The 41,842-nt window shown below is 69.9% G+C and carries 37 protein-coding genes (1 of these 37 running past the window's edge); 22 read left to right on the forward strand and 15 right to left on the reverse strand.

Annotated features, from left to right (window positions below):
• On the forward strand, nucleotides 1-1,056 hold the 3' portion of the coding sequence (locus tag F8M74_RS13790) for a hypothetical protein (RefSeq protein WP_171410289.1). 267 nt of this gene lie to the left of the window's left edge; only the last 1,056 of its 1,323 coding nucleotides appear in the window; its start codon lies off the left edge, out of view; the stop codon is at nucleotides 1,054-1,056.
• A 51-nt stretch (nucleotides 1,057-1,107) separates the two neighbouring features.
• Here the strand turns inward: F8M74_RS13790 and F8M74_RS13795 are convergent, their stop codons facing one another.
• Both F8M74_RS13795 and F8M74_RS13800 read right to left on the reverse strand, forming a co-directional pair.
• Complete coding sequence (locus F8M74_RS13795; protein WP_141256001.1) at nucleotides 1,108-2,382, reverse strand: DUF1990 family protein; 1,275 nt, start codon at nucleotides 2,380-2,382, stop codon at nucleotides 1,108-1,110.
• Entirely contained in the window at nucleotides 2,379-3,011 is a 633-nt protein-coding gene (locus tag F8M74_RS13800) for a DUF1990 family protein (RefSeq protein ID WP_141255999.1), read from the reverse strand. The genes F8M74_RS13795 and F8M74_RS13800 overlap by 4 nt, the downstream gene beginning before the upstream one ends.
• A gap of 119 nt (nucleotides 3,012-3,130) precedes the next feature.
• Here F8M74_RS13800 and F8M74_RS13805 point away from each other — a divergent pair, with 119 nt between their 5' ends.
• The 3 genes from F8M74_RS13805 to F8M74_RS13815 all read left to right on the forward strand — a co-directional run bounded on the left by F8M74_RS13805 (nucleotide 3,131) and on the right by F8M74_RS13815 (nucleotide 4,969).
• Entirely contained in the window at nucleotides 3,131-3,424 is a 294-nt protein-coding gene (locus F8M74_RS13805; protein ID WP_228559281.1) for a hypothetical protein, read from the forward strand.
• A gap of 144 nt (nucleotides 3,425-3,568) precedes the next feature.
• Nucleotides 3,569-4,240, forward strand: a complete 672-nt coding sequence (locus F8M74_RS13810) for a TIGR02269 family lipoprotein (RefSeq protein ID WP_141255995.1) — start codon at nucleotides 3,569-3,571, stop codon at nucleotides 4,238-4,240.
• A gap of 6 nt (nucleotides 4,241-4,246) precedes the next feature.
• On the forward strand, nucleotides 4,247-4,969 hold the full coding sequence (locus F8M74_RS13815) for a double-CXXCG motif protein (RefSeq protein WP_141255993.1): 723 nt from the start codon (nucleotides 4,247-4,249) through the stop codon (nucleotides 4,967-4,969).
• On the opposite strand, the gene F8M74_RS13820 is transcribed toward F8M74_RS13815, so the two are convergent.
• Nucleotides 4,959-6,068, reverse strand: a complete 1,110-nt coding sequence (locus F8M74_RS13820) for a DNA alkylation repair protein (RefSeq protein WP_141255991.1) — start codon at nucleotides 6,066-6,068, stop codon at nucleotides 4,959-4,961. The two genes, F8M74_RS13815 and F8M74_RS13820, sit on opposite strands and share 11 nt — an antisense overlap.
• A gap of 42 nt (nucleotides 6,069-6,110) precedes the next feature.
• On the opposite strand from F8M74_RS13820, the gene F8M74_RS13825 reads away from it, so the two are divergent.
• Both F8M74_RS13825 and F8M74_RS13830 read left to right on the forward strand, forming a co-directional pair.
• Nucleotides 6,111-8,180 carry an ATP-binding protein gene (locus F8M74_RS13825; RefSeq protein ID WP_141256033.1) on the forward strand — a complete coding sequence of 690 codons (2,070 nt, stop codon included), beginning with the start codon at nucleotides 6,111-6,113 and terminating at the stop codon, nucleotides 8,178-8,180.
• A gap of 40 nt (nucleotides 8,181-8,220) precedes the next feature.
• On the forward strand, nucleotides 8,221-9,363 hold the full coding sequence (locus F8M74_RS13830) for a DNA replication/repair protein RecF (RefSeq protein ID WP_141255990.1): 1,143 nt from the start codon (nucleotides 8,221-8,223) through the stop codon (nucleotides 9,361-9,363).
• A 2-nt stretch (nucleotides 9,364-9,365) separates the two neighbouring features.
• Here the strand turns inward: F8M74_RS13830 and F8M74_RS13835 are convergent, their stop codons facing one another.
• Entirely contained in the window at nucleotides 9,366-9,755 is a 390-nt protein-coding gene (locus F8M74_RS13835; RefSeq protein WP_141255988.1) for a hypothetical protein, read from the reverse strand.
• Between the two features lie 316 nt (nucleotides 9,756-10,071).
• Between F8M74_RS13835 and F8M74_RS13840 the strand changes: the two genes are divergently transcribed.
• The 5 genes from F8M74_RS13840 to F8M74_RS13860 all read left to right on the forward strand — a co-directional run bounded on the left by F8M74_RS13840 (nucleotide 10,072) and on the right by F8M74_RS13860 (nucleotide 14,902).
• Entirely contained in the window at nucleotides 10,072-10,575 is a 504-nt protein-coding gene (locus tag F8M74_RS13840; RefSeq protein WP_228559285.1) for a hypothetical protein, read from the forward strand.
• On the forward strand, nucleotides 10,572-11,381 hold the full coding sequence (locus F8M74_RS13845; protein WP_090490932.1) for an ABC transporter permease: 810 nt from the start codon (nucleotides 10,572-10,574) through the stop codon (nucleotides 11,379-11,381). The genes F8M74_RS13840 and F8M74_RS13845 overlap by 4 nt, the downstream gene beginning before the upstream one ends.
• Nucleotides 11,382-11,387: 6 nt before the next feature.
• Nucleotides 11,388-12,206: an ABC transporter ATP-binding protein gene (locus F8M74_RS13850; protein WP_141255984.1), complete on the forward strand. Its 819-nt coding sequence runs from the start codon at nucleotides 11,388-11,390 to the stop codon at nucleotides 12,204-12,206.
• A complete protein-coding gene (locus F8M74_RS13855) occupies nucleotides 12,203-13,411 on the forward strand; it encodes an MlaD family protein (RefSeq protein WP_141255982.1) in 1,209 nt (402 codons plus the stop codon). The genes F8M74_RS13850 and F8M74_RS13855 overlap by 4 nt, the downstream gene beginning before the upstream one ends.
• Before the next feature lie 114 nt (nucleotides 13,412-13,525).
• Entirely contained in the window at nucleotides 13,526-14,902 is a 1,377-nt protein-coding gene (locus F8M74_RS13860; RefSeq protein WP_141255980.1) for a hypothetical protein, read from the forward strand.
• A gap of 1 nt (nucleotide 14,903) precedes the next feature.
• On the opposite strand, the gene F8M74_RS13865 is transcribed toward F8M74_RS13860, so the two are convergent.
• Nucleotides 14,904-15,059 carry a hypothetical protein gene (locus tag F8M74_RS13865; protein ID WP_194857003.1) on the reverse strand — a complete coding sequence of 52 codons (156 nt, stop codon included), beginning with the start codon at nucleotides 15,057-15,059 and terminating at the stop codon, nucleotides 14,904-14,906.
• A gap of 223 nt (nucleotides 15,060-15,282) precedes the next feature.
• Between F8M74_RS13865 and F8M74_RS13870 the strand changes: the two genes are divergently transcribed.
• The 6 genes from F8M74_RS13870 to F8M74_RS13895 all read left to right on the forward strand — a co-directional run bounded on the left by F8M74_RS13870 (nucleotide 15,283) and on the right by F8M74_RS13895 (nucleotide 22,585).
• Entirely contained in the window at nucleotides 15,283-16,578 is a 1,296-nt protein-coding gene (locus F8M74_RS13870) for a M20/M25/M40 family metallo-hydrolase (protein WP_141255978.1), read from the forward strand.
• Between the two features lie 176 nt (nucleotides 16,579-16,754).
• Entirely contained in the window at nucleotides 16,755-17,915 is a 1,161-nt protein-coding gene (locus F8M74_RS13875) for an alanine--glyoxylate aminotransferase family protein (protein ID WP_141255976.1), read from the forward strand.
• A gap of 212 nt (nucleotides 17,916-18,127) precedes the next feature.
• The gene (locus F8M74_RS13880) at nucleotides 18,128-18,739 is read left to right on the forward strand and encodes a DUF2378 family protein (protein ID WP_171410290.1); all 612 of its coding nucleotides are present in this window, start codon (nucleotides 18,128-18,130) and stop codon (nucleotides 18,737-18,739) included.
• A 410-nt stretch (nucleotides 18,740-19,149) separates the two neighbouring features.
• Nucleotides 19,150-19,518, forward strand: coding sequence for a response regulator (locus F8M74_RS13885; RefSeq protein ID WP_140860000.1), 369 nt, complete (start codon nucleotides 19,150-19,152; stop codon nucleotides 19,516-19,518).
• Between the two features lie 101 nt (nucleotides 19,519-19,619).
• On the forward strand, nucleotides 19,620-21,767 hold the full coding sequence (locus tag F8M74_RS13890) for a cation:proton antiporter (protein WP_141255972.1): 2,148 nt from the start codon (nucleotides 19,620-19,622) through the stop codon (nucleotides 21,765-21,767).
• Complete coding sequence (locus F8M74_RS13895) at nucleotides 21,767-22,585, forward strand: helix-turn-helix domain-containing protein (RefSeq protein WP_141255970.1); 819 nt, start codon at nucleotides 21,767-21,769, stop codon at nucleotides 22,583-22,585. The genes F8M74_RS13890 and F8M74_RS13895 overlap by 1 nt, the downstream gene beginning before the upstream one ends.
• 1 nt (nucleotide 22,586) lies before the next feature.
• Here the strand turns inward: F8M74_RS13895 and F8M74_RS13900 are convergent, their stop codons facing one another.
• Nucleotides 22,587-23,342, reverse strand: a complete 756-nt coding sequence (locus F8M74_RS13900; protein WP_228559287.1) for a GNAT family N-acetyltransferase — start codon at nucleotides 23,340-23,342, stop codon at nucleotides 22,587-22,589.
• A 101-nt stretch (nucleotides 23,343-23,443) separates the two neighbouring features.
• Between F8M74_RS13900 and F8M74_RS13905 the strand changes: the two genes are divergently transcribed.
• Both F8M74_RS13905 and gyrB read left to right on the forward strand, forming a co-directional pair.
• Complete coding sequence (locus tag F8M74_RS13905) at nucleotides 23,444-23,902, forward strand: hypothetical protein (RefSeq protein ID WP_141255966.1); 459 nt, start codon at nucleotides 23,444-23,446, stop codon at nucleotides 23,900-23,902.
• A gap of 157 nt (nucleotides 23,903-24,059) precedes the next feature.
• Nucleotides 24,060-26,507 (forward strand): DNA topoisomerase (ATP-hydrolyzing) subunit B, encoded by a 2,448-nt coding sequence (gene gyrB / locus F8M74_RS13910; protein ID WP_141255964.1) that lies wholly within the window; start codon nucleotides 24,060-24,062, stop codon nucleotides 26,505-26,507.
• A gap of 275 nt (nucleotides 26,508-26,782) precedes the next feature.
• Here gyrB and F8M74_RS13915 read toward each other — a convergent pair whose 3' ends face one another.
• On the reverse strand, nucleotides 26,783-29,563 hold the full coding sequence (locus F8M74_RS13915; protein WP_141279597.1) for a serine/threonine-protein kinase: 2,781 nt from the start codon (nucleotides 29,561-29,563) through the stop codon (nucleotides 26,783-26,785).
• 160 nt (nucleotides 29,564-29,723) lie between these two features.
• Here F8M74_RS13915 and F8M74_RS13920 point away from each other — a divergent pair, with 160 nt between their 5' ends.
• From F8M74_RS13920 to F8M74_RS13930, 3 genes are all read left to right on the forward strand, one after another.
• The gene (locus F8M74_RS13920) at nucleotides 29,724-30,950 is read left to right on the forward strand and encodes a hypothetical protein (RefSeq protein WP_141254597.1); all 1,227 of its coding nucleotides are present in this window, start codon (nucleotides 29,724-29,726) and stop codon (nucleotides 30,948-30,950) included.
• On the forward strand, nucleotides 30,947-32,050 hold the full coding sequence (locus F8M74_RS13925; protein ID WP_141254596.1) for a metallophosphoesterase: 1,104 nt from the start codon (nucleotides 30,947-30,949) through the stop codon (nucleotides 32,048-32,050). The genes F8M74_RS13920 and F8M74_RS13925 overlap by 4 nt, the downstream gene beginning before the upstream one ends.
• Nucleotides 32,051-32,147: 97 nt before the next feature.
• Nucleotides 32,148-32,672, forward strand: a complete 525-nt coding sequence (locus tag F8M74_RS13930) for a hypothetical protein (protein ID WP_141254595.1) — start codon at nucleotides 32,148-32,150, stop codon at nucleotides 32,670-32,672.
• A gap of 69 nt (nucleotides 32,673-32,741) precedes the next feature.
• Here F8M74_RS13930 and F8M74_RS13935 read toward each other — a convergent pair whose 3' ends face one another.
• The 8 genes from F8M74_RS13935 to F8M74_RS13970 all read right to left on the reverse strand — a co-directional run.
• Nucleotides 32,742-33,914, reverse strand: a complete 1,173-nt coding sequence (locus tag F8M74_RS13935; protein ID WP_141254594.1) for a zinc-dependent alcohol dehydrogenase — start codon at nucleotides 33,912-33,914, stop codon at nucleotides 32,742-32,744.
• Nucleotides 33,915-33,925: 11 nt separating this feature from the next.
• Nucleotides 33,926-34,744 (reverse strand): SRPBCC family protein, encoded by an 819-nt coding sequence (locus F8M74_RS13940; RefSeq protein WP_141254593.1) that lies wholly within the window; start codon nucleotides 34,742-34,744, stop codon nucleotides 33,926-33,928.
• A gap of 266 nt (nucleotides 34,745-35,010) precedes the next feature.
• Entirely contained in the window at nucleotides 35,011-36,387 is a 1,377-nt protein-coding gene (locus tag F8M74_RS13945) for a hypothetical protein (RefSeq protein WP_141254592.1), read from the reverse strand.
• 21 nt (nucleotides 36,388-36,408) lie between these two features.
• Nucleotides 36,409-39,576: a TonB-dependent receptor gene (locus F8M74_RS13950; protein WP_141254591.1), complete on the reverse strand. Its 3,168-nt coding sequence runs from the start codon at nucleotides 39,574-39,576 to the stop codon at nucleotides 36,409-36,411.
• A 77-nt stretch (nucleotides 39,577-39,653) separates the two neighbouring features.
• The gene (locus tag F8M74_RS13955; protein WP_141254590.1) at nucleotides 39,654-40,079 is read right to left on the reverse strand and encodes a biopolymer transporter ExbD; all 426 of its coding nucleotides are present in this window, start codon (nucleotides 40,077-40,079) and stop codon (nucleotides 39,654-39,656) included.
• An 11-nt stretch (nucleotides 40,080-40,090) separates the two neighbouring features.
• A complete protein-coding gene (locus tag F8M74_RS13960; protein ID WP_011550419.1) occupies nucleotides 40,091-40,498 on the reverse strand; it encodes a biopolymer transporter ExbD in 408 nt (135 codons plus the stop codon).
• Nucleotides 40,482-41,234 carry a MotA/TolQ/ExbB proton channel family protein gene (locus F8M74_RS13965; RefSeq protein WP_011550420.1) on the reverse strand — a complete coding sequence of 251 codons (753 nt, stop codon included), beginning with the start codon at nucleotides 41,232-41,234 and terminating at the stop codon, nucleotides 40,482-40,484. Before F8M74_RS13965 ends, F8M74_RS13960 begins: the two co-directional genes overlap by 17 nt.
• 45 nt (nucleotides 41,235-41,279) lie before the next feature.
• The coding region (locus tag F8M74_RS13970; RefSeq protein ID WP_141607739.1) for an energy transducer TonB at nucleotides 41,280-41,842 on the reverse strand (563 nt) is incomplete at its 5' end.

The following is a 41,842-nucleotide window of genomic DNA, read 5'->3' on the forward strand; positions in this document are numbered from 1 at the left end:
CGCCTGCGGGAAGACGTGCGGCGCGTGGCCTTCAAGCGGCTGCCCGCGGAGGGCCGGCCCGCGACGCTGGGCGAGGCGCTGCTGAAGTTGGAAGAGACGGTGCTGGAGGCGGGGCCGCTCCTGGGGCGGCACATCTGGGCACGGGCGGTGGAGCTGTTGCCGCGCAACCTGCCGGAGCTGCGCGCCGCGTGCGCCGCCGCGGAGGTGTTCGAGCACGTCTTCAAGCGGCCCGCGCCGGAAGGGGTGCTGCCCTTCACGGTGGAGGAGGCGGAGGCGCTTCAGCGGGCCTTGTCGCTGGCGGAGACGGCGCTGGCGGCGCTGTGGCAGCGGCTGGAGCACTTCGATACGCGGGGGCAGGTGAAGGGCTTCCTGCAGGCCCGCGTCTCTCGCGCGCCGCAGCGGGTGCCTCGCAGCGGGCCGGAGCTGCTGTTGCACGCGGCCTTCTGGCGGGGCGTGGCCTGGGCGCGGCTGCGCGCCTTGTTGGAGGAACGGCTGGACCCGGTGGTGCCCGCGGACGCCGAGGTGCCGGCGCTGTTGGTGTGGCTGGCGGCGCGCGAGGGGCGTTTCGAGCGAGGCGCGGAGCCTCGGACGGGCGGGCCGGGGCTGTTCGCGCCCGAGGCGCCTGGCTCGCAGCCGCGGACGGGCGGGTCCGTAGGGCTGCGCGGCGTGGGCGTGGAGGTGGCTGGGGAGGTGCGGCTTCTGGCCTGCGAGGCTTTTGGCGAAGGGCGCGCCGGGCTCTTCGAGCTGGCCGCGCAGTTGGCGGCGCTGTCTCGCGAGGCTCCCGTGGGCACGTGGGATGAGGAGACCGCGTGGGCGCGGCTGTGGAACGCGGCGCAGCGGGCTCGAGGTGAGCAGGGCAAGGACGTGGAGCGGCTGCGGGACGCGCTGCGGCTGTTCATCCTCCTTCGCGGCCAGGGACAGACACCCGCGCGCCTGTTCTCTCCCGAGCGGGCGCGGGTTCCCACGGCGGAAATCGGGGCAGACGCGGGCTCGGCCGTGAAGGACCTTCCCGCGCTGGTGCATGCGGCCCGCGCGGCGGCGTGGCGCGGGCGCTAGGCCTCGGCGTGGTGGAGGAGACGCTCGCCACCGGGTGTGGGTCCGAGACGCTCACACGGGCGACAGCGTGGCCTGTCCGCCCTGATGCTCGCTGACGGGCAGCAGCCGCGAGGCCAGGCCCGCGAGGAGCGCGTCCTCTGTCAGGGCCACGGCCACGTCCGGAACGCCCAGCTTCTTCGTGGCGGTGCGCCGCAGCGAATAGAAGGCCCAGCTCGATGCCAGCGCCGCCAGGGCGCCCAGGGCCGCCGCCGCGAGCCGCCCGCCGCGTTGGCGCTCCGTCGTCACCGAGGCCGCGGCCATGGCGCCCGACAACATCCGGCCCGTCAACGGCACGGCGGTGACTCGCGGGGGCGTCATCGGCAGCTTGTCCGCGACAAGCTCACCCACGGCGAGCAGGCCCAGCACGCGCGGCGTCCACGGATGCGCCAGGATTCTGGCGAGCCGGTCCTCGCTGTCGGGCTGTGTCTTCGTCAGCCAGCGGCTCGCCAGCACCGGCGCGCTCATGCTCCGCATTCCCGCCAGCACGCCCAATCCCAGGGCCCTCAATCCGTGTCCTCGATTCATGGCCTCTATCTCCTCCTCCAACTGCGTTTCTCGCCGTCCTGGCGCCCGCTGCGCGAAGAACTGCACCGGGGCCGTTCCCAGCGCATGGCCGGAGTGCGCCAGCAGGCCGTGGCTCGCGTGCTGGCCGACGAGCTCCGGGTGCTTCAACGCCAGCTCGCGCACCCGCACGTGTGTCAGCCGGTGCCACGCGCGCTGATAGCGCGGAGCCACCATCGCGAAGCCCAGCCGGCTCCACCAATTGGGAAACTGGCCGGGACGCCAGGCCGCCTCGATGTGGAAGCGCACCTCGCCGCTCTCATGCTCCTTCTTGAGCAGGAACCACTCGCGCCCGGCCTCGATGTGCCCATGGAGCGTCTCGAAGCTGAAGCCGAAGACGCTGCACACCTCGTCGTGCTCCTCGCGCGTGTCTCCCACTCGCACGCCGCACAGGTAGCGCAACTGCTGCCCCAGCGCGCGCAGCTCCAGCAGCACCGTGCGGCCCTGCATCGGCTCCTCGGCGGAGAAGTGCCAGGCGACGATGCGCGGGTCGGAGAAGTCGAAGGTCTCCAGCACCTGCTGGGCGCGCTCGAAGAGTCCGCCCGGGACTGGGCGCCCTGGCGACTCGCGGCCGAGCACGCTCTCCGAGCGGACCTGGCTCCACCCGCCCTGCAGCGTCATCTCCCCGGAAACCTCCGGGAAGTTGCGCGCCAGCGTGCGAGCCCGCGCCAGCCGGGGCACCATTTCCTCTTCCGTCCAGCCGGAGAACCAGCGCCACTCAATCATTGTCTTCCGTCTCCCCGCGCCAGGAAGGTGGGCCCGTGGGCGGTGTCGCCGCCGGGCGGTTCGTTCTCCAACTCGGTGGTGTCCGCGTGGATGACGCCATGCACCCCGTCACCGGCCGTCAGCGCGGCGCGCAGGACGAACTCGGTCCAGGTGTTGGTCTGCATGGCGTCTCCGGCGGTGACGAAGCCGAGGTAGTGGAACGTCGAGCCGGAGCGCGCCCGGCTGCGGATGTGGAAGATGACATCGCCGCGCGCGTTCCGGTAAGCGCCGAAGGTGATGCGGCCCGCCTCGGGGTGCCCGTGGAGCGTGCCGAGCGTGAAGCTCTGGGCGTCCTGGTGGATGACGCGCACGGCGAAGGTGCCCGCGCCCTGAATCTTCACCGTCAGCTCGTCGTCCAGCGCCAGCGGCTGGCCTTCGCGTTCCTTCTGTCCGCGCTCGAAGACGCAGAGTTCGGCCGGCACGAACTCGGCGAAGCGCACGGCCACCCAGCGCATGAGCTCCTGGGGGGAGACCCGGCAGTTCTGGATGACCGCCCAGTAGTCACGCTGGAGCAGGGGGCCTGCTCCCTCTTCAGGGAGCTGAAGCTCGCCTGACTGGTTGGCGTCTGTATGCATGGACTCGCTCGCCATCTCGCCCTTTGCCTCCATCGGTCACACCATGATGGGGACCTCTCCGCTGGGCTGCATGGCGCGGCCCGGCGGAAGAGCGCTGCATGCGGCGGGCCTGCCTGCCCGCCCTGGGAGGGAGCATGGAGACGGATATCAACCCGGCGAGCCGGGCGTCGGAGCATGAGTACATGGACGTGCCCCCGGTGGTGCGGGCGGAGCACGCCGAGGCGTCACTGACGCGTTTGATTGAACAGCAGACGGCGAAGGTGCCCTCGCACGTGTTCCTGGTGGCGAGCCTCGCTGCGATGGGTGTTTCCTTCGTCTTGGAGGTGACGGGCCGCTCGCGCCCCAGCCGCTTCATTGGCCAGTGGGTGTCGCCCCTGCTGGTGATGGGCGTCTACAACAAGCTGGTGAAGATTTTCGGGCCGCGGTGAGACTGGGCGCCCATGCGGCCATCGCGTCGTGGTGAAGAACAACGCGTCCCGTGCCTCGTATGAGGTGGAAGGGGCACGGAAGGTGAGAAGTCGAGGGCCTCGTGGCGTAACGTGTCGTTCCAAACAGGATAGGGTCCGCTTGCTATGCGCACCCTTCCTGGCTTGGGTCTTTCACTGCTTGTTGCGTTTTGGTTGGGTTGCTCCACCACCGCAAAGACTCCCATTCAGCGAGGAGCGCACGCTGCAACGGAGGCGTGTTCCGCTTCGCATGAGGACCGTTGCGTCAGCCTCCTTTGCGAGGGGGACGCATGTGGCTTCTACCGCTGCGAGGACCTGCTCGGTGAAGTGGAGTTGGCGCGCTTTCCTCCCGCGCGTCCGCCTGTGGCCGCGGCAGCGCCGGGCAGCGGACCTCGGAGAAATTGGGGAGGTGGGCAGCAGCTTCCACGCGGGGCTGTCATGGTCTTCCCCAACTGGAATGGCGGTTCCTCGCGGGTCATTCCTCCGTCGCACCGTTTAACGCCCGGTCGCTGGGAAAAGCACCACATCTTCCCGCAGGCAGAAGACCTGGCTCGATGGTTCGAAGGGCAGGGCGTGAAAATCCACAGCTACACCATGCCCATTCCTCGTGACGTGCACCGGCGGATTCATGGGCCCCTTGGCAATGGTGGCGCGTGGAACAAAGCATGGCGTGAGTTCCGGGACCGGAACCGGAACGCGAGCGCAGAGGAGATTTTCAAGCACGCGGGGGAGTTGATCCATCGCTTCGAACTCATCGGTGGTCCGATTCAGCCCTATTATTCCCGCCCTGGCGCGTAGGGACCCATGACCCGATTCTTCTGGCTGCGTGACGACGAAGCGGCAACGGCCGCCTTCAGTGGAAGCTTCAACGCCGCGCACAAGTGGAGTCTGCCCGGCGTGAAGTGCTCCGCCTGTGGCACGACCTGGAGTTCCTGGGGGAACCACTATCCCCTCGTGGACCTGTCGCATCTGCCGGAGCGTGTCGCGTTCGAGAAGGTCCGGCCGGAGCAGTTCACGGAGTTCTCCCGTCTTCGGGAACTGGTGCGCCCCTTGGCTCCTCCGGATGCGGAACTGCCGCCTGGCGCGGCCTTCGGGCCTTTGGTTGGAACTGCGTCCGGCGAATTCGGTCCATTCACATGGCAGGGGACTTCGCTATTGCTCGTACGCCGCGATGCGATGGATCGCCTGCAAGCCGAAGGTGTACGCGGTCTGCTGGGCGGACAAACGGAACTGCGATTCCGCAAGAAGGAGTCACCGGAGTTGCTGGACCTCCAACTGGAGCCACGCGGTCTGCTGCATCCGGATTGCATCCCATCCGACGCATCGCCGCCGTGCCCAACCTGTGGGCGGCACGCCTTTGCTCGACCCAATGACCCCATCCTCGCCGCGGCTTCGCTCCCGGCGGATGTGGACGTGTTCCGGCTCGCGAACTTCGCGACGATGATCATCGGGACCGACCGGTTCGTGGATGCGGTGAGGCGCCTCGGGCTGGAGGGAATCGCCTGCCGGGAACTCCCTACCCGCTGACCTCGACGACACCCAGCGGCAATCCCTGTCCATTCACCAGGGCCTCGAAGCGGTGCGGCCCGGCGTAGTGCTTGCGTGTGGTGAGCTGCGCGAAGGAGACGCGCTTGCTCACCGTCTCCGCTTGTCCCGGGCCAAGCAGCAGCTCGCGCACCTTGAACACCTTGGGCCGCGCCTCGCCGTTCGCCTTCTGGAAATGCACCGCGAGGTCCACCACCAGCGTCTGCTGCTGCTTCGAGCGGTTGGTCACCTCGAAGTGGACCTCCACCGTGTCGCCCAGGGCCGCGCGGCGGGGCAGCTTCGTCACGCGGGCCTCGATGCCCGACGGCGGCCGCGCGCCCACCACCGCCAGCGCCGCGGGCTCTCCGCGCTTGATGGACGAGCGCAGCGCATGGCGCACCAGCCACTCCCGCTCCGGCGTGGCGTTCTTCATCCACGCCGTCGCCACCTGCACCAGCAGGGCGGGGTGGTCCTTGCCGATGTCGTTCAGGTTGTTGGCCACCGAGCGGCGCACGTACAGCGCCGGGTCGTCCTTCAGCCGCTCCAGCAGCGCGAGCACCGGTGTGGGGTCCTTCTGGAACTCGCGCAGCCGCGAGGCCCACGGCAGGCGCGTGCGCGTGCCCTCTGACACGAGCCGCCGGACATGCTCGCTCGGGTCCTCTGTCCACTCGCGCAGGCGGGCCAGCGTCTTCGCGGTGTGCCGCTCCAGGTAGGGCCGGATGGAGTACTCCGCGGTGAATCGCTGGGTGAGCGCGTGCTGGGCGCGCATGGACGGCTCGAAGTGCTCCAGGCCGTGCTCGGCCACGAAAATCGTGTGCGGCAGATAGAAGAAGGTCGCCATGGCCCCTCCCTCCGTGGCCTCCGTCCGGGGGCCGAGCGAGCGCAGCAGCACCTCCACCGCCTCCGGGTAGTCTTGGGGCAGCGCACGGTGCAGCGCGCCAGCGATATGACGCGCCCGGTCCATCAACTCATGGCCATCCAGGCCTTTCGCGGCCTCTCGGATGAACGCAGCGCGAGGGAAGGTAGACGCCGCGGCGTGGAGTGACGCGCCGAGGCGTTCGACGAGCCGCGCGTCGAAGAATGTCTTGAGATGGTCCGCCATGGTGCGCGCATCCTGGCATGGGCTCACCGGTGCACCAGCACCATGTGCGTGCCAGGGGGCCGCGGTGGGCAGGCGGCCGGACAACGGTGGACTGGGCAGCTCGGGGTGGCTCTGCTAGGCCCTGGGCCCGTGGCGACGCGAACGGGCCAGCACTGGAGTCAGGACACGCGCAGCAGGCCCGTGGTGACGGAGCCCCGCTCCTTGCGTGAACAGCTCTCCGAGGTGCCGGATTCGCTCGCGCTGCTCGAAGGGCTGTTCACCCATTCGCCCGTGCCCTATGCCGTCTTCACCTCGGACGGCCACTGCCTGCTCACCAACCCCGCCTTCCTGGCGATGTTCGGCGCGGCGCCGCCGCCCGACTACAGCCTCTTCAAGGACGAACTGCTCGCGCAGCTGGGCTACGCGAAGCTCCTCCTACGGGCCGTGTCGGGCGAGCGCGTCCAGACGCCGGTGTTCTGGTACGACGTGAAGGAGCTGGAGCACGTCCGGGCGCCCGCCGAGGCGCGGCGCATCGCCATCTCCTGTACCGGCTTCCCCCTGGTCTCCGCCAGCGGCGGCGTCACGCACATCGCCGTGGCCTACAAGGACATGACGGCGGAGCTGGCGGCGCGCGAGGCGGCGCAAGCGGAGCGGCGCAACCTGCTCCAGGTCTTCACCCAGGCGCCGGTGGCCATCAGCGTGTTGCGCGGCTACGAGCTGCGCTACGAGTTCGCCAACCCGCTGCTCCAGAAGCTCATGGGCGGACGCGAGCTGAACGGGCGCACCCAGGAAGAGGTCATTCCGGATTTGTCTCCGGAGCTGCTGAGCCTCCACCGGGGCGTGCTGGAGACGGGCGAGCGCGCCATCGCGCGGGAGTACCCCGTCACCATCGACTACGAGGGCGCCGGCCGCGTCGAGACCAGGTTCTGGAACATCATCTTCGAGCCCCTGCGCGACGAGCGCGGCCTCGTGGACGGCCTGGTGACGTTGGCCTTCGACGTCACCGAGCAGGTGCTCGCGCGCCAGGCCGTGGAGAGCCAGCAGAAGTGGCTGGAGGCCGTGCTCGACCTGATGCCCATGCCGGTGGTGATGGCGGACCCGGCCAGTGGCGACCTCAACTTCTCCAACGCCGCGGCGGACCGGCTCTACGGCCTGCACATCCCCAAGGACGTGCCCGCCACCGCGTATGGCGAGCACTTCCACGTCACGGACCTGGAGGGCCGCCGGCTGAGCGTGGATGACATCCCCTCCAACCGCGCGGCCCGGGGCGAGCGGCTGGACGGGCTGGAGGTCCACTGGCACACGCCCGCGGGCCAGTACGCCCTCAGCATCTCGTCGGAGACGCTGCCCGCGATGCACGGCCATCCGTCCGTGGTGGTGATTCCCTTCCTGGACATCACCCGCCTGAAGACGGTGGAGCAGCACCTCCAGGAGGTCGTGCGTGCCCGTGACGAGTTCCTGTCGGTGGCCAGCCACGAGCTGAAGACACCGCTGACGTCACTGGGGCTGCGGCTCCAGTCCTTCGTGCGCGCCATCCACGCGGACCCGGAGTCCGCGTTGGCCCAGCGTCACGGGCGCGAGGTGGAGGCCATGCGCCGGCAGGTGACGCGTCTGGCCGAGCTCGTGGACGGGCTGCTCGACGTGTCGCGCATCAGCACCGGCCGGTTGAAGCTCCAGTTCGAGCCAGTGGACCTGCCCTCGCTCGTGCGCGAGATGGCCGCGCGTTTCGAGTTGGAGGCCGCGCGCGCCGGCTGCGAGCTGCACGTCACGCGGGCGGAAGGGCTCGAGGGGGCGTGGGACCGGCTGCGGCTGGAGCAGGTGGTCTCCAACCTGCTGTCCAACGCGCTCAAGTACGGCGCGGGCGCACCCGTGCACATCGACGTGTCGCCGGGGGGCATGGGCGCCCGGCTGTGGGTGAAGGACCGGGGCATTGGCATCGACCCGGAAGCCCACGCGCGCATCTTCCAGAAGTTCGAGCGCGCCGTGTCCGAGCGGAACTACGGCGGCATGGGCCTGGGGTTGTACGTGACGCGCACGCTGGTGGAGGCCCTGGGGGGCACCATCCAGGTGGACAGCCAGCCCGGCGAGGGCGCCACCTTCGTGGTGGAGCTGCCGCTCCAGCCCGCGAGATAGGTCCCCCGCCGGAGGGCGGAGAGGTTATACGGAGGGGGCCGTGCGCCTCCTCGCGCTTCACGTCCACGACTTCCGGAACCTCCCCCAGGTCCAGCTCTCGCCCAGTGCCCACGCCACCATCGCCGTGGGGCAGAACGGGCAGGGCAAGACGAACCTGCTGGAGGCCCTCTACTTCCTGGCCACGCTCAAGCCGCTGCGCGCGGGGCGCCTGTCGGAGCTGGTGCGCTGGGGCTCGCAGGGCGCGCGGGTGACGGGGCGCTTCCTGCTCAAGGGCGCCGAGCGTGAAATCGCCGTGGAGGTGGGCGGCGGCACGCGGCAGGCCTTCGTGGATGGGAAGAAGGCCTCCAGCCTGGAGGACTACTTCGGCGGCGTGTCCGTGGTGGCCTTCACGCCGGATGACCTGGAGGTGGTGAAGGGCGGTCCGGACTCACGGCGCGGCTTCCTGGACCGGGCGGTGTTCAACCGCTTCCCCGCCTTCCTGCGCGAGAGCCGCGAGTACGCCCGGGCCTTGAAGAACCGCAACCGCCTGCTGCGCGAAGGGCACACGGTGGACGCGGTGTATCTGGAGGCCTACGACGAGACGCTGGCGAAGGCTGGCGCGCGCATCTATTCGCGGCGGCGCTCGCTGATGGCGGAGCTGGCGCCCAGGGCGCAGGCGACCTTCGCCTCCATTGGCCGCACGGTAGACCCGGCCGTGTACAACTACCGCCCCGCGCATCTGGAGGGCGACTTCGCCGCCGCGGACGAAGCGGCGCTGGCGGCCATGTTGCGGGAGAGCCTCTCCGCGCGCCTGCGGCGGGACATGGAGCGGGGCTTCACCTCGGTGGGGCCGCATTCGGACGACGTCTCGGTGACGCTGGGAGGCCGCAGCGCGCGGGCCTATGCGAGCCAGGGACAGCAGCGGGCGCTGGTGCTCGGCTGGAAGATTGCCGAAATCGAGAACCTGGAGGCCGCGATGGGCTTCCTGCCGCTGCTGCTGCTGGACGACGTGTCGAGCGAGCTGGACCCCGAGCGCAACGCCTACCTCATGGGCTACCTGGCCCAGAGCGGCGCGCAGGTGGTGCTCACCACCACGGACGGCTCGCTGGTGCGGGGCGCGGCGGCGGACGACACGCTCTGGCTCGACGTGCACGGCGGGCAGGTGGCGGTGCGCGCGGACGCCGAGCCGCCTCCCACCAGCTGAAGTCACGGCGTCACGCGCCGACGGTGCCAGGGCCAGTGGACGTGGAAGCGCCGCTCCGCGTGGTGCGGCACGTCGCCCGGCGCCACGTTCTTGAAGAAGGGGAAGCGGTATTCCGCCCAGAGCACGCCGTACGCCACGGCGAAGAGGAAGGTGGCCAGTGGCAGCCACCACGACGTGCCCACGGCGAGCGCGATGACGGTGAGCAGCAGCAGCGCGACGCCGATGCCCAGTGACACATCGCGCAGCCGCTTGGACTCGCTGAAAGCCAACCCCATGGACACCACCGACAGGAGCAGCACGCAGACGGCCAGCCAGTAGCTGTGCCGTGTGTACAGGTTGGCGATTCCCAGCAGGAAGAGGCCGAGGCCGAATATCGCGAGTCCGCCGTCCATGGGGTCCTCCTTGTCCGTGTGTCGAGCGTGGGGCACTGCTGTCCGAGCCGGGCGGCTTGCGTGCGTCGGAACAAAGCTGGGGCCGCGCGGCGTGGCCGGGGACTGCCCGCGGATGGATGCTCGCGCAGACTGGTTGGTGCCGTGGCGGACGGCCGGCGCACCTCGGGTGGCGGGAATGTGACGTGCCAGGATGGATTCAGAGGTGTGACAGTGGACGTTTGGCCCCCACCGCACGACATGGAATTCCTTGCAGGTGCGCGACTTGTGACGCATGACTTGGTCGCAGGGCCGGAAGAGAGCCACGAAGAACGGTGCCATGCCGCGGATGACGCTGCTGTGCCTGCTGGTGGTCATGCCCCTGGCGGGCTGTCACAGGACGACGTTCGAGGATTCCGTCCTCACCAAGCCCGCCGTGCGCTACCGCATTGGCAAGCTCCCCGCGTACTGGGAGCAGGTGCGGCTGGAGGACAACGACCTCGCCTTCGCCGAGGAGGGCACCGGTCGCGCGCTCTCCGTCAACGCCACGTGCAAGGGACATGATGACCCGTCGCTCCAGGTGCTCACCCGGCACCTGCTAGCGGGCTTCACGGACCGGCGGGAAATCGCTGAACAGCGCATCCCCATGGATGGGCGCGAGGCCCTGCGCACCCGCCACCTGGCGAAGATGGACGGCGTGCCCGTGCAACTGGAGCTGGTGGTGCTGAAGAAGGACAACTGCGTGTTCGACTTCACCTATGTGTCGCCGCCGGAGCTCGCGGCCGGGCGCATGGCGGACTTCGACGCGCTGCTGGCCGGCTTCGAATCGGAGCGCAAGGGATGACGACCCGGCAGCCCGAGGTGGACGCGGCGGCGGCTTCCGGGCCCCCGAGCCTCATGGACCGCGCGAAGGAGCGCTTGGAGTCACTGGGCGCCCTGTCGCGGATGACGGGGCAGGTGTTCAGCCGCGCGGTGCGTCCGCCCTATGACTGGCGCGGGCTCGTGTACCACACGGAGTCGTTGGGCGTGCGCTCGCTGCCCATCGCACTGCTCACCGCGATGTTCGCGGGGCTCGTCATCTCGTTGCAGTTCGGCTACTTCCTGTCGCGCTTCGGCGTGCAGTACACCGTGGGCCGCGTGGTCATCCTCACGCTGTTCCGCGAGCTGGCGCCGGTGCTCACCGCGCTCACCGTGGGCGCGCGCATCGGCAGCGGCATCGCCGCGGAGCTGGGCGCCATGACGGTGACGGAGCAGGTGGACGCCATCCGCGCGCTGGGCGCTGACCCGCTGCGCAAGCTGGTGGTGCCCCGCGTGCTGGCGTGTCTGATTGTGCTGCCGGTGCTCACCGTGTTCGCGGACGTCGTGGGCCTGGTGGCGGGCGCGCTGGTGGTGAACTTCCAGTACGCGATTACGCTCAACCTCTTCTTCCAGGGCGCGCTGGACGCGGTGCTGATGCCGGACTTCGCCTCGGGCGTGTTCAAGGGCGCGGTGTTCGGACTCATCATCGGCCTGGTGGGCTGCTTCCGCGGGCTCACCGTGGAGGGCGGCACGGAGGGCGTGGGCCGCGCCACCACCCAGACGGTGGCGACCACGTCCGTCTCCGTGTGCCTGGCGGACTTCTTCATCACCCAGCTCACGCTGAGCCTGTGACGCGCCATGCGCTCCTCGTCCCAGACACCTTCTGAGTTCGCGTTCCAGCCGCCCCGGCCGGGTGAGCAGCTCATCTATTTCGAGCACCTGACGAAGGCGTTCGGCGCCAAGCGCGTCTATGACGACATGGACCTGGACGTGCGCGCCGGTGAGACGCTGGTGGTGATGGGCGGCTCGGGCACGGGCAAGAGCGTGCTGCTCAAATGTCTCATCGGACTGCTGTCGCCAGACACCGGACGCATCCTCTTCCAGGGGCACGACCTGACGCGCTTCACGGAGGAGCAGTTCATTCCGGTGCGCCGGCACGTGGCCATGGTGTTCCAGGGCGCGGCGCTCTTCGACTCGCTGAACGTCGGGGAGAACGTGGCGTACCCGTTGCGCGAGCACTTCCCGGACATGCCGGCGGACGAGGTCCGTGCCCGCGTGGCGGAGAAGCTGGCGCTGGTGGACCTGCCCAATACGGAGAGGCTGATGCCCTCCGACTTGTCGGGCGGCATGCGCAAGCGCGTGGGTCTGGCGCGGGCCATCGCCACGGAGCCGGAGGTCATCCTCTGGGATGAGCCCACCACGGGCCTGGACCCCGTCACCACGCAGTCCATCAACGTGTTGATCAACTCGATGAAGACCCGGCTCGGTTGCACTTCCATCGTCGTGACCCACGACATGGTGAGCGCGTTCACCGTGGGAGACCGCATCGCCATGCTGGCCAATCGGAGAATCGTGCAGGTGGGCAATCCGCGGGAGATGCTCCACTCCACCGTCCCGGAGGTGCGTGCCTTCCTCGACGCGCGCCGCGTGGAGTTGTTCCCCGGAGGCGCGCGATGAGCCTGTTCTCTCCCGCTGGGACCGAGCGCCGCCTGGCGCTGCGCACTGGCCTGTTCGTCGCCGTCGGTCTGGCGGTCGCCAGCGTGGTGGTGATGGTCATCGGCCAGCAGTCGCGCCTGTTCGAGCGCAAGACGACGTATCGCGCCTACTTCGCCAACGTGCAGGGCCTCAGTGATGAGTCGCCCGTCTGGCTCGGCGGTCTCAACGTGGGGCGGGTGACGGGCATCGTCTTCTCTCCCGACCCGAATGACCCGCGGCTGGAGGTCCAGTTCCAGGTGTCGTCGCGCTACACGGACCGCGTGCGCCAGGACTCGGTGGCGCAGTTGTCCAGCATGGGCGTGCTGGGCGACAAGGCGGTGGACATCTCCCTGGGCAGCCCCACGTCACCGCCGGTGGAGGCGGGTGGGGTGCTCAAGTCGTCCACGAGCGGTGACTTGTCCTCGCTGCTCAGCGGGGCGTCGCAGGTGATGGAGAACTCAGTGGCCATCAGCAAGTCGCTGCGGGCGGCGGTGGAGACGTACTCCAATCCGGAGATGGCCAACGACGTGACGCGCGGCGTGGCGGCGCTGCGGGCGCTGGTGGAAGAGGTGGAGAAGGGCGAGGGCGTGCTGCACGCGCTCATCTACGACAAGCAGGCCGGGCGCGAGGTGCGGGGGCTGCTGGCCAACGCGTCCAACGCGGCGGCGCGGGTGGATGGCGCGGTGGGCGAGCTGGAAGGGATTCTGCGCGAGGTGCGCACGGGAGACGGCACGGCCCACGCGCTCGTCTACGGCCAGGACGGCGCGAAGGCGCTGACGGAGCTGGGTGCGGCGGCCGGGCAGCTGGCGGGGCTCATCGAGGATGCGAAGAAGAGTCCCAACGGGGCGGTGCACCAGCTGGTGTACGGCGACGCGAGCGGCATGTTCGCGGACCTGGGCAGCGCGGCGGCGGACCTGAAGAAGATTACGGCGACCGTGGCGAAGGGAGACGGCACCGTGGGCGGGCTCATCAGCGACCCGACGGTGTACGAGGACCTGCGCGAGGTGATTGGCAACGTGAAGCGCAACCGCATCCTCCGCGCGCTGGTGCGCTTCTCCCTGAGCAACCGGCAGGATTTGGAGGAGGCGGGCAAGGTGAAGGGCGTGGAGCCACGCTCCGAAGCGCCCGCCGCGGCTCCGGCGGAGACGGCTCCCTCGGGGCCTGGGGAGCCTGCGGCCCAGCCCTAGCCTGGGTGGCATTGCCAGGCATTGTGGCTGCTCCTGGCTTTCGTGCTTCCGAGCCACTAAGACGGCGGCCCTCCAACGCGCCGCTGCCGGAGCGCGCGAGGATGCCCCGTCGCGATGAGCTCATCCGCCGTCTCCACTCCTGTGGCTTCCGCGCCCGCGCGCCCCACCTCTCGCATCTGGGCGGGACGGGTGCTGCTCTTCGTGGGCTTCTTCGCGGCGCTGGCGGCGTTCCCCGTCTACACGCCCTTCGACTCCAAGCTGACGCTCCCCACCACGCTGTCTCTGTTGCGTGAAGGGAACCTCGACCTGGACGAATACGCCCCCACCTTCGAGTCGTACCGTCACGGCCTCTACGAGCGCGACGGCCACCTCTACAACTACTTCCCCCTGGGCCCTTCCCTGGCCGCCGTGCCCATGGTGGCGCTGGTGGATGGCTTCGTGCGCCTCGCCACGCCCGTGGGCAAGCTGCACCCGGCCCTGGCGAAGCCCCTGGCGCATTGGCGCCACATCTACGACGCCACCGGCAGCGTGGACCTGGATGCGTGGAACGGCCCGCAGCGCCTCTTCGCCTCCGCGCTGACCGCGCTCGCTGGCGTCGTCATGTTCATGCTGGGCACCGCGCTGCACCTGTCCCGCCAGCGCTCGCTGCTGCTCGCCGCCGTCTTCGTCTTCTGCACTCCGCTTCTCTCCACCGCCAGCCGCGCCCTGTGGCAGCACGGCCCTTCGCTGCTGTGCCTCACCCTGGTGCTCCTCTGCCTCGTCCGCGCGCGCGAGGCTCCGCGTCACGTGGCCTGGGCGGGCATTCCCCTGGCGCTCGCCTACGTCATGCGGCCCACCAACAGCCTCTCCGTGCTGGTGCTGTCGCTCTACGTGCTGTGGACCTATCCGCGTCAGGCCTGGAAGTTCTTCGCGGGCGCGCTCGCAGTGGCCATCCCGTGGGTGACGGTGAACCTCATCCACTACGGCTCCGTGCTGGCGCCTTATTACGAACCGCAGCGCCTGGAGCTGTCCGCCTCTCGCGTGGCCGAGGCCCTGGCCGGCAACCTCGTGTCCCCCGCGCGCGGGCTGCTCGTGTTCACCCCTGTGCTCCTCATGAGTGCCTGGGGTCTGTGGATGGACCTGCGCGCCCGGACCTTCACCCGGCTGCATGCCGTGCTGGTCGCGGTGGTCGCGCTGCACTGGGCCGCCATCTCCACCTTCCCGCACTGGTGGGCAGGGCACTCGTATGGCCCGCGCTTCTTCACGGACGTGGTGCCCTACCTCGTCTTCTTCCTCGCCCCCGTGGTGCGCGCGCTCCAGTGGAAAGGCCCCGAGGCCCGGCGCGGCTTGACAGCCACCTTCGCGGTGCTGGCCGTGCTGAGCCTGGTCCTCCATGTCCATGGCGCCAGCTCGCGCGCGGTGTACCGGTGGAACAGCTTGCCGCTCGACGTGGATGAACACCCGGAGCGGCTCTGGGATTGGTCCGACCCGCAGTTTCTCGGCCGGCGCTGAGCTATCCGCCGCGTGCGTGCCGCGCCAGCGCGCGCGTCAGGTGCCCCGCCACGTCCGTGCCGCCGCGCGCGTCGAAGCCCAGGAACATCGCCGAGCCGTTCAGCTCCAGGATGCGCGGCGCGCCGTCCGTGTCATTCGTCCACAGCGTCCGGGGCACGGGAAGTCCCGCGGCCCTGAGCGCGGCGATTTGGCATGGTGCCCCCAAGATGCGGACGGGCCCGGCGCCGCACCAGTGGTGGCCATGGAGCGCCGCGTCACCCGGGCTGCATGCGCCACTTCGTCCACCGCTCCACGATGGACCCGCCAGTGCACCCGTATCGGCAGCGGCGCCTGTTCGTTTCCGGTGACTTCCACCGCGCGCCTGGGCTCCAATCCGTTTCATGAAAGCTCTTGCCCTGCGTGAGGACCGCTTCCTCGACGTGCTCCGGCGGCTCATCGCCCTGACTCCGAAGCTGCAGAACAACCCTGGCGCGGGACTGGTGCCCGAGGAACGGCTGGCCGCGCAGGTGGTGCTGGACACCCTGGCGCCGCACATCGAGAGCGGCTTCATCCAGGCGGAGTCCGTGGCGGGGCCGGGCCAGGCGTCGCGCCCCTGCCTGGTGCTCACCATTCCGGGCGAGGGGGACGGCGCCATCGGCTTCGTCGGCGCACACTTCGACGTGGTCCCTGCGGACCAGAAGACGGAGGGCTGGGAGCGCAGCCCCTTCGAGCTGTGGGAGGGCCCCGGCGGCGTGCTCTACGGGCGCGGCGTCACCGACTGCCTGGGGCACGTCGCCGTGCTCACCGACCTGCTGGCCCAGCTGGCCGAGCGCAAGGTGCGCCCCAGCCGCACGCTGAAGGTGGTGCTCATCTCCAACGAGGAGTCCTCGGAGCTGCTGGGCCTGGGCCTCAACTACGTGGCCGAGCAGGGGAAGCTCAAGTCGCTGGACGGCCAGCCGGTGTACTGGCTGGACAGCGCCAACTTCGGCCCCACGCTGGGCACGGCGGGCGTGTCGCTGTGGGAGCTGAAGGTGACGGGCGTGGGCGGCCACTCCGGCATGCCGCAGAACTGCGTCAACGCGCTGGAGCTGGGCATGGCCGCGTCGTTGGAGCTGGCGCGCTTCTTCCACGAGCGCTTCCCGCCCACGGAGGACGAGAAGCGCTGGGGCTTCCTGTCGTCCTCCAGTCTCAAGGCCACCGTGGTGGAGGCGCCCAACACCAAGGAGACGAAGGTGCCCGCCGACGTCGTCCTGCGCGGCGACATCCGCCTCACGCCCTTCTACGACCTGGCGGAGGTGCAGAAGGCTGTGACGGACTTCATGGCGGAGCTCGACGCCCGGCTGGAGCGCGACGATGCCCCCGCGCACTTCCCGCGCACGCGCACGGCGGGCGGCAAGCGCGGTGAGCTGGCGTTCCGCTTCCAGGGGGAGGGGACCGAGGGCATCGCCTGCCGGCTGGACTCGGAGGGCCTGCGCGCCCTGAAGGAGGCCATGCAGGTGGTGCGCGGTGTGTCGGCCACGCCCTTCTCGCTCACCGGCTCGCTGCCGCTCGTGAGGGACCTGCAACGACAGGGCTGCGACGTGCAGATTACGGGCTTCGGGGACATGCAGTACTACCACGCCCCCAATGAGCAGGCCCGGCTGGAGGACTTCCGGCAGGGCTTCGCGATTCTCCGCGAGCTGCTCGTCCGCCTCTGAGGCGGGGCGCGTCCGGTGGCGTGCTGTTCGGAAATGTCCCGACATTTCCGAACAGCGCGCACCGGACACTCGCCCGGAGCACATGTGCGTGGACAGCGCGGCCGGGGACCGCCACAGTCGGTCCGGGCCGCGGGCACCTCCGCTCGCGGCGGCTGCGCGAGAGGAGTGGTGACGCCGTGAGAGACTTGCTGATGATTCCAGGGCCGGTGGAGTTCGAGCCCGAGGTACTCCAGGCGCTGGGCGCTCCCACCCTCAGCCACACGGACCCCGCTTTCATCGCCGTTTTCGGCCGGGCCCTGAAGCGGCTTCGAGAGGTGAGTCTGGCGCCCTCCGCGCAGCCCTTCGTGGTGTCCGGCTCCGGCACGCTGGCCATGGAGCTGGCGGTGGCCAACCTGGTGGAGCCCGGGGACGCGGCCCTGGTGGTGAACACCGGCTATTTCAGCGACCGGATGGCGAAGATTCTCGAGCGCCACGGCGCCCAGGTGACGCACGTGCGCGCCCCGCCGGGAGACGTGCCCTCCCTGGACGAGGTGGAGACGCACCTATCGAAGGGTGGCTTCAAGGTGCTGTCCGTCACCCATGTGGACACGTCCACGGGCGTGCTCGCACCCGCGGAGGCGCTGGTGCGGGCCGCGCGCAAGCACGGCGTGCTGTCGGTGGTGGATGGTGTGTGCGCCACCGCGGCGGAGACCTTCCGCCAGGACGCGTGGGAGGCGGACGTGTACCTCACGGCCAGCCAGAAGGCGGTGGGGGTTCCTCCCGGCCTGGCGCTGCTCACCGTGGGCCCGCGGGCCATGGAGGCCTGGCGCAAGCGCAAGAAGCCGGTGGCCAGCGTCTACGCGGACTTCGCGGAGTGGCTGCCCATCATGGAGGCGTACGAAGCGGGCAAGCCGGCCTACTTCGCCACCCCGCCAGTGAACCTGGTGGCCGCGCTGGACGTGAGCCTCGGGCAGATTCTGGCCGAGGGCATGGACGCCCGCTTCGCCCGGCACCAGCGGATGGCGCGGGCCTTCCGCGCGGCGTGGAAGGCCATGGGCCTGCGCCTGTTGCCCACCTCCGACGCCGTGGCCGCCAACACGCTGAGCGCCGTGTACTACCCGGACGGCGTGGACGCGGCGCTGGTGGGCGGGGTGAAGGGGCAGGGCGTCGTCGTCGCCGGCGGCCTCCACCCAGACCTCAAGACGCGCTACTTCCGCGTGGGCCACATGAACCGCGTGGGGCCCGCGGACGTCCTATCCACGGTGGGAGCCCTGGAGCGCGCGCTCATCGCCGCCGGTCACCGCTCGGAGCCCGGTGCCGCCGTGGCCGCCGCCCAGGCGTCCCTCATCGCGGGCTGAGCCCGGCCTGGGACATCCGCCCCCGTTCGTTGGCTGGCGGATGTTCCTCTCGGCCCGCGGGGCGAACCGGGTTTGATTCGACAGTACCGGAAAAATATGTGACTGTTGGCTTCCCGGAAGTGGGGGGAATTCTGTGAGCCCGGAATCATCCGCGAAGTGAGGTGGCGGTGTGTTCCCCGGGCGCCCTGGAAGGACCCCTCGGGGAGATGACCATGTACGCGGGTTACGAATCGAGCGCGGGTGGTGGCGCGGCCTGGGAGCTGGAGTTGAGGCGTCTGGCGGCCACCGACGAGGACATGGCGCGTGGGATGTTCTTCCAGGGCACGCTGGACGTCGTGGGTTTCCTGGGAGGCGAAGGCGCGGTGGCCCGTTGCAAGGGGGTGGCCGGCATCTGGGAAATCAACCTCCTCCACATGTACCCCATCACCCGGTTCCTCCGGATGTCATCCACGGCGGCGCGGCTGTTGGCCCCGCAGTTGGACGGCTTCGAGGGCGTGCTGCGGCGCATGGGAACGCAGGCCACGGTGGACTTCGTGGCGTCCGACTTCGGACGGGAGTTGATGCGAACGGCCAACTGCAAGCCGCGGCTGTTGTTGCAGTCGCTGGGAGAGGCCTACCTCGCCGCGGTGACCTACGGCGAGCGCTACCCGCTGTGGACGGGGGAGACGAGCGCCCGCTTCATCATGCGGCGTGACTTCATGCCCGCCGCCTACCACGAGGGCGTGCTGCACGGCGTGCTGGAGGCGGTGGGCGCGCGTGAGGTCCGGGTCCAAGGTCGCCAGGTGGGGCTGCTCGACAGCGAGTACGAGCTGTCCTGGAAGTAGGCGTGGCGGCGAGCCCCCGGCGTGCTGGCCGGGGTGTGGAACTCCCTGGCACGGGCGTCGGGCTGGCGACGGTCCAGCGCATCTCTCCTCGTCGGCGGAGGAGGTCGACGTGGCGCGCTGCGATGGCGGCGCGACCAATGGCTACGTGCGCGAGCCGGTGAGCCACACGGAGTTCGTGGAGGCCGCGCGACAGTTGGGCCGGTGTGCCCCTTCCCGGCGCGTGGGCCACATGGGCCGTGTTCAGGTGGCTGACAGAGGGGTCGGAATTTCAGAGGACCAGGTGAAGCACCGCTTCGAACGCTTCGGACGGGCGGTAAGCTCGCGCTCCTACGAGGGGCCTGGGCCGGGCCGCGCGAAGGGGGTGGCGCGCGCTTCATCCTGGATTTGCCGTTGGAGAAGGAGAGGCGTGAGTGAGCCGGCCGTTGCTGGTGGTGGATGACGACGCGGACCTGCGCGAAGCCCTGGAGGAAGTGCTTCGTGACGCGGGCTACACGGTGCTGGGGGCCAGCAATGGCAAGCATGCCCTGGAGGTGCTGGGCGCGGCCACGGAGCTGCCGGGGCTCGTCCTTCTGGACATGATGATGCCCGTCATGGACGGAGGCGGGTTCGCGCGGGCCATGCGCCAGGTGTCCGCCTGGCGGGACATCCCGGTGCTCGTCTTCTCCGCGTCAGCGAATGCGCGCCAGGTGGCGGATGAGATTGGCGCTTGCGGCCACCTGCGCAAACCCGTGGACGTGGAGACACTGCTGGACGCTGTCAGCCGCCATCTGACGGGGTGAGGCAGGCAGGCGGGTCCCGTTTGACGCTCCGCGTTCCCTCCGGTTGACGCCTCGAAATCAGGTTGGTAAGTGCCAGCTTAACACTTCAGGTGGAGGGCCGGATGCACACCAACGCACTCGCGCTGCTGATCTTGCAGCTCATCGTCATCATCGGCTTGTCGCGGCTCATCGGCCGCGGCGCGCGGTGGTTGGGACAGCCGTTGGTCATCGCGGAGGTGGTGGCCGGTATCGTCCTGGGGCCTTCGCTGCTGGGCTGGCTGGCGCCGGACGTCATGAACGGGCTGTTCCCGGCCTCGTCCATGCCGGTGCTGACGATGCTCAGCCAGGTGGGCCTGGTGCTGTTCATGTTCCTCATCGGCCTGGAGCTGGACCCCCAACTGCTCAAGGGCCGGGGACATGCGTCGGTGGCCATCAGCCACTCCAGCATCGTCGTCCCCTTCGCGCTGGGCGCGGGCGCGGGCGCGCTGTGGCTCTACAAGAGCCTGTCGTCGCCAGAGGTGCCGTTCTCCTCGTTCGTGCTCTTCATGGGCGTGGCGATGAGCATCACCGCCTTCCCGGTGTTGGCGCGCATCCTCACCGAGCGAGGCCTGCTCCAGTCGAAGGTGGGCACGGTGGCCATTGCCTGCGCGGCGGTGGATGACGTCACCGCGTGGTGCCTGCTGGCCTTCGTCGTCTCCATCGTCCGCGCGTCCAGCCTGGCGCAGGCGGCGCTCACCACGGTGATGGCGCTGGGCTACATCGCCTTCATGCTGATGGTGGTGAGGCCCTTCCTCGCGCGCCTGGGGGCGCGGGTGGCCAGCCGGGAGGGACTCACCCAGAACGTGGTGGCGGGCACGCTGGTGCTGCTGCTGGCGTCCGCGGGCGTGACGGAGCTCATCGGCATCCACGCGCTCTTCGGTGCCTTCCTCTTCGGCGCGGTGATTCCGAAGGAAGGCCGGCTGGCGGAGACGCTGGCGGAGCGGCTGGAGGACGTGGCGGTGGTGTTGCTGCTGCCCGTCTTCTTCGCCTTCAGCGGCCTGCGCACGCAGATTGGCCTGCTGAACACCGCGGAGGACTGGCTGACGTGCGGCGTCATCATCGTGCTGGCCTGTCTGGGCAAGTTCGGCGGCAGCGCGGTGGCGGCGCGGATGACGGGCCTGCGGTGGCGCGAGGCGAGCGCCATCGGCATCCTGATGAACACGCGCGGGTTGATGGAGCTCATCGTCCTCAACATCGGCCTGGACCTGGGCGTCATCTCACCCCAGCTGTTCACGATGATGGTGCTGATGGCGCTGGTGACGACGTTCATCACCACGCCGCTGCTGAAGTGGATCTACCCGCTCGAGGAGATTGCCCGCGAGCGCGTGGTGGTGCCGCTGCCGGTGGAGCCGGGCCCTCCGCCCTACAGCGTGCTGATGTGCGTGTCGCACGGGCAGGCGGGGCCGGGCATGGCCACCCTGGCGCGCTCGTTGACGGGGCGTGATGAGGGCGCGCAGCTTCACGCGCTGCATCTGGTGTCCCCGGAGCGCGCGCCCCTGCGCCCGGCGCAGCAGCGGGACCCCGAGGAGGACGGCGCGCTGATGCCGCTCTTGTGGCGGGCCGTAAGTCTGGGGCTCTCCGTGCGGCCGTTGTCGTTCGTCTCCGCCGAGCCGGCCCAGGACATCTGCCGCACCGCGAAGGCCCGGCGCGCGGACCTGGTCCTGCTGGGGTGGCACAAGCCGCTCTTCAGCCAGACGATGCTGGGCGGCACGGTGCACGAGGTGATGCAGCAGGCCAGTGGCCCGGTGGCCGTGCTGGTGGACCGGGGCCTGTCGGACATCAAGCGCGTGCTGGTGCCCTTCGCCGGAAGCCGGCATGACCGCGCGGCCCTGGCCCTGGCCCGGCGGCTGAGGAAGCAGGCGGGCGCTGAGGTGACGGTGCTGCATGTGACGTCGGACCTCGGCGGCAACGGCGGAGCCCGGGCGCAGGTGGAGGCGCTGTTCCCGGCGACCGAGGGCGGCGTGACGTTGAAGGTGGTGCGCAGCGACGCGCCGGACGAGGCCGCCTTGGAGGAGGCGCGCCACGGCTATGACCTGGTGATTATCGGCATCGGCGCGCAGTGGGGGCTGGAGGACAAGGCCTTCGGCCTGCAGCGCGAGCGCATCATCCGGGACGCGCCGAGCTCGCTGCTGGTGGTGTCTGACGCGTCTCCCGCCACGGCGGCGGAGCCCACCTCCGAAGCCTCCAACGACGGGGCCACTGCGGCCCGGGTGTTGCCCGCGAGGAGCTGATGCACCTGGGAGCCACCCTCCGACTGTTGCGCACGGATGCGGGCCTGTCGCTGCGGGACCTGGCGCGCCGCATCGGTGTGTCCAGCGCGTACCTCAGCCGGGTGGAGAACGGCGTGGACGCGCCCCCCACGCCCGAGCGCCTGTCGGCGATTGCCCGCGAGCTGCGAGTCCCGTCCTCTCTGCTGATGGACGTGGCCAACCGGATGAGCCCGTCCGTGGCCGCCTACCTGGAAGAGGTGCCGGGCGCGGGGGCCCTCTTCCTGGACATCGCCCAGCGGCGCCTGTCCGGGTTGCAGCTGGCGCGCGTGCGGGACTTCCTGGACGCGGAGTTCCCCGTGGCCCAAGGGCGGCGCGACGCGCCCGTGCCACCGCTGGCGCCGCTGCTGGCGCCAGAGCGCATGGTGTTGCAGCTGTCCTGCGCGGGCTGGGACGACGTGCTGGACGTGGTGGCGGAGCGGCTGGCCTCCTCGCAGCCCGGCGCGGACGTCGCGCGGGTGGTGGGCGGCCTGAAGAGGCACCGGGAGGAGTCCTCGTGCGCGGTGGGCGGCGGGGTAGCGGTGCCACATTCCTTCCTGCCAGGCGCGGTGCCCACCGCGGCCCTGGTGACGCTGGCCACGCCGCTCGCGGGCGACACCCCCGACGGCAAGCCGCTCCGCGTCGTGGTGGCCGTCCTGGACGCCGAGCGGGGCAACCCCCAGTTGGTGCGGCTGGCACATCTGGCGCGGCTGGCGTCCCGTGGGCTGGCGGACCGGTTGTTGGGGCTCAGCCAGCCGGCCCAGGTGCTCTCCAGTCTGGAGGAGCTGGAGGCGCTGCGCTGACTCAGGGGCTCGTGCGGCCCCAGGTCTCCCACGCGCCCAGATCCCGGTAGCCCAGGCGCTGATACAAGGGCTTCGCCTCCGGCGTGGCCTGGAGCACCGCGGCCGTCATCCCCCGGGTCCGTGCCTGGTGGTGCAGCCCGCGTATCACCTGCGCGGCCAGCCCCCGGCCCCGGGCCTCGGGCACTGTGGCCACCATGTAGATGCCCGCGGTGTCGCCCACGTCCCGGGCCATGCCACACGCCAGGGCAACGCCCGCCTCCTTCGCGACCAGCGTGTGCACGGGCAGCCGAGGCGGCTGCAGCCAGACGTCGAGCTGGCCCCCCAACTGGCCCCACGTGCGCTTGTTGATGGCGACCATGTCGTCCTGCGTCTCGGAGACCTCCAGGGGGAGGTCCGGCGGGGCGTCCGGCACGTCCCCCAGCACCATGCCCATGGCATCCATCTGGACCGCGTCGGGGACGAAGCCGGCGTCCTCCAGCACCCGCCGGCCCTCGGTGTCTCCGGGCAGCAGCACCACGCGCCAGCCGGGCAGGTCCAGGCGCAGGTAGAAGTCCGTCAGGGCGGGCAGGGCGTCGCGCAGCGCTCCCGGGTCGTGGAAGAAGGCCTGCTGGGCCCGCGAGTGTTCTGGGTGCCCCGGCAGACAGAAGGCGTCCACGCCTGGCAGGCCCAGGTGCCGCAACGTGCCTCGCTCCCGCTGAAGGTGCTTGAAGGCGATGACGTTCGACAGCAGGCGCGCGGACAGCTCGGCATTCGTCATGGGACTCTGGAGCGTAGGGCACGCTCCGCCCGCCGGAGAACAGACGCAGCGCTCAAAACCGCGCACCGGCGCGCCGGGAGGATTAGGGTGCAGGGGCACCCATGAGCAGCCCGCGCTTCTACGCCTTCGACCCTCGCGCCACCCGCATCGCCCTCTTCGTGGGGGCCTGCGTGCTGGCCGTCCTCACCGCCTGGGCCCTGGCGGATGCCCGCGACGAAGGCGGCGTCCAGGCCATGGCCCGCGCCGGCGTCTCCGCGGGGCTGATGTTGACCTTCCTGGTGTCCTTCCACCGCCTGCGGCCCCGCACGGGCTGGGGCGTCACGGTGGACGCGCGTGGCGTGCGCGTGGCCCGGCCCTTCAGCCAGAAGGAGCTGGACCTGCACTGGGGGCAGATTGACCACGTGCGCCGGATTGGCCGGAAGGGGAGCGTGCTCGCCCTGTTCCTCAAGGAGGAAGGCCGAGTGCTCGTCACCCGGCATCTCTTCGCCCGCAAGGCTGTTTTCGACGAGTTGATTTCGGCGCTGGAGGACCGCCTCCCGCCGCCCCGTTTCGACGCCTGAACACCCCGTTTCCCGGGGCGGCCTCCCAGGCAGGCGGCCAGGCGGATTTCACGAATGTTTACGCAGCCTTGCGAGTCCTCGTTAACCTTGTTCGACGTGCCTTGAAGTGGTACGCACGAACCTGTTGCAAGGCTCCTTTTCCCAAGGACAGCTTCACATGGAAAAGACCCCCGCTACCGGCTCGGCGGTTGCTCCGCCGCCCGTGGAGTATGGGACGGACAGCATTACCAAGCTCGAGGGCCGCGAGGCGGTCCGGAAGCGCCCCGGCATGTACATCGGCGACACGATGGCCTACGGGCTCCACAAGCTCGTGTACGAGGTCGTCGACAACGCGGTGGACGAGTCGCTGGCCGGGCACTGCACCGACATCGAGGTCGTCATCCACGTGGATGGCTCCCTGAGCGTGCAGGACAACGGGCGCGGCATCCCCGTGGGCCCGCACCCCAAGTTCCCCGGCAAGGACACCCTGGAGGTCGTCCTCACGGAGCTGCACGCCGGCAGCAAGTTCGGCAACGGCGCGTACAAGGTCTCCGGCGGCCTCCACGGCGTGGGCGTCACCTGCGTCAACTTCCTCTCGGAGTGGTTCAAGGTCCGCGTCCAGCGCAACGGCACGGTCTACGAGCAGTCCTACGCGCAGGGCATCCCGGACACCCCGCCGCGCGAGGTGGGCACCACCGACAAGCGCGGCACGTACATCGCCTTCAAGCCGGACTCCACGGTGATGGAGTTGGTGGAGTTCAACTTCGAGACGCTCAGCCAGCGTCTGCGGGAGCTGGCCTTCCTCAACGCCGGCCTGCACGTCATCGTCCGCGACGAGCGCACGAACAAGGAGCACGACTTCAAGTTCGACGGCGGCATCTCCTCGTTCGTGGAGTACCTCAACAAGTCGAAGCAGACGCTCCACGACAAGCCCATCGCCTTCAGCACGGAGCGCGAGGGCGTCACGCTCGACATCGCGATGCAGTGGAATGACGGCTACGACGAGCGCATCTACACCTTCGCGAACAACATCAACACCCACGAGGGTGGCAGCCACCTGTCCGGCTTCAAGGCGGCGCTGACGCGCACGCTCAACAGCTACGCGGAGAAGGGCAGCCTCTGGAAGGACCTCAAGGAGACGCCCACCGGCGAGGACGCGCGTGAAGGCCTGTCCGCCGTCATCTCCGTCAAGCTGACCAACCCCCAGTTCGAGGGGCAGACGAAGACGAAGCTGGGCAACAGCGAGGTGAAGGGCCTGGTCGAGCAGATGGTGAACGACCAGCTCGGCTCCTTCCTGGAAGAGACGCCCGTGGTCGCCAAGAAGGTCGTGGCGAAGATTGGCGACGCCTGCCGGGCGCGTCTGGCCGCGCGCAAGGCGCGTGAGACGGTGCGCCGCAAGGGCGTGCTGGACGGCGGCGGGCTCCCCGGAAAGCTGGCGGACTGTCAGAGCCGCGACCCGAACGAGAGCGAGCTCTACATCGTGGAGGGCGACTCCGCAGGTGGCTCCGCGAAGCAGGGCCGGGACCGGCGCAACCAGGCCATCCTTCCGCTGCGCGGCAAGATTCTCAACGTGGAGAAGGCCCGCTTCGAGAAGATGCTCACCAGCGCCGAAATCGTGACGCTGATTACGGCCTTGGGCACGGGCATCGGCGCGGAGGACTACGACCCGGAGAAGGCGCGCTACCACCGCATCATCCTGATGACGGACGCAGACGTGGACGGCAGCCACATCCGCACGCTGCTGCTCACCTTCTTCTTCCGGCAGATGCCGGAGCTCTTGCAGAAGGGCTACCTCTACATCGCGCAGCCGCCGCTCTACAAAGTCACGCGCAACAAGAAGGACCAGTACGTCAAGGACGAGCACGCGCTGAACGAGTACCTGCTCAAGATTGCCTCCGAGCACGCGCGGGTGCTGACGCCCGAGGGCGAGCTGGGCGGCGCGGAGCTGAAGGCGCTGCTGGAGAAGGTGATTACGTACGAGGAGCGCTTGGAGAAGCAGGCCAAGCGCCGGGACGCGCGCGTGGTGGATGCGATGGTGCAGGGCGCGCGGCTGTCGGCGGAGACGCTGACGGACGAGGCCGCCCTGGAGACGGCGGTGAAGGCCGCCTACGACACCTTCGAGCGCCGCATGCCGGACGTGCTGGGCCGCGTGCGCCACGAGATGGTGCAGGACCCCGAGCACCACACCAAGAAGCTGGTGTTCCACACCGACGTGAATGGCGCCATGCGGGAGACGGTGCTCGACCACGCCTTTCTGTCGTCGCCGGAGTACGTGGAGCTGTCGTCGCTGCGCGACGCCTTCGTGGCGCTGGGCAAGCCGCCGTACAAGGTCCGCGTGGACGTGGGGGAAATCACCGTCTTCTCCGTGCAGGAGGTGCTCGCCGCCGTCCGCAAGGACGCGCAGCGCGGCCTGGGGCTGCAGCGCTACAAGGGTCTGGGTGAGATGAACCCGGAGCAGCTCTGGGACACGACGATGAACCCGGCCACGCGCACGCTGCTCCAGGTGCGGGTGGAGGACGCGGTGGAGAGCGACGAAATCTTCTCGCTGCTGATGGGCGAGGCGGTGGAGCCGCGGCGCGAGTTCATCGAGCGCAACGCCCTGGACGTGCAGAACCTGGACATCTGAGTCCGTCCCGAGGAAAGACGCGTGGGCCCGGTGCCCCCTCGGCCCCGCGCCCACGTGCCTTTCCCGTCCTTGTCGAGCCGGGCCTCCGCGCTGCCGGGCCCTCGCTAGCCCTTACGTCAGGAAGCCGGCCCCCTTCGCTGAAGCCGCGGGGCGCCGGTCCACCGTAAGATAGTCACCGTTCCTCCGGCCCAGCCCGGCGTCCTCCGCGGCGCCACGAGTGCTCGCCTCATCTGCTGGCGCCCCAGTGGGTGCGCGGTGGGCTGCCTGTGTGGCTGCTACCGCTCCGAGCGGCGTGAGCCCTTCAGGGCCTCCGCGCGCTCCTTGCCGGACATGGCCGTCACGTCGACGATGTCCACCTCGAAGGCGCCCCGGTTGTCGTCCACCTGCATGTCGGGGAAGGTGCAGTGCAGGTTCTCCGTGCCCGTCAGCTGGTAGCGCTTGCCGGTCTGGAGGATGCGGTGGGTGGCGCGCACGGATTCGGGCGCCGGGCCGCGCTCCATGCACAGCACCTGGCGGACGCGGCCGTTGGGGCCGGAGCGCAGCTCCGCGAAGTCGTCTCGCACGGTGAGCAGGTAGGTGGAGTCCGGGTTGAGGCCGCGCAGCACCATCTGGTGCTCGGGCTTCAGCGGCACCGCGTTCTCCTTCGCGTCGAAGGTGAACGAGCGAGGCGGCACGTAGGCGGACTGGCGGACGTTGACGCGGATGGCGCCGCTGTTGTCGTCCAGTCCGCCGTCATCCAGCGCGAAGACGTGGAGCTTCCGAGCGCCCTTGATGGTGCGCGTTGACGTGCTGAGCAGGCCGAAGCTGCTGTCCACCGGCCCGTCGCCCTCGATGAGGTAGGCCAGCGTGCCGGAGGCGGTGCCCCGGCCCTCGGCCAGTGACGCGCTGCCCTGCGTCCACACTGAGTACGTCGTACCGGGGTTCAGCTCGATGCTGGCGGTGTTGTATTCGGGCAGGGGGACGGCGTTGTACTGAGGGCGCAGCACCAGCACGCGGGTGGGGTAGTCCACCTCGTGCATCGTCCGCTGCGGCGTGTCCTCCTCCACGGGCCCGTCCTGTGCGACCGCCACCTCCGTGCTGGCGCCCGCGTCCTCCTGCGCGCCGGGGCCCCCGTCCTCCGGCGCGGCGCCTTCCGCCACCACCGCGGCGCCCGCGTCCTCTGGCGCCGCCACGGCCACTTCGACTGGCGGGGGAGGGGGCGGCGGGGGCGCGGCGATGGGCTTCAGCTCCGCCGTCAGCGGCTCCACCAGGTTGGACGTGGGCGTGAAGCGCTTCGTCCAGGGCAGGTGGCCGGGCAGCGAGAGGGCCAGCGTGTTGGCCTCGCCAATCTTGACCTCCACCATCATTGGCGTGACGCCCTTGAGCACCTGGTCGTTGAGCCGCACGGTGGCGCCCGCGGGCTTGGAGGCGAGCCACAGCGTGGTGGTGGACACGTAGTCGAACGTGGACTCGCGCGCGATGACGAGCTTGTAGAACACGCCGACGAGGAACAGCGCGGCGGCGGCGTAGATGACGGACATCGTCACGACGCGCGCCTTCTCCTTCCCCTTCGCTACGCGCGCGGCTTCTTCGCGCGCCAGCGTGTCCCGGGCGTCGTCCACGGAGGTGCGGTAGCCCTTGCCAGTCCAGGTGCCCACCGGATGCGCCTCGGTGGTGGGCTCCTTGCTCTTGGCGGCGGGCACTTCGATGGGCGTGTCGCGCGGCGCGGCCTGGGTGGGGGAGGGCTCATCACCCGCGTCGGTGCCGGGCTCTTCGTCCAGCTCCGGGACGGGGGGCCCGGGACGCTCGGAGGTATAGGCCCTGCGGACGCCACCCTCGGAGCGGGGGAGCTGGGACTGGGTCACCCGCCGCACGCCGCTGCTCGTGGGACGGCGCGCTCCCGGGGGGCTCGCAGAGGGGCGACGGCCTCCTTCGCTGCCGGGCCGTCCGCTGTCGCTGCCCGGGCGGCCTCCGTCACTGCCCGGGCGGCTGCGCACGCCGGGGCTGGAGCCCCGCGGGGCGTTGCTGGACGGGGGCCGCGCGCGTCCCTGGGACGACGCTTCGGTGACGCCCGTCTGCCAGGCGGTGAGCTGCTCCTGGAAGGCGGGGGACACCTCCACCCGGCGCCCCTCGGCGGCCAGCTCCTCCGGGAAGAGGTGCGCCATGAGCTGCGACAGCAGGGTGGGGGTGAAGCGCGGGTTGTCGCGGTAGAGCAGCTCCACCAGTGACTCGCTCAAGTCCTTCGCCGTCTGGTAGCGCGCCTCACGGTCCAGCGCCATGGCGTGGGAGATGGCCGTCTCCACGTCCTCGCTGACGGTGGGGTTGAGTGCGGACGGTGGCAGGCGGTCGCCCACGAGGATGCGGGGCAGGACGGTGACGAACTCCCCTTCATAGGGCCGCTTGCCGCACACCATCTCGTAGAGGACGACGCCCGCGGCGTACACGTCGGTGCGCGCGTCCAGGTCCTGCCGGCCCTGTGCCTGCTCCGGGGAGAAGTACGGGTACTTGCCCTTGAGGGTGCCGGGAGACGTCTTCGCCTCCACCGCGCTCGTCACCTTGGCGATGCCGAAGTCGATGACCTTGACCTCGCCCTCATAGGAGATGAGGACGTTGTCCGGGGACACGTCGCGGTGCACCAGGCCCAGCGCCTGCCCGTCCTCACCCACGTGTCGGTGCGCGTAGTCCAGGCCGTCACACAGCTTGCTGGCCACATGGAGCGCCAGCGGCTCCGGGAAGGACGCCATGCCCATCCGCTGGGCGCGGCGCAGCACCTTCGACAAGGGCTGGCCCTGCACCAGCTCCATGGCGATGAAGTACTGCCCGTCCACCTCACCGAAGTCGAAAATCTGCGCGATGTTGCTGTGGCTCATGCTGGCCACCACGCGCGCCTCGCCGATGAACATCTCGACGAAGTCCGCATCGTCGACGAAGTGCGGGAGGATCTGCTTGATGACGCAGGGCTTGGTGACGCCCGCCGCCCCCGTCATCCGCGCGCGGTAGGTGACGGCCATCCCCCCCGCGGCGATCTTCGAGAGGAGGACGTATTTACCGAATTGCTGAGGGCTGTTTTCCGCCACGGGGTAGGAGCATACCTTCCTTCCTGGGAAAGTCCCGGTTCCGGATTGCGCTCTGTGCGAAGTTTTTCAGGGTTACCAAGGTATGAGGCTTCACATTTCTTCACGCGGGGCGCCTGCCGTGGGCCGCCCCGGCGCGGTTATCTAGCGGACCTGCCTGCGCTTGCCGGTGGGCGGGGGCGGCCTGCCCCTCGCTGAGAAAGAGGCGTCGCCGATGGTGTCCGAGCTCCCCCTTCGCTCGCGGTGGGGCGCCGTGTGTCTGAGTGGAGTGCTGCTGTTCTCGACGCCGGGCCTGGCCCGCGGTGGGGACGGGAGCCCGGAGGTCCCGGTGGATGCGCCGCTCCAGGCGCACGTGGGGCTTTCCCAGCAGTCGTTGGCGCAGGTGCCCCTGGAGCGCCCCGATTTCAAGCCGCTGGCGGTGGTGGTGGCGGTGGTGCCGGGGTTGCTCTTCCATGGGCTGGGGCCGCTGGTGGCGGGGGACAGTCACACGGCGAAGCGGCTCTTCGCGTTGGAGGGCGCGGGCCTGGGGCTCATCGCGCTGGGCGGGGTGCCCATTGCCCTCACGGGCGCCTCGCGGCGCACCATTGCTCCGCTGTACGCGGTGACGCTGGCGGGCTTCAGCGTGCTGGGCATCTCCGCGCTGGCCAACCTGTATGCGGTGACGGCGCCGGCGTTCGACGCGGGCGTCGCGCCGCCCCTGCTTCCTCCGCTGGAGTTGGAGGTGGGCTACCAGTATGTGAATGACGCTGCGTTCGACTACCGCCACTTCCTCACGGTGGGGGCGCAGGCCCGCTTCGACTCGCTGCGCCTGCTGGGTGCGGTGCGGGTGGACCCTTCCGAGGGCAACACCCAGGTGCGCCTGGGCGGGGCGTGGCGGCTGTTGGGCGCGCCGGAGCGCGCGCTGTCGGGCACGGATGGCAGCGCGCTGGACGTGGAGGCTTTTGGCCAGTTCCACCGCTACCCCACCGAGGGCTTCGCGCTCATCAGCGGAGAGGTGGCGCTGCGGGGCCGGCTGGCCATGTCGCGCTTCAGCCCGGCCATGGCGGGCTCCTTCGCGGAGGTCAGCGTGGGCACGTCGGCGGAGGCCTATACGTACCCCGGCGCGGTGAGCGACGGGAATCTGCACGAGCAACTGCTCTTCACCTTTGGCTACGGCGTGTGGCTGGGCCGGGGTGGGCCGTTCCGGGGCGAGGCGATGCTCTATTACGACCACCGCAAGGACTCGTTCGCGGGCGGCATCCGCTCGCGCGGCGGCGGAATCGTAGGCGCCTTTGGCCTGAAGGGCCGGGCGCTGCTGACGGATGACTGGGGTGTCGCCGCCGAGGTGCAAGGGGGTGGCGCGCTCGTGGGCCGGCTGTCGTTGATTCGTGCCCTGGGAGGTGAGCGGTGATGCGCGTGGGAGTGATGGCGGCACTGGTGGTTGCGGGGTGCGGCATGCGGCCCGCGGAGAACCGCGCGATTGCGGATTCCAAAGTGGGCCAGGCGCAGCAGGGCGGGGTGACGCTGTCGGTGGCGGACGGGCTGGCGACGGTGCGCGCATTGGCGCCGGGCACGCTGGTGCTGTGGGGCAACGCGCCGGCCTTCACCGCCCGCATCGACATGGGCGCCCAGGCGCCGTCCGACTGGCTGGTGACGGTGCGCAACGCGATGCCGGACGCGGTGCTGGTGGCCGAGGAGGAAGGGGGCGCGCCGCTGGCGCAGGAAGCGCTTCCGCAGGCGCTGCCCACCGTGAAGGTGTGGCGCGTGGCGCTGCGCGCGGGGACGACGGCGCGGCTGTCCGTGGCGCCGCCGGATTCTGAATCGCGCGAGCCCTTCCGCTTCCTCGCGCTGGCGGACGTGCAGGAGGCCCTGCCGCGCGTCGGCGATATCTACGCGCGCATGCGGCGGGACGACGCGGCGCGCTTCATCCTCTTCGCGGGCGACCTCACGGAGTCAGGCACGCGCGATGAGTTGACGGAGTTCCAGGAGCGGCTGGAGGCGGGCTCGCGCATTCCGCTGTACGCCACCCTGGGCAACCACGAGACGTTCACCCGTGACGCGGCCGAGTACCACGCGCTGGTGGGGCGCGGCAGCCAGAGCTTCGTCTTCAAGGGCGTGCGCTTCTCGGTGGTGGACTCGAGCAACGGCACGTTGGACCCCGGCGTGGAGGAGCAATTGGAGGGGTGGCTGGCGGACTCGCGGGACGGCACGCACGTGGTGGCCATGCACGTGCCACCGCAGGACCCGGTGGGCCTGCGCGGCGGCGGCTTCGCCAACCGGGGCGAGGCCGCGGGCCTGGTGGGGAAGATGGCGCGCGCGGGCGTGGACCTCACGCTCTACGGGCACATCCACTCCTACTATTCGTTCGCCAACGCGGGCATTCCCGCCTTCATCTCCGGCGGCGGCGGCGCCATTCCGGAGACATTCGACGGGGTGGGCCGGCACTACCTGTCCGTGGATGTGAGCGCGGACAACGGCTTGCAGCAGGCGGCGCTGGTGCGCGTGGATTGATCCGCAGGGGTGCTGTTTTAGCCTACCCTCTTGATCTGACACTGAACATCTGGGCAGATAGGGGCCACCTTCCCGCAAGGAGCCAGGAGGCCCGCGCATGTTCGACTCGAACGAGAACGACCCCATTTCCCCGGCGCTGCGTGCGCTGCTCGAGCTGTTCACCACGGAGCTGGCGGAGGTCCGCTTCCCGGACATGAACGGCGAGGTGCTGGACGCCGCGGCCGAACAGGTGCGGGAGCAGGCGGAGGCCGTGGCGCGCGCGCAGGCGGCGCTGGAGGCCGCGCGGCAGGCGCTGCACGAAAGCCAGGAGGCGCTGCTCCAGAAGGGCCAGCGGGCGCTGGCGTACGCGCGAGTCTTCTCCGAGGAGAACGTGGAGCTGAGCGCGCGGCTGGATGGCATCCATCTGCCGCGTGCGGCGCGCAAGGGCACCCGGGCTGACGGCGGGGCGGCGGACCCCGCGAGCGCGGCGCAGGGCAACGATGAGAACGCGCCCCGCCGCCGGGGCCGTCCTCCCAAGGCCCGCGCCGCCGCGGGTGCGTCCCTGTTCGCGGATGGGTCCTCGCCGGAGGCGCTCGCCGCCGCGGCGCACCACACCGGCAACGGCATGTTGTCCGAGGCCTGAGCGGGCCGCGGATAAACGAAGCCGCCCGGTGTGTCGCGGCCACCGGACGGCCTCGCGAGGACTGGCGCATCAGTTGGGCAGGAACACCGCCCGGACGCAGCCGTCCTGCTTCTTCTTGAAGAGCTCGTACCCCTTCGGCGCGTCCTCCAGGGAGAACCGGTGGGTGGCGAGGAAGGACGGGTCCAGCTCGCCCTTCACCACGTGCTCCAGCAGGCGCGGCAGGTACTTCTGTCCGTGCTGCTGGGCGGAGCGGACCGTGAGGCCCTTGTTCATGATGGCGCCCATGGGGAACGCGTCCATGAAGCCGTAGACGCCCACCACGGACAGGATGCCGCCCTTGCGGCACGCGAGGATGGCCTGCCGCAGCGCCTGCCCCCGGTCCGTTTGGAGACGCATCGCCTGTTTCGCGCGGTCATACGCGGCGCCCACGCCCGTGCCGTGGGCCTCCATGCCCACCGCGTCGATGCAGGCGTCGGGGCCTCGGCCGCCGGTGAGTTCCTTCAGCACGTCGAGGACGCTGTCCACCTCTTCGTAGCTGATGGTCTCCGCGCCCACCTTCTCCCGCGCCAGCTTCAGTCTTTCGGGGAAGCGGTCGATTCCAATCACCCGCTCGGCGCCGAGGAGGAACGCGGCCTTCTGCGCCATCAGCCCCACGCCGCCGCAGCCCCACACGGCCACCGTCTGGCCGGGTTGGATGTCGCAGAAGTCCGCGCCCATGTAGCCGGTGGGCACGGCGTCGGAGAGGAACAGCGCCTGTTCATCCGTCACGCCTTCGGGCACTTGGAAGCAGTCGTTGTCCGCGTGAGGGACGCGGACGAACTGCGCATGCGCGCCCGCGTAGCCGCCGAAGGTGTGGGTGTATCCGTAGATGCCCGCGGTCTGGTAGCCGAACAGGGGTTCCTGCAATTCGCCCTTGGGATTGGTGTTGTCGCAGAGGGACCAGAGGTCGTGCTGGCAGTACCAGCAGCTGCCGCAGCCGATGAAGGACGGGACGACGACGCGGTCACCCACCTGGACCTTCTTCACCGCGGGGCCCTTCTCCACGACGGTGCCCATGAACTCGTGGCCGATGACGTCTCCCTTGCGCATCGTCGGGATGTAGCCGTCGATGAAGTGGAGGTCGGAGCCGCAGGTGGTGGACATTCTCACCTGGAGGATGACGTCGTGCGGGTTGACGATGCGAGGGTCCCCCACCGTCTCCACGCCCAGGTCGTTGATGCCGTTCCAGCAGAGTGCGCGCATGGGCAGGTTCCTCAGGAGGAGTAGCCGCCCTCGCGAGCGGCGGGGTTGGGCCGGGTGGTGGGAATCTCGCCCGTCTCGACGAGGCTCTTGAATCGCTTGAGGGCCTTGAGCGCGAGCGCGGCGGGCACGGCGCCGAGCAGCTGCACGGCCTTCTCGCCCACGACGCCGCCCGGCGGGTCGAAGACGAAGCGGAGCGTCACCGCCGTGCCCCAGTCCCGCGGCGCGGGGCGGAAGCGCACCCAGCCTTCGTTGGGCAGGGCCGTGTCCCCCACGGAGCGCCAGCTCAGCAGCTCACCGGGATGCTCCTCCACCACCTCCGCGTTCCATTCGAGGTCCGCGCCGAGCACGCCCGGCACCTTCCAGTGCTGCAGGCTCTCGCCGGAGGACGTGACGTCGGCGAAGTGTCCCATCACCTGGTTGAGCGTCTCCGCGTCGCACCAGCGGCGATACAGCGCCTCCGGCGTGCCTTGGATGGTGATGGAGCGCTGGAGCACCGTCAGTTCGACGGTGGCGTCCCGGCCACGTTGACGGCGGAGCTTCCGGACGACGACGCCGTGCTTGTGGACGTGGGGTTCCTGCTCGGTCCGGGTGCCGCGGAAGAGCAGGCCGCCGCCGGCCAGGGCCATGGCCACGCCGCCCAGCTTGCCTCGCCGGAGGCCCAGCGTGAGCAGGGCGCCGCCCGCGAGCGCGGAGACAAGCTGGGGAAGTCGCTCCTCCGAGGTGCGCTGGATGCCGCGGTCAGGCCGTCCCCACCTCTGGCTTCCGAGGCGTCCGCCACGTGGAGACACAGCGGGAAAGCGGGCTCCTGGCTGCTGAATCGTGTCACGCATGGCGGTGGCTCCTCCTGGGCAGGCAGGAGTCGAGCCCGCCACCGGAAACGTTGGGGGAGCCACCGGGGATGACAACCCCGTGGGCGCGTGCCGCGCGGGGTGAGGGGCCCAGGGCCGCCAGCAGGCTCCGGGCCCTGCAAAGGCCACGGCCCGGCCGGGTGCCGTCGCCGGAGCCCCCCTCCGCGCGCTGCACTCGACCGGGCCATGGGACCGGGCTCCCCACCCGCGTTCGGTGGAGGGGCCCGGCTCAGCTCTGCGGGGGAACGTCAGTCCTGCGGGAAGGCCGTCCAGCCGGCCAGCCAGTTGGTGGTGCCCACCGCGCCGACGAAGCGCGCGGAGGTGTCGAAGCCCGCCGGCGGCGTGGCGGCGGAGTCCGGGTTGAGCGCGGGCGAGCCGGCCACCGGCATGAAGTTCGGCGCCGTCAGGTTGGTCGCGTCGGTGAGCTGCGGATCCACCAGGCGGTTGTTCAGCGCGGAGGCGAGCACGCGCTCGGGCTCGTTGAAGTTGGACACGTCCGGGTTGGTGATGTTGCCGCCCGCATCCACGGTCGGGTTCGGCGCCGCGGGGATGGAGACGTTGTCGCCGCGGTTGTTCCAGAAGAACGTGTTGCGCAGGTACAGCTCCGGCGTGGCGGCGTTCCACAGGGCCGCGGAGGCCGTGCCGCTCACGTCCACCGCCAGGTCGGCGAAGTGGGCCACGATGACGTTGTTCAACTTCCCGCCCGCGCCGGTGTTGAACACCATGCCCGACTGCGCGGGGCTGGTGCCCGCCAGACGGCCGGAGCCGATGAAGGTCGCGTTCCAGATTTCCGGTGCGGACCGCGGCGTGGCCGCGTTGTCGTTCTTGTTGCCGGAGGCCTCGATGCCGAAGTTGCCCACCACCGCGTTCTGCTGCGCGATGAAGAACTGAATCTTCCCGTTGTAGCCCAGGTCGTAGTCCAGCGAGTCATCGTCCGCCTGGGTGACGACGGCGTGCTTCAGGTTGGCCGAGCCGCCGAAGAACTCCACGCCATCATCCGCGCCCATGTGGACCTGGATGTAGTCCAGGTCGGTGTCCGAGCCGCAGCCGGCCACGGTGAGGCCGTTGAGCTCGTTGTCCTCGGACAGCTCGAAGCCGGCGAACTCGATGCGCGCGTAGTTCAGCTTGCCGCAGTCGTGCGCGTCGTTCGGGTTGGCGCCGCCACCGTACTGGGTCAGCGGGTTGTTGCCGGAGGCGAAGAAGCCCTCCACCGTGTTCTCGCCGCCCGCCACGTTGATGCGGCCCTTGCCGAGCAGCACCACGCCGCCCCAGTTACCGGGCTCGCGGCTGCCCGCGGGCCGCGAGCTGGTGAAGACGATGGGGGCCTGCGCCGTGCCCACCGCGTGAATCTTCGCGTTGCGGGTGATGATGAGCGCGCTGCCCTGGTCGCCCAGGATGCGGGTACCCGGCTCGATGGTGAGCGTGCCGCTCTCCACGAAGATGTAGTTCTTCAGCGTGTACGTGACGCCCGCCTTCCAGGTGGTGTCCTGGGTGATGTTGGCGGACACGTTCTCGGTGGTGTCCGTCGGCGGCGGGTTGGGGTTGTTGGGCGTGTTGTCGTCGCCGCAGGCAGGCGTCAGGGAGAGGGCGGAGAGCGTCAGGAGGGAGGCAAAGAGGCGCTTCATGGGTGAGCTTCCTTCTGCGGGTTAGAGGGACCAGCCCAGCGACGCGCTGAAGGCGACGCCGGGTTTGTACGTCTGCACGTCCACCGACTCCTGGCGGAGGGTGACGCTCGAGTTGAGGAGGTTGGCCGCGGTGAGCTTGAGCTGCGCCGAGCCGAGCTGCTGGGTCAGCGAGATGTCCACGCGGTGGAAGGGCACTTCGTAGATGTCCGGCAGGCCCTGGACGCCCACTTCGCTGATGCGGCGGCCGTACACGTTGTAGAGGACGGTCAGCTCGGTGCCGCTTTCGGGGCGCGAGTAGCCGACGTTGAGGTTGATGACGTACGGGGACTGGCCCTGGAGGGGACGGTTCCGGTTCGTCTGCGCGCCCACCACGTTGGGGTCACCCAGGTCCACGTCGGACTGGATGAGCGTGAGGTTGGCGCCCACGCGCACGGCCTTCAGCGTCTCCGTGAGGCGGGCGAGCGACGCGCGCGCCTCCAGCTCCAGGCCGTAGGTGTTGGCACCCGCGGCGTTCTCGAAGCTGAGGTCCCCCGACTCGGGGTTGCGGATGACGCGCTCGATGGGGTCCTGGAAGCGCTTGTAGAAGGCGCTGGCGGCCAGGACTTCGTTCTCACCCGCGAACCACTCGACGCGCGCGTCGATGTTGTGGATGCGCGTCTGGAGCAGGTCCGGGTTGCCGGACACGTTCCGGCGGCGCACGAAGTCGAAGTAGATGAACGGCGCCAGCTCGCGGAAGGTGGGCCGCGCCAGCGTGTAGCTGTAGCCGGCGCGCACATTCACGGTGGGCGTCAGCGCGTAGATGGCGTTGAAGGCCGGCAGCAGGTTCATGTACTCGGAGCGGTTCTCCGTGCCGGAGGCGCCGGTGAACGGGTCCTTCAGCGTGAGCTGCTGGGTGGAGGACTCCACGCGCAGGCCGCCCACCAGGCGGAGGGCGTCCGTCGGCTGGACGTCCGCGGACGCATAGCCGGCGAAGATGCCCAGGTACGCGTCATAGGCATCGTCCGGCCGGGTGTTCTCGCGCACGCGGATGCCGGTGCCCAGGTTCTCCGGGGCGAAGAGCTGCTCGGGGGGGAGCGTGCGGTCCACCGGCGTGGTGCCCAGCAGGTAGCGGAAGCGGCGCGCACCGAAGTCACGGAAGGACACCTGGGTGAGCCCGCCCACCTTCAGCCGGACGGCGGAGAGGGGAACGGTGACGTTGACGCTGCCGCCCGTGGACGTCTCGCCCAGCTCGGCGAAGAAGCGCTCGCCGCTGTTGGGCTGGTTGGGGAAGGTGGGCGTGCCCGACGGCGCGGAGAGGTTGTCGCTGTAGAGGGTGTCGCGGGTGTCGGGCTCGTCGCGGTCCACGCGGGACAGGTTGGCCTGCCAATCCAGCTCCGCGTCCCCCAGCAGCCCCAGGCGGTGGAAGCCTCGGAGCTGGTTGAAGAAGAGCTGTCGGCTGACGAACTGCAGGCGCGTGCTCTCATAGCTCTCACCGCGGACGATGTTGCTGCCACGCGCGGTGAACGTGCGGGTGTCGGTGCCGCGGGTGTAGAGGCCGAACCAGGTCAGCTCGTTGTCGCGGTCCAGCTGGAAGCCGACGCTGCCCAGGCCGCTGAGGCTGGCCGTCTCGAAGCCCTGCGTGCTGCGGGCCGCGTCGCGGGCGTTGAGCGCGCCCGTCTCGTCGCGGTCGGTACGGGCGAAGGTGCCCTCCTGCACGCCGTCGCGGTGTCCGTAGTTGGCGCTGGCCAGGTAGCCCAGCCGGCTGTTGCCGAAGCGCAGGGTGTCGCCCATGGACACGCCCAGGCCCATGTTGGGCAGCGCGGTGGTGCGGCGCGCCTGCCAGATGTTGGGGAAGCTGCGGTACTGCTGCTCCAGCACGTCGCTGGACTCACCCGACATCCCCAGGCCGCTGTCGCGCGGAATCGCGTTGGGGAGCTGGCGGCTCCCGCTGGGGAAACCCAGGTTCTCACCGAAGCCGCCCTGGGCCTGGCTGTTGCGCTCGCGGAACGTCGTCTCGGAGTCGCCGGCCAGGCTGATGCGCGGCTTGAGCTCGAACTCGCTCGGGTAGGAGTTGGTTTCGATGAGCAGCGTGCCGCCGGCGAAGGTGCCGGGGAGGTCCGGTGTGTAGCTCTTCACCACGTTGAGGTTGGCGAGCAGGCTGGTGGGGAAGATGTCCAGCGGGACGCTGGGCTCGTCCGGCTCGGTGCTGGGCAGCAGCGCGCCGTTGAGCAGCGTGGTGCTGTAGCGGCCACCCAGGCCGCGCAGCAGCACGTAGCGGCCGTCCACCACCGTGGCGCTCACCACGCGCTTCACCGCGTCGGAGGCGCTGGAGTCTGGCGTGCGCGCGATTTCCTGCGCGCTGATGGCGTCCGACACGGCGGCGGCCTTCTTGCGCTCCTGGAGCAGCGCGCCCTCGGCCCGGCGGTCCGCGCGGGCCTCGACGACGACTTCCTGCACCGCGCCTTCGTCCGCGCCGAGCGCGACGTCCAGCTTCGTCGCCTTGCCCTTCGTCACCACGACGCCGGTGATGCGGCGGCCCTGGTACACGTCATAGAAGACGCGCAGGTCGTACTTCCCGGGCGGCAGCGCGACCCGGTAGAAGCCATCCAGGTCGGTGAGCACCTGTTTCTGGGCGCCCGTGACGACCTTCACGGTGGCCTCGATGAGGCCCTCGCCGTTGGCTTCGTCCGTCACGCGGCCGTAGATGCCGGTGAAGCCCGGGGGCGGTACGGCGGACTCGGCCAGCATCGCCTCGTCGTCGCTCATGCCCTCCATGGGTTCATCGGCCGGCGCCGCGGGCTGCTGCGCGGTGGGGTCGGCTTCGGTGCCGGGTTGCTGCGCGGTGGGGTCGGCTTCGGTGCCGGGCTGCGCGGCCGTCGGCGGCGTCACGGTCCCAGGCTGCTGCGCGGTCGGCGCAGGCTCCGTGCCTGGCTGCTGCGTGGAAGGATCATCCGCGGTGGGCGGAGCGGCAATTTCAGACGGCTGCGTCGCGGTGTCAGTCGGCTGCGACGGTTGGGTTTCCTCGGATGGGGGAAGAGGTTGCGTGACGGGGTCGACCGAGGGAGCGGGAGCCGAGCCCGGAACGCCGGGCGCCTGTGCGAACACGGGCGTAGCTGTCATGACAAGCGCAGCCAGAATGGCGCGCAAGGGGGCAGTGCGAGACAACACGACACTCCTTGCCGAGGTGCGCGTAGAGAACGCGACACGCATGGCATCTGGATGAAGGGGCTGTGACGATTCAGGCGGCGGACCGCAAACTTGGTGTCACGGTCCGCCGCGGCACTGCATCAATCCGCGAGCTTGTCCGGCAGCACGCCGACAGTGATGTCCCCGCCTCGCGCGAGGTCCAGCACGTCCATGGCGGCGCCGTACGGCACATCATCACTGGCGTCGAAGAACACAATCTTGTCCGGGCGCGCGTTGAGCATGCGCTGGAGCCGGGCCACGACCTGGTCGCGGGGCACTTCTTCCCGGTTGATTCGCAGCACGCCGGACTTGTCCACCGTGAGGACCACCGGTGGCTTTGCATCAGAAGGAGGCGGAGGGGCCTCCTGGTCATCGCCCTTGGCGGGCACTGTCATCCACATCTGCTTCGTCATCAGCGGGGTGACGACCATGAAGATGATGAGGAGGACGAGCACCACGTCCACCAGGGGCGTCACGTTCATCGCCGGGCGGATGCTGCCCTTTCCGCCTCCGAGGTCGAATGCCATGGCGTGCGCTCCTAGTTCTTCTGCTTGTCGACGACCTGCAGGTTGATGCCGGGGAATCCCAGCTCCTGCATCGCCTTGAAGAGGCCGCGCACCTCGGAGTAGCGCACGCCCCGGTCGGCTTTGAGCACCACGGGCGAGTCCGGGTCCTTCGCGCGCACGGCCTTCAGCTCGGCCATGAGCGCGTCGCGCTTGAGCTCCTTGCGGTCCAGGAAGAAGGCCCCGGTCGCGGACAGGCTCACCGTGGTGGGGGTCAGCTCCTTGTTCTCCTTGTCCGGGTTCGTCGCCGTGGGCAGCTCCACCGCGGCGCCGGACTCAATCTGGGGCGTGACGACCATGAAGATGATGAGGAGGACGAGCACGACGTCCACCAAGGGCGTCACGTTCATCTCCGGCGTCAGGCTCCTACGCGGGGTGGACATCGCGGGACTCCTTGCGAGCAGCCAGCTCCGGGCCCGTGGCCACCGCGGCGCCGTTGGTGGCCACGGGCTTTTGCGGCCCCAGGTCCTCCAGGTAGTCCATGAACTCGCTCCGCGCGGCGTCCAGGGAGAGCTGGAGCGAATCCGCGCGGGTGGAGAGGAAGTTGAACATCAGCACCGCGGGGATGGCGACGAGCAGACCCAGCGCCGTGACGACGAGCGCCTCGGCGATACCGGCGGACACCGCGCCCAGGCCGCCGGAGCCCTCCTTGGCGATGCCGGAGAAGGCCTCGATGATGCCCACCACCGTGCCGAGCAGACCGACGAAGGGCGCCACCGAGCCGACGGTGGCGAGCACGGACATGCCGCGGCGCACGTCGGCGCTGACGCGCTCGTTGATGCGGACCAGCTCACGGCGCGTGAGCTCCACCGGGCCCAGCTTGCCGGCCGGCACGCGGGACTTCGCGAGGAAGTGCTTCATGCCACCGCCCAGCAGCATGGCCAGGTGGCTGCCCTTGGTGGCCTCCGCCTCCTTCACCAGCGCCTCGTGCTGGTGCTGGGTGAGGAGCGGACCGGCGCGGGACGCGAATTGCTTGGAGATGGAGCGCGAGCGGAAGAAGACGAAGAGGCGTTCGAAGAACACCGCGAGGGACGCGACGGCGAAGAGGATGAGGGTCCACGCGATGCCCAGCGCGAACACACCCATGTGGTTGTAGATGTCCCTGAGATTGAAATTCATGACGGGTTGCTCCTGGGGGGCAGGTGCGGGTGAGGCCTTTTCGGCTTACGACTTGAGACGGAACGGAACCTTGAAGATGCGGAACACCGCGGTGGGCTGACCGCCGACGACGGCGGGCTTGAAGCGCCACGTCTTCGCGGCGGCCATGGCCGCGCTGGCGAAGGGCTCGTCGCCGCGCATCACCTTCAGCTGGCTGACGCGGCCATCCACGCCCACCACGCCCTTGAGGATGACCATGCCTTCCAGGCCCTTGGAGCGGGCCTCGGAGGGGTATTCCGGCGTGAGGTTGGAGGACAGGGGCTCCGGCGGCGTGCCGGACTCCGGGAGATTGATGGGCGCGACGCGACCGCCACCACCGGCGAGCGTGTCACCGCCGGGGACGCCGCCCACCACACCGCCGGGAACGAGCGCGCCGGTGCCGCCCACGGCGATGGGCGCGGCGGCCACCGTCTCCGTCGCGGCCTCGGGCGGCTTCTCCAGCGGCACTTCCTTGGGAACGACGATGGGCGCGGGCGCCACGGTGGGCGCGGCCGGCGGAGGCGCCTTCGCGGCGGCGGGCGGCGCGGCCTTGGGCGCCAGCTTCGGCTTGGGAGGAGGAGGGGGCGGAG

Origin of the sequence: Myxococcus sp. CA023, assembly GCF_010998615.1 — a bacterium.
In the GTDB taxonomy this organism is placed as follows: Bacteria; Myxococcota; Myxococcia; order Myxococcales; family Myxococcaceae; genus Myxococcus.

Bases quoted from the DNA above. Each gene is read 5' to 3' on its own strand.
- F8M74_RS13795 (WP_141256001.1), bottom strand. From the start codon at position 2,382: ATGATTGAGTGGCGCTGGTTCTCCGGCTGGACGGAAGAGGAAATGGTG.
- F8M74_RS13800 (WP_141255999.1), bottom strand. From the start codon at position 3,011: ATGGCGAGCGAGTCCATGCATACAGACGCCAACCAGTCAGGCGAGCTT.
- F8M74_RS13805 (WP_228559281.1), top strand. From the start codon at position 3,131: ATGGAGACGGATATCAACCCGGCGAGCCGGGCGTCGGAGCATGAGTAC.
- F8M74_RS13810 (WP_141255995.1), top strand. From the start codon at position 3,569: ATGCGCACCCTTCCTGGCTTGGGTCTTTCACTGCTTGTTGCGTTTTGG.
- F8M74_RS13815 (WP_141255993.1), top strand. From the start codon at position 4,247: ATGACCCGATTCTTCTGGCTGCGTGACGACGAAGCGGCAACGGCCGCC.
- F8M74_RS13820 (WP_141255991.1), bottom strand. From the start codon at position 6,068: ATGGCGGACCATCTCAAGACATTCTTCGACGCGCGGCTCGTCGAACGC.
- F8M74_RS13825 (WP_141256033.1), top strand. From the start codon at position 6,111: ATGTGCGTGCCAGGGGGCCGCGGTGGGCAGGCGGCCGGACAACGGTGG.
- F8M74_RS13835 (WP_141255988.1), bottom strand. From the start codon at position 9,755: ATGGACGGCGGACTCGCGATATTCGGCCTCGGCCTCTTCCTGCTGGGA.
- F8M74_RS13840 (WP_228559285.1), top strand. From the start codon at position 10,072: ATGCCGCGGATGACGCTGCTGTGCCTGCTGGTGGTCATGCCCCTGGCG.
- F8M74_RS13845 (WP_090490932.1), top strand. From the start codon at position 10,572: ATGACGACCCGGCAGCCCGAGGTGGACGCGGCGGCGGCTTCCGGGCCC.
- F8M74_RS13850 (WP_141255984.1), top strand. From the start codon at position 11,388: ATGCGCTCCTCGTCCCAGACACCTTCTGAGTTCGCGTTCCAGCCGCCC.
- F8M74_RS13855 (WP_141255982.1), top strand. From the start codon at position 12,203: ATGAGCCTGTTCTCTCCCGCTGGGACCGAGCGCCGCCTGGCGCTGCGC.
- F8M74_RS13860 (WP_141255980.1), top strand. From the start codon at position 13,526: ATGAGCTCATCCGCCGTCTCCACTCCTGTGGCTTCCGCGCCCGCGCGC.
- F8M74_RS13870 (WP_141255978.1), top strand. From the start codon at position 15,283: ATGAAAGCTCTTGCCCTGCGTGAGGACCGCTTCCTCGACGTGCTCCGG.
- F8M74_RS13880 (WP_171410290.1), top strand. From the start codon at position 18,128: ATGTACGCGGGTTACGAATCGAGCGCGGGTGGTGGCGCGGCCTGGGAG.
- F8M74_RS13890 (WP_141255972.1), top strand. From the start codon at position 19,620: ATGCACACCAACGCACTCGCGCTGCTGATCTTGCAGCTCATCGTCATC.
- F8M74_RS13895 (WP_141255970.1), top strand. From the start codon at position 21,767: ATGCACCTGGGAGCCACCCTCCGACTGTTGCGCACGGATGCGGGCCTG.
- F8M74_RS13900 (WP_228559287.1), bottom strand. From the start codon at position 23,342: ATGACGAATGCCGAGCTGTCCGCGCGCCTGCTGTCGAACGTCATCGCC.
- F8M74_RS13905 (WP_141255966.1), top strand. From the start codon at position 23,444: ATGAGCAGCCCGCGCTTCTACGCCTTCGACCCTCGCGCCACCCGCATC.
- gyrB (WP_141255964.1), top strand. From the start codon at position 24,060: ATGGAAAAGACCCCCGCTACCGGCTCGGCGGTTGCTCCGCCGCCCGTG.
- F8M74_RS13930 (WP_141254595.1), top strand. From the start codon at position 32,148: ATGTTCGACTCGAACGAGAACGACCCCATTTCCCCGGCGCTGCGTGCG.
- F8M74_RS13935 (WP_141254594.1), bottom strand. From the start codon at position 33,914: ATGCGCGCACTCTGCTGGAACGGCATCAACGACCTGGGCGTGGAGACG.
- F8M74_RS13940 (WP_141254593.1), bottom strand. From the start codon at position 34,744: ATGCGTGACACGATTCAGCAGCCAGGAGCCCGCTTTCCCGCTGTGTCT.
- F8M74_RS13945 (WP_141254592.1), bottom strand. From the start codon at position 36,387: ATGAAGCGCCTCTTTGCCTCCCTCCTGACGCTCTCCGCCCTCTCCCTG.
- F8M74_RS13950 (WP_141254591.1), bottom strand. From the start codon at position 39,576: ATGCGTGTCGCGTTCTCTACGCGCACCTCGGCAAGGAGTGTCGTGTTG.
- F8M74_RS13955 (WP_141254590.1), bottom strand. From the start codon at position 40,079: ATGGCATTCGACCTCGGAGGCGGAAAGGGCAGCATCCGCCCGGCGATG.
- F8M74_RS13960 (WP_011550419.1), bottom strand. From the start codon at position 40,498: ATGTCCACCCCGCGTAGGAGCCTGACGCCGGAGATGAACGTGACGCCC.
- F8M74_RS13965 (WP_011550420.1), bottom strand. From the start codon at position 41,234: ATGAATTTCAATCTCAGGGACATCTACAACCACATGGGTGTGTTCGCG.